This is a genomic window from Aquirufa echingensis, from assembly GCF_042714525.1.
Classification (GTDB): Bacteria; Bacteroidota; Bacteroidia; order Cytophagales; family Spirosomataceae; genus Aquirufa; species Aquirufa echingensis.
Map to the genome: position 1 here is coordinate 57,672 of NZ_JBBKYA010000005.1, position 57,671 is coordinate 115,342.

A 57,671-nucleotide genomic window follows, 5' to 3' on the forward strand; every position below is an offset into this window, starting at 1 on the left:
AATCTCTTTGGCTAATTCATTATCCGACAAAGAACCCAAATCATGAACCATCAATACTTTAGAAAATGTCCCAAACAAAGTCGCCAATAGAATAGGCAAGGGATTTTGTTTGGTATTATCGGCCAAATAAAACGCTATTTTCTGCGCTTTGGCCACATTTCGTTGCATCAAAGCCGCTTGATATTCAAAAACATTATACTCCCGACTAATCCCCACATATTTCTCAACCTCCTCAGGACCAATCTCAGCGCCCGCTGGGCAATTGACAATCAATTTATCCGCCTCATGCGCCATGCGCTGCAAATCGGTGCCCACATAGGAAACCATCAATTCCAAAGAAGCTGCTTGAATCCCAAGCTTGTGTTGGGCCAAATAATCCTTCAACCAAGAACCCACTTGGCCGTCCTTAACCTTTTTGGAACAAACGACGACACCATTTTTTTCGAGCAATGTCAGGATTTTGGCCTTTTCATTCACCAAACTCTTGATCGTAAAAACTAAGAGCGTAGATTCCGTAGGCCGTGCGCAATAATCCTCCCAGGCTTTCATGTCCTCATTACCTTTGGCTTCTTTTCCTTTGGCCAAAGCCTCTAAAAAACTGGCTTCTTTGACAATAATGACCTGTTTATCCGCCATCATCGGGTAACGCCGCGCATAGGAAATCACAGAACCCATGGTTTGATCCTTACCAAAAAGCACAAATTGATTGAAACTCTTCTCGGATTCCGTCAGTACCTGCTCCTCAAACGCATCAGCCATTTGGTCGATAAAAAACGACTCATCTCCATGTATTACATAGATAGGCGCGTATTTTCTTGCTTTGATGTCTTTAAGTACTTCTTGAATCGTTTTTTGCATGGCGGGCAGTTGTCAGTTATCTGTTGTCAGTGGTCAGAAGACTAGGAACTCGATTTTATATTATTTTCAAAGATAATTATTTTTCATCACTGACCACAAGCAACTGACCACTAGCAACTATAATCTCTTTTTGCTACCTTTACCCCTCAAATCAAAACACCCTTTCATGCAAATTGCACCTAATTCCGTTGTTTTCATCTCGTATGAATTAGCATTCCCAGATGAAAATGGCCAACCGGATGTCGTTGAAATCGTAGATGAAAACGAACCGATGGTATTTATCCATGGCTTAAGTGGCCTACCAGAAAGCTTCGAAGCGAATTTACTGGGCCTAAAAGCAGGGGATAGCTTTAATTTCAACATCGCAGCTGAAGATGCTTACGGGAACATTGATCCCAATGCCATCATATCTTTACCAAAGTCAATTTTTGAAGTGGATGGCCAAAAAGCCGACGATATCCTAAAAGTAGGTAATTACATCCCGATGACGGATGATCAAGGTAACCGCATGCAAGGTATGGTCGTTTCCATTGGCGATGAAAATGTTATGATGGACTTCAACCACCCTTTGGCAGAAAAAGAATTAATTTTTACTGGAAAAGTTATCAAAATCAGAGAAGCTACCGCCGACGAAATCGCGCACGGACACGTGCATGGTGAGGGGGGAGTACATCATTAAGAGTTAAGAACTAAGAGTTAAGAACTAAGAGTGAAGAGGTGAAATTGATAAAACATCTCTTCACTCTTAACTCTTCACTCTTACCTAAAAAAGATATGAAACCCTCCTTCGACTCCATCTACATGGATTTAGCACAAAGTTTAGCGCTTCGCTCGCATTGTACGCGGGCGCAGGTAGGAGCTGTGTTAACCAAAGATACCCGCATTATTTCCATCGGTTACAATGGACCCCCGCAAGGAACACATAATTGTGACGAGGATTTTCACGAGGAGGGGGGTTGCCCGAAAGACTCCAAAGGATCTTGTTCCTTAGCCCTTCATGCAGAACAAAATGCCATCTTATATGCATCCAAAAATGGAGCTTCTATTGAAGGATCAACCATTTATGTGACGCTTTCGCCATGTATTTCCTGCGCGCGTATCATCTATAGCATGAAAATCAAACGGGTAATCTATCTAAATAGCTACGCCGCATACAAAGGTTTAGCTTCCGATGAAGGCGTGGATTTCTTGCGCAAATTTGGGGTAGAGGTGCTTGCCTATAAAGATTTATAGTCGAGGCAAAGCCTCGAGATCCCCAGACTGAAGTCTGGGGTTAACAATCGCCATTTCTCCTACAACCCAAAATTGTTATCTGTGGGACAAATCAAATACATGTTATAACCCCAGACTTTAGTCTGGGGACAAAAAAAGACCTGGCATTACACGAAGTCTTTTTTTGTAGCGGGGAGCATAATCGAAAGCCGTCCATCGGCTGACGGATATGAATCCAACGTCAATAACTCCAGTCAAACGTCCAATGTCTAAAGTCCAATGTCTAAAGTCCAAAAAAAAGACCCTACAAATTGTAAGGTCATTTTTTGTAGCGGGGAGCAGAATCGAACTGCCGACCTTTGGGTTATGAATCCAACGCTCTAACCATCTGAGCTACCCCGCCGAAATATGGTGCAAAGGTAATCGAAAGGAGTAAGAGTCACAAATATTTTCTGAATACTTATTAAATTTGTGTGGGATTTGCGATTCATCTGAATTCGTTTACCTTTGTTTATAGGGACAATTTTTGACCCATTCATAAAAAACCCATTGCATTATGCCAGCTTCAAGCTACGAATTTGAATATGAGCTAAAAGCCTCGCCCAAAGTACTTTATCCGTATTTGAGCACTGCCTCTGGGCTTCAACAATGGTTCGCCGACAAAGTCACCGTTCAGAACAATCAAGGCTTTAATTTTTTCTGGGATAATGAAAATCATCCCGCAACAATTGTTCATAATAAATCGAACAAAAGCTTCAAATTAGACTTTACTAAGCCCGATCAAGCCACACACAGCGCTTGCATTGAATTCAAATTAGACGTTAGCGAACTCAGTAATACGACCTATTTGGTTATTACAGATACCGCATCGACGTTTAAGTCGGCCGACGACGCCCAAGAACTTTGGGATTATTTAACTGATAAACTCAAAGAGATCGTAGGGAGTTAGTATGCGTAAAATAGATAAATTAGTCCTAAATGCCTTCTGGGGACCCTTTGTCCTGACAACACTCATCGTAATTTTCATCTTTCTATTACGTTTGGTCTTGTTCTACTTTGCCGATCTTTTTGGCAAAGACCTTGGCGTAGGCGTCTATATCGAGCTTTTCTTCTACTTTTCACTCATCACATTACCACTAGCCTTACCGCTTTCTGTATTGCTTTCGTCTTTGATGACCTTTGGAAAATTGGGCGAAAACTTCGAACTAACCGCCCTCAAAAGTGCTGGAATTTCCATATTCCGCGTTTTTAGACCTATCATGATTGTCGCTGTTATCTTGTCGGGCTTCATGTTTTGGTTTAATAACGTAGCCATGCCTTGGGCCAACTTGAAAGGCTGGGGGCTCTTATATGATATAAAAACCACCAAAACGACCCTAAATATCAAAGAGGGAATCTTTTACTCCGACTTACCGGGTTATGCGATTAAGGTGGCAAAGAAGTACCCCGACAACAAAACCTTGAAGTCATTAATCATTTACGATCATACGCATAATGATGGAAACCGACATGTTACTTTGGCCGACTCCGGTTTGATGTACACGATGTATGGAAAAAAATACCTCGTTTTTGAATTGTTTAATGGCAAGGATTATGTGGAAGATGCAGATCGTGGGAGCAATTTGGACGCCTCAGATTTAGCCGTACACCATTTCAAAAAGAGTAAAATTGTGATGTCTTTAGATGCTTTTGATTTACATAAGACCGAGGAAAGTCAATTTTCCCATTATGAAATCATGCGCAATAATATCCAGTTGCAAGCCGATGAGGATTCACTTATTCATGTCATGCGAATCATGAAAAAAGGATTCATTGGCGCGGTTGGCCCTAATTTCCTGTATTTCCACAAGCCCATCAACCAATCCATCAAAGTAGTCAAAAACACCAAATGGGTAACCGAACGATTAAAGAAAGGTTTAGCCGAAAAACATTCACGCGAACCGATGGACATTGCGATCCAACAAGTGCAGAACATGCAGACTTTCGCACAAACCAACTTAACCTCGATCGAGACACGCCAAGACAAATTGAAAACCACGCGTTTGGAATGGCATAAAAAATTCACCACATCGCTAGCCATCTTAGTGATGTTCTTGATAGGCGCACCTTTAGGAGCTATTATAAAAAAAGGAGGATTTGGTGTACCGGTTGTTGTGGCCGTGTCATTCTTTATCTTAATGTACATATTAACCCAACAAGGTGATAAAATGGCCAAAGAAGGGAAGGTGCTCGTGGAAATCGGCGCTTGGATCTCAAATGGACTTTTGACGCTCATCGGCATGTACTTCTTGAAAATCGCTTTGAACGATTCGCGCTTGTTTGAATCCGACTTCTATCGGGTCCTTTGGGATCGTGTGAAAAGCTGGAAAATGCGTCGTCAGAAATATTCAAGCTAAGCATTTGCGCATTCCGACAATTCTATGTACTTTTGCGAATTAATTTTTCAAACTTTATAAACTGGTAAAAGATGTATTTGTCTCCTGAAGTAAAAGAATCGATTTTCGAATCAAAAGGGAAAGCAAAGTCAAAAATCGATACTGGTTCTGCTGAGTCGCAAATTGCGTTATTCACATTCAGAATCAATCATTTGACTGAGCACCTTAAGAAAAACAAGAAAGACCATAGCACACGCTTAGGACTTTTGAAATTAGTAGGTAAGCGTCGTCGTTTACTTGATTATTTAACTCGTACTGATATCTCACGTTACCGTGCGATCATTGCTGAATTAGGTATTCGTAAATAAATACAAGCAGGGTTCCTTTCATTTAGGAGCCCTGTTTTATTTCTTTTTACCCCGTTTGAAATCATCAAACAAACATTCTACTCACGCAAGGTTGCGTGAAAATTTATTCCGAAACGTATGTCATTTAACATCATTACAAAGCATATTTCAATGCCTGATGGCAAGGAAATCCAAATTGAAACTGGCAAGTTAGCCAAGCAAGCGGATGGATCTGTTGTTATCAAGTCTGGAAATATGATGCTGCTCGCTACCGTTGTAGCAAACAAAGAGGCCAAAGAAGGCGTTGATTTCCTTCCTTTATCAGTTGATTACCAAGAAAAATTTGCGTCCAATGGACGTATCCCAGGATCTTTCTTAAAAAGAGAGGCACGCCTTTCAGATTATGAAATCCTTATCTCTCGTTTAGTTGACCGCGCTTTGCGCCCAACTTTCCCAGATGATTACCATGCGGATGTACAAGTGTTGATCAATTTAATCTCAGCAGATACCGAGGTTTTACCAGATGCATTTGTAGGATTAGCTGCTGCTGCTGCTTTGGCAGTTTCAGATATCCCATTCAATGGTCCTATTTCAGAAGTTCGCGTTGCAAAGATCAACGGAGAATATAAAGTTAACCCAAGCGTAAGCGAATTAGCTGGAGCTTCCCTAGAATTAATCGTTGCGGCTAACGAAAACGATATTTTGATGGTGGAAGGCGAAGGCGATGAGGTTTCTGAAACAGAAATGTTAGAAGCTTTACGTATCGCGCATGATGCTATTAAGTTGCAATGCCAAGCATTGAACGAATTAACGGTTGCTTGTGGTAAGACAGAAAAACGTACGTACTCACACGAATCACACAACGAAGAGTTGCGTGCTGAATTGTGGAAAAACTACTACGAGAAATACTTAGCTGTAGCTAAACAAGCTAATCCGAAGAAAGACGAGCGTAAAGCTGCTTTCAAAGCGATTGTTGACGAGTACATCGCAACATTGCCAGAAGATCACTTAGTGAACCTTTCAATGGCAAAAACATATCTTCACGATATCGAAAAAGAAGCGGCTCGCCAATTGGTATTGCAAGAGCGTTACCGTTTAGACGGTCGTAAATTGAACGAAATCCGTCAAATCACTTGTGAAGTAGATTATTTACCTACGCCACACGGTTCATCTGTGTTTACACGTGGTGAAACGCAATCGTTGACAACTGTTACTTTGGGTACGAAGATGGATGAACAAATCATCGACCAACCGATGACACAAGGTTACAATAAATTCATGTTGCACTATAACTTCCCAGGTTTCTCAACAGGTGAAGTTAAGCCAAACCGTGGCGTAGGACGTCGTGAAGTAGGTCATGGTAACTTGGCTATGCGTGCAATTAAGAAAGTATTGCCTCCCATGGAGCAATTCCCTTATACATTACGTGTTGTTTCTGATATCTTAGAATCAAATGGTTCATCTTCGATGGCAACTGTTTGTGCGGGTACGTTAGCCTTAATGGATGCAGGTGTTCAAATCAAAGCGCCTGTTTCAGGTATCGCGATGGGATTGATCTCCGATTCAAAAACAGGTAAATATGCGGTATTGTCTGATATCTTAGGTGATGAAGATCACTTGGGCGATATGGACTTTAAAGTTACAGGTACTGAAAACGGTATCACAGCTTGCCAAATGGACATCAAAGTTCAAGGATTGTCATACGAAGTTTTGGCAGAAGCGTTAACACAAGCAAAAGAAGGTCGTTTACACATCTTGAACGAGATGAAAAAAGCGATGCCTGCTGTTCGTGCTGAATTTAAGCCTCAAACTCCACGAGCTACGGTAATCAAAATCATGAAAGACCAAATCGGTGCGGTAATCGGACCAGGTGGTAAAGTCGTTCAAGATATCCAAAAACAATCAGGTGCTACGGTAACGATTGAAGAAAAAGAAGACGGTGGATACGTAAGCATCTTCTCTTCTAACGGCGAAGCCATGGCTCACGCTGTTCGTATGGTGAAAAACATCGTAACCGTTCCGGAAGTAGGAGAGGTTTACGAAGGAAAAGTGAAGAATATCCAAGCTTTCGGTGCATTCGTTGAATTCCTTCCAGGAAAAGACGGTTTATTGCACATCTCTGAAATCTCATGGGATCGTATCGATACGATGGATGGCGTTTTCAAAGAAGGTGATAAAGTAAAAGTAAAATTAGTTGAGGTAGATAAGAAAACGGGCAAATTCCGTTTATCTGCTAAAGTTCTTTTACCAAAACCAGAAGCTCCCGCACAAGCGGAGTAATATTTTCAATTAATGGGCAAAAGCGAAACCTTTTGCCCATTCAATCTGTTGTAAGATCCTATGAGACAGCTAAAAATTAGCAAACAAATTACCAACAGGGAAAGTCAATCACTTGATAAATACCTGCAGGAAATCGGTAAAGTCGATTTATTAACTCCGGATGAAGAGGTAATCCTCGCGCAGAAAATCCGTGATGGGGATCAATTATCGTTGGAGCGTTTAACGAAGGCCAACTTACGTTTTGTGGTTTCGGTAGCGAAACAATACCAAAACCAAGGATTGAGCTTAGGCGATTTAATCAACGAAGGTAACTTAGGTTTGATTAAAGCAGCACAACGTTTCGATGAAACACGTGGATTTAAATTTATCTCGTATGCAGTATGGTGGATTCGTCAATCGATCCTTCAAGCATTAGCAGAACAATCCCGTATCGTTCGTTTACCCTTAAACCGTGTAGGCTCTTTGAACAAAATCTCAAAGACTTTCTCGGAATTAGAACAAAAATTTGAGCGTGAACCATCTCCTGAAGAATTAGCCGAAGTATTGGAAATTTCCACAGGTGAGGTTGTTGATACCTTGAAAATCTCAGGTCGCCACGTTTCCATGGATGCACCTTTCGTACAAGGAGAAGAAAATTCCTTGTTGGACGTCCTTGAAAATGACTCGGAAGACAAACCGGATTCAGGATTGATCAACGACTCATTGCGTAGAGAGGTTCAACGTGCGCTATCTACATTAACACAACGCGAAGCGGACGTAGTGACGCTTTACTTTGGATTAAATGGTGAGCATGCGATGACACTCGAGGAAATCGGGGAGAAATTTAATTTGACACGTGAACGTGTAAGACAAATCAAAGAGAAAGCGATTCGCAGACTCCGTCATACTTCACGTAGCAAAGCATTAAAAACATATCTTGGATAATTTTTAAAAGCCTCTTATGAGGCTTTTTTTTGCTATGGCCTACCCAGCAGGACTTGTGGATTTGATTGATGATTTATACCAACAAGGTGTAAATGAAGCAGTTATATGCCCTGGTTCCAGAAATGCGCCTATCATGTTGGCTCTTGTCCGCCACGGCGGATTTCGTTGTTATTCGATTGCCGACGAGCGTTCTGCGGGATTTTTTGGTTTAGGATTAGCATTAAAATCGAAGAAACCCGTCATCCTTTGTTGTACTTCGGGTTCAGCGGGATTGAATTTTGCACCGGCAGTGGTGGAAGCCTTTTTTCAAGAAGTCCCACTGATTGTGTTGACCGCCGACCGGCCCGCTGAGTGGATCGGACAATGGGATGGTCAAACTATTTACCAAAATCAGTTATACGGTAAACATGTTAAGCATTTTGAATCCTTTGAGGCATTTAAACCGCATCAATTGGTCCAACAAGCTATCCATTTTCCACAAGGCCCTGTTCACATGAACATCCCGATTGCCGAACCGTTTTATCCAGCAAAAGGAGAGGAGCTCCCTGTTCGAACAAGTCTAGTTGCTTCTCAACCTGTAGATCAAGTTTTTACTTGGGATAAAAGCCTGTTGAACGATATTAAAGATCAAAAAATCATGATTACCGTAGGCCAACGCCCTTACGATAAAGTGGAGAATGAACTTTTCGAACAATTAGCCTTGAAAGGCATACCGGTTATCGGCGATGCAACAGCAAATTTGCCTGCTGCCTGTGAACTTCACCATGACTTATTATTGGCTAATGAAGCTCTTTGGCCTAATTACCAGGCAGATTTTCACCTGCATTTCGGAAAATCATTTGTCAGCAAACGCATCAAGCAAATGATGCGAATGTTTAAACCTACGAAATCCTACCTCATTCACCCGAATCCCATCGAAAGACCGGATCCTTTTCAGTCCTTAACAGATGTCATTCAAACGGACACTGTGTCAGTGCTTAAGGAACTTGTAAGCAAAGATTTACAAGCTAATCCAAGCTTTAAAACTTGGAATCCTTCGATTCAACCAGCATTTTTCGAAAAGCAAGCCTGGAACGAATTACACATTTACAATGCCATCATCCAACAAATTTCGCAGCAGGAAGTGGATATTCATGTGGGCAATTCCTTAGCGATTCGTTACATCAATTGGACGGAAGCCAAATTACACGGCACCGAGGTATTCTCGAATCGGGGTACGAGTGGCATCGACGGAAGTTTGAGCACAGCGGTGGGGGCGAGTCAGTCGACCGACAAACTAACTGTCGCTCTATTAGGCGATGTATCTTTCCAATACGACCGCAATGCGCTTTGGAACTATTACTTAGGCTCAAATTTGCGCATTATCGTCATGAACAATGCTGGCGGGGCGATATTCCAGATTTTGGATGGAGCGAAAGACTTAGCAGAGCTGAGCGAATTCATGGTCACGAAGCAACATATTACCGCGGAAAATACGGCCAAAGACGCGGGACTAACTTACCTTAAAGCACAGAATTTCAACGAATTAAATTCGATATTACCTGATTTTTTTGCACCGGGTGCAATCGGAAAATTATTAGAAATTTTTACAGATTCCACTGAAAATACAGCGGCATTACAAGCCTACATGGCATTATTCAAGCATTGATTTTTGCTGAACACGTTCCCAATTCTTTACATACAGGGGATTTTTAGGATCGATCGCCAATGCCTGCTTAACATATTTACCTGCCAAATCCCAATGCATTCTACGAATCTCCAAATAGCCTAAATTGTTGTAAATCAAATCCTTAAACTTCCCCGAAGCCAAAGCCTTTTGAAACATCTTTTCCGCTAAATCCAATTGGTCTAATTCCTGATAAACAACTCCTTGATTGATCATCGTCTCCACCGAGTTCTTATCTAATGCCAAGGCACGATCGTAAGAAGCTAAGGACTCATTCCATAAGCTTTTCTGCATTTGAATATTTCCTTGCAATGACCAATTGGCCGATGAATCTGGAAAATTTTTAACCAAAACCTCCGCTGAAGCTAGAGCTTCATCAATCCGATTCATCGATTGCAAGATTTCCGTTTTCTTGAACAGGGCGGGAGCGAAGGAGGCATCTTGCTCGACAGCTTTGCTAAAATCAGCTAAGGCTTCCTCATTTTTTTCAAGTGATTGATAAACCAAACCCCGGTTATAATAAGCATCAGGGAATTGTGCTTGCTTTTGCACAGCTTCTGTGTACCACTTAATGCTTTCGTGGTATTCCTTCTCCTTGTATTTCGTATTGCCGCGCAGGAAAAAATTAGTTGCTTCTTGTCTATCGCTATCCGTTTGGCAGGCTGTAAAAAGAATCGACAATAGCAGGATGAAGTACCTCGTTTTCATTTTAATATTTATCTTTGTGGCTCAAATTTAATTAAAAAAAGATGGCATACGCAGAAATGTTGACCGACAAAGGGTTAATGAAAATCGAATTTTATACAGAAGATGCACCTATTCACGTGAAAAACTTCATTGATTTAGCTGAAAAAGGATTTTACGACGGACTTTCATTCCACCGTGTGATTGCTGATTTCGTGATTCAAGGAGGATGTCCGGATGGAACAGGAGCAGGTGGCCCAGGTTATTCAATCCCATGTGAATTAACTGGAAACAATCAGTTCCATGACCGTGGTGTTTTATCGATGGCACACCGTGGACCTAACACAGGAGGTTCTCAGTTCTTTATTTGCCACTCAAGAAATAATACAGCACACTTAGATCGCAAACATACGTGTTTCGGTAAAGTGGTAGAAGGCTTAGATGTAATTGATCAAGTACGCGAAGGAGATAAGATTCAAAGCGTAAAAATCATCCATGATTAATGCATTTCATTAAAGAAATCCCGCATCCCAATATGCGTATCTCGCTTTTTGAATGGAATTCAAAATACATTCTGAAATTTGAGACGCCCCAACTCGAGCAAAGTTATAAGTTCTCGGTTTTGGATGTAGGAGGCCAAAAAGAAATAGAGGAGCTGGCAACCAGCTCCTCTTTTCAAACATTTGTGATAACAACCTTTCAGCAAATGTATGCTGAGATGGGTAAGCAAATTAATTAAAGACTCAACCACTTTTTACGCAAAGCCAATTGGCTTGCCGCCGGATTTTCTACCGACTGAATGGTAAAAGCTTTTATAGGAGTCTGAACAAGTGTCAACTCAAAGTTGCGCTCCAAACCATCGCGTTTTACGCGAAAACTTAGGACATCACCCACTTTTTTGTCGGCCATTAATTTATCCAAACCGGCGAATTCTGCTTGGTTTACTTGGGAGATTTCATCCCCAACATTCAAGCCTGCCACAAAAGCGGGACTTCCCTTAAATATGGAAGTAATGCGACCAGCTGTTGCTGTAAATCCTACAAAAGGAACAGATTTGCCCACATTCGTATCCGACCACTTATAGCCAAATTGATTAAAAATAGCCGCGTAATCCGGTGTTTTAACACCATAAATGTAATCTTTGAAGAATCCAGCCGCTGAGGTTCCTGCCACTGTACTGAATGCATTTTCTAATTCTGCATCTGTAAAACCGCGGCCTTGTTTCAAAAAATAGTTTTTATAAAGTAATTGGAACACATCGTCTAAACATTTCGCACCATTCGTATTTTGAATGATCCACATGTTTAGGATGCCCCCTAACAATGCACCTTTGTCATAATAAGACACGGTTGAATTGCGCGAGTTTTCATTAGGTCGGTAATATTTAATCCAAGCATCCCAAGAAGCAGATGCCGCAGATTCGATTTGAGTACCCGGTGTATTTTCAACACCTGCGATATCTTTGGCCAAATCGCTTAAATAAGCATCCGGAGAGACCATCTTGGTACGTAAATTGATTACATCCGCATAATAACTCGTGATTCCCTCTGAAAACCACAGGTTATGTGTGTAATTTTCATTCTCATAATCGAAAGGCCCTAGAGCAATCGGACGGATACGTTTCACGTTCCAAAGGTGAAAGTATTCATGTGCCAATAAATTTAGAACGCCTTGGTATCCTGCTGGACTTTCATAAGCTGTACGAGAAACCGAACAGGTCGTAGAATATAAATGCTCTAATCCACCCGTTCCACGCTGAATATTGTGAATGATGAATACATAATGATCGCAAGGATGTTGACCTACAACGTTTTGAGCCGTCTCAGCCATCTTCGTCACATCGGCAATAAACTTCAACGAATCTACTTTGGCTTGACCAAAAAAGGCAATTTGGTGAGGGACATTATTCACCTTAAAATTCCAAACTTGTTGGTTCCCAATTTCAATCGGCGAATCGATCAACTCGTCTAAATCCTTGGCGATGTAGTTTAAACCACCTACATTTTTCAAGGCCGTAGATACTTTTTTGAAGTCTTTGTGGGGAACAATACTTAATTCCTGTGGCTGTTTAGCCCATTTGGCAACATATAAAAGCACGCTTGCCGGATTGATGTAACCATGCACATCATCAAGAAAAGAGGTACGAACCGATAATTCGTAGGCATAAACTTGATAATGCACCTGAACAGTTTTGATTCCAGGTTGTAAAGCGATGCGCCAGGTATTTTTTGAAATTTTTGAAATTGGCAATACGGCATTTCCACTTTGCGCGGAAACTTGCTCGACATTTTTGGCAAATTCACGGATCAAATAGGAGCCAGGTGTCCAAGCCGCCATCTTCAATTCAACGAAGCGACCGGATTCCTTGCTAACATCCAAAGTTGTGGTTACATCGAAATAATGTGATTGAGGATTCGGCATTTGGATAAGGTGTTTAATCGGCGAAGCGCTCAAATTAAATCCAAGGAATAAAAGGCCCAAGAGACCTAATTTCTTCATATACATAGGTTTAACGTTTATTAGATGAAATTGAAAATTTAAAATTAAAAAAATACCTCAAATCTTTTATCAATTGGGCATTTATTGCCTTAAAACCTTGAAAATATTTTCAGAAAGGCCAACAATATTTTGAAAGAAAAATCGTATTTTTGATTAATTGTGCATGCTGTAATCAAATGATAATGCTACTTAATAAAAAATCAACAAGCTGGATCTTAGTTCTATTCATTTCTGGCCTAAGCTATTGTGCTCAAGCACAACAAACCTTTATTTATAAAGACCAAACCTTACACTTCCGCCAAGCGAAAGAATATTTCGATGCAAAAAACTATGTTGCAGCGCGTGAGGAATTCAATGCTTATTTGGGGAGCATCGAACCGATGAGCAATGAGCAGTCGGGGCAAAAAGTCCTAGCAGAATATTACATGACCATGTGTTCTTTGTACATGAGCCAGCCGGAAGCCGAGATTCTTGCGGAACGTTTTGTGGCGAATAACCCAGAACATCCGCAGGCAGTCAAATTATTGCGTGGGATCGGTACATTCTTTTATGATAATGGGGATTATGCGAAAGCTATCAAATACTTATCTCGTTCGTCTGATACTAATTTAGAGGCAAAATACCGTTTGGGAGTAGCTTATTATGAATTGAAAAATTATGTAGATGCACTGAACGTTTTTAATGACATCAAAACAGAGCAGGATGAAGAATATGCATTTTCAGCTGCTTATTATGCGGCTGTTATTCAATTCAATGATAAGCGTTATGCAGATGCTGCGCCTGATTTCATCAAGGCTGAAGGAAGCAGCAAATATCGTCGTGAAATCGCTAATTGGGTTGCTTTATGTTATTTCAACCAATCAAAATTCGCGGATTTATTGAATTATGCGGAGCCAATTTTAGCGAAAAAGAACTCAGGATATCGTGTAGATGAATTATCTCAGTTAGTAGCCGATGTGCAATTCAAATTGGAAAAATTCGAAAAAGCAGCGAAAAGTTATGAAGTTTTAATTCGTGCGAGCAATGGTAAGATCAATCCATTGGCACAATATCGTTTGGGATACTCGCTTTATCGTACAAAGAAATTCAACGAGTCGGCGAATCAATTAAAAGGTTTATTAGCTGCCAAAGATAGTTTAAGTCAATATGCAGCGTTCACATTAGCTTTAGCGCAACTAAATGCAGGTAATTTAGCAGCCACATTAGATGCTTTTGAAGTTGCGAAGAAATTGCCATTTAATGCTGCGATCCAAGAAGAAGCGGCATTTAATCACGCCAAAGTGCAGTTGGACTTAGGACATGCATCCGAAACGATTCAAGAAATTCAAGCATTTAACACACAATATCCTAAAAGTAAATTTGCTGATGAAGCAACTGAATTAGTTGCAGACGCTTTTTTAAACTCAAACAACTTAGAGGTTGCCTTGACGTATTTGAAGGGTATCACCAATCGTTCAGCCCGTTTAAACGAAGCATATCAAACCTTAAGCTACAATCTAGGAGCAAGAGCCTATAATGATGAGCGTTTTGATACGGCCATTGATTTATTCAATAAGTCAATTGAAACAGCGCAATCACCCCGTTATACAGCATTGGCTACTTTGGGAAAAGCGGAAGCTTTAAGCCAGTTGAAGAAATTTGAAGATGCAATCGAATTGTACAATCCGCTTTTGAGTGGAAAGGGGCAAACGGAAGATTTCATCCAACAAGTTCGCATCGGTTTGGCATTTGCATATTTCAATACGAAGGAATTCAGTAAGGCCAACAATTTATTTAAAGCCTATGTAGACCGTTTAAAGGCTACGCCAAATGCGAAAAACAATCCGACAATCTTGATTCGTTTGGCAGATACCTATTTGATTTCACGTAAATACCAAGATGCATTGACTTATTACAGTCAAGCGGCGGAATTAGCGAAATCAGAGAAAGATTATGCTTTATACCAAAAAGGAATGACCTTGAGTTATTTGAATCGTGATGCAGAAGCACGTCAAGCATTCAAACAAGTTCGAAGCAACTTCCCAGAGTCTAAATATGCAGAAGATGCCTTGTATCAAGAGAACTTAATCTTATTTAATGGGCATAATTACAAAGAGGCGATTGCTGGATTTACAGATATCATTGAGGCCAAAACCAAGAGTGAGTTTTTAGCATCAGCCATCTTAAAACGTGCACAAGCATATACAAATACAGAACAATACGAACTTTCATTAGCAGATTACAAGCGTATCATTAATGAATTCTCAGGCGATAAGATTGCCAAAGATGCCTTGATTGGATTACAAGAAAACTTGATTAAAGTAGGCCGACCAGAGGAATTTGGTCAAGTTCTAGAAAACTACCAAAGCGCGACAAATGCTGTTGAGGATGCAGAATCGATGGACTTGAAATACAGTGCTGCAAAAGGTATTTATGATGGAAAGAAATTTGACAAAGCGATTCCTGCTTTGAAAGAGTTCGTTGCTAAATACCCAACGGATGAAAATGTAGTAGAAGCCTATTTCTTAATTGCTGATGCGGCCGATCAGATCAAAGATTCGACTGAAGCTTTGCAAGCTTACAAAAAGGTGATTGAGCAAAATGCTCATCCATTGGTTAGTAAAGCGATCCTTCGTGCTGCTGAGTTAGAAAACAATGCAGGAAATGCGAATGAGGCAGTTTCGCTATATCGTTTGCATGCGAGTAAGAATCCAGAAGTTGAGAACCAATTGAATGCATACAATAACATTTTCAAAGCATTTTATGCAGCCAAACAATTGGATTCTGTCGCTAAAGTATTTACAGAAGTAGAACCTTTGAATCTATATAGCACGGAAGAAAAAGCTAAAATGAGTCGGGGATTAGCGGAAGCCTATTCAGATAGTGCATCTGTTTCCTTACGCACAGAATGGTTAAACAAAACGATTGCTTTAGATCCGAAAGGAGACATCGGTGCCGAAGCACAATACCAGTTGGCACAGCAATTAACCCAAGAGGGTAAGTTCAAGGAATCAAATGACATGATTAGCAATAAGTTTAAAAACGAGTTTGCTGAAGCATCTGATGCGGTGATGGGAAGAGCGTATATTTTATTAGCGACCAACTTCGTATCCATGAAGAATCTTCCTCAGGCGAAAGCCATCTTAAAATCAGTCATCGATAATTCAACCGACAATGAAGTCATTGAATTAGCCAAAACAACATTAAAAAGCTTACCCCTTAAATAATTGAATATGAAATTTCAAATGAAAACGAATCCATTGATCATTTGTAGTGTGCTCATGCTGGGGGTATCCACTGGTTTATTTGCTCAAGACAAGAAAGAAGGTAATATTCAAAATGATGACATCATTTTGGAAAAAGAACGTAAAATCGTTCTTCAGCCGCAGATTTCGCGCAATTTCGAACCCTTAAATGAGATTGAAAACACGCAGAAAGGTCGGAAAATGAAGTACGAGTTTTTTGACCGGAAATGGGATGCGACAAGCAATACCCTGTTGACAACGACTGTTATTGGTCCACGTGAAGGAGATGAATTAGTATCCTCTTTTGGTCCTAAGTTTAAAAATTTGGTGAAAATTGGTGCAGGTAATTATGGCCATACCTTATTGAATGGTCACTTCGGATTCACTCCAAAAGAAAACCAGTTTCAAGGTGTTTACATCAATCATGATGCAAACCGTCGGGGCCCTGTGAGCATGGGCAATTCAAGCCGCAATGAGAATGAGGCTAAGGTGTATAGCAAAACCTTTACTGGAAATTATTTCCTAGATGGACAAATTAGCTTTAAACGCACGGAAAACAATTACTACGGCCGACCAGAAGAAGTATTCGCTTCTGTTCCCTTCATTAAGGATTTAGATATTGCCTACAATAAGTTCAATTACTCAGGTAGTATTTCCAATTCGAAAAAGGATGTAAAATGGGATTACATTGCAACCTCTGGCTTAACTTATTTGACGAATAGCTATACAAGCAAAGAGTGGATTTGGGATAGTAAATTGCAAGGAATCTTACGCGTGACAGATAATTTCTCGGCTTATTTGACAGGTGAGATGAACATGTCGGAAAATACCTTTGCGTTTGTGAATAACCGTAGAGAATTATACCGCGTAAAACCAACTTTCTTATACAAGAATAATCGTTTAGCTGTAACAGGAGGATTGAACATTGTCAATGAGAAAGACGCCAATATTTCATTGAATAAAACGCGTTTATTTCCGTTGTTGAAGGTTGATTTCAAACCAACCGACTTTTTACATGTCTTTGTGGGTTTAGGCGGAGAAACCTATTTCAATAGCTACAACCAATTTACGAGTGAGAATAATTGGTTAGCACCACGATTAGCTCCAAACTTGCAGAACACAACACAAAGTTCTAACATCTATGGTGGAATCAAGGGTTCCAATGAACGTAACTTGGATTTTGAATTGAAATTTGGCTATTCAGAATACAATAATTTAGCGATGTTCTTGAATTCAACAGCTGACCCATCGCATTTTGAATTAATCTATGCTAATACCAAAGTAGAAAAATCTGCTAAGGTGTTCAATATGTCAGGACAGGTAAATTACCAGACATTTGATAAAGTTTTGTCGATCTTAAAGTATGATTTTAATACATACCAAGATTTAGTTTATGATGCTGCCGATTTATCAACAATCGACAAACCGATTCATCGACCGATGATGAATTTATCGTTTACGAACTCGATAACCTTCAAAGATAAAATCATTGTTTCGCCTGACCTTTTCTACATTTCTGGCTTATATAGCTTTGAAAAGTCATTAACTCCCATGGCAGAACAAATGGATGACATTATCGATTTAAACTTGAAAGTGAATTACTTGATTACGAAGAAATTCAATATTTCCGTGAGCGCAAATAACTTAATGGGTAAAAATTACCAACGTTATTTGAACTATAAGAGTCAAGGACTTAATTATACGGTAGGCGTAGCCTATTCGTTTTAATCATGACAACAATGAATCCGATGATCGCATTTATTGAACATTTACTGTACACACATGATTGTGTCATTATTCCTCATTTTGGAGGTTTTGTGTTGAATTCACAAGATTTCAAATTGGATGATGAGCAAGTGATACATCCCAAATCGAAATGGGTTGCTTTTAACGAGCGCCTACAGTCGGATGATGGATTATTAGCTACCCTGTGGGCTAAGGAAAAGAACATCAGTCAAAAACAAGCTTTTGCAACTGTACATCAGTTTGGCCAAACATTAGCTGAACAGATCAAGGCTGATAAACAATTTCAATTTGGAAATATTGGTGTGTTTCAAATAAGTAAATCTGGTCGATTGCAATTTGAGCCGAATAAAGCGATCAATTTTGATTTAAATCAATATGGATTAACGCCAGTGAGTTTAGGCACCTTGAAAAAGAAACCCGTCTTGCAGGAAAGCCCAGTTGAGAAGTCGGCAGTCGATTTGCCAACCTTCCAACCTGAGCCTAAACGAACTCGTCAACATCAATTTTACACGTATGTGTTGTTGGCCTTTTTCTTCGGAGGAATTGCTGCCTATTATTTGACCGAGCCAAACTCACGCTACGTGAATAGTTCGTTCAGCCCTTTAACGATTCGGATTAAGAAAACAAAGCCAGCAGCTCCAGCTAAATTAGCCGTGGTAGAAACGCTTAAAAAAGAACCGGTTGCGGCAGTACAGGAAGAAATAGAACAACCAGAAACTGGGGGTGGGATTTTTTTAGTAGCCGGAAGTTTTAAAACGGAATCAAAAGCAGCGACTTGCCAGGCGGAACTTGTGGCCAAAGGATTTGAAAATGTGCAAATTATTGAGAAGAAAGCAGGCGAGGGGCATTACCGGGTAAGTGTGGGAGAAGTAGCGGATTTTGATGCAGGTTATGCGGCAGCCGCGCGCCTGAAGGCAGAAAAGAAATTAGATATTTGGGTTTACAAAAGATAAGATATGAGCATCAGCTATTCACAAAAAGACTTTGAGAAAAAGAATCAACGTAAAGCATTCGTTATCACTTTGCTGATTAATGCTGTGTTGTTTCTATTGATTTGGCAGGTTCAAATTTGGAATGAATCACCTACACCTAAAATTCCGACGATGGAAGATGGTTCAGCAGGTGAAATTTCGTTTGAACAAGAACCTCCTGCACCTGAACCTCAATCGCAAAAAGAAATTACGCAAACGACAGAAGCAGAACAAGCGAATACAGTTCCGCCTTTAACGAGTACCGTAGAAAGCCCCGTGATGGTGAAACAAAGTCCACCCGTGGTAGCCAAGGAAGAAAAGGAAGCTGAACCAGTCGTAGATTTAAACTTAACGATGGGTAAGCGTTCACCACGCGCAACGTCAGGAGGAAGTGGTACCGGAACAGGTTCGGGTACAGGAACTGGTAAGGGTACCGGCACAGGAATCGGTGGAGGAGGAAATGGGAGTGGATCTGGTTCAGGAAATGGAGAAGGTAAAATTGCTCAAGATTGGACATTTGATACCAAATCATTAAATGGAATTGATAATGGTTCTGAAACGGGCGAAATCACCTTTTTTATTCGTATCAACGAAAAAGGTAATGTAACAGAAATCCGTATTGATCGTACAAACGTTAAATTATCGTTAGCTGAGCGCTATAAAAAATTGATTAAGAATGCACGTTTTTATCCAAAGAGTGACGGAATTAGTCGGGGAGCTAGTGGATTCAAAACGATTAAAATTGTGCCTACCAACTAATTATGACGCGTTTTGAAGAAGTCATCAACTTCTTGTATGCCCAATTACCTGTTTTTCATCGGGAAGGGAAAAAGGCTTATAAACCAGGTTTAGGCAATATAGAGAGCCTTTCGGCCCAATTAGGGAATCCGCACGAGGCATTTAAATCCTTGCATATTGCAGGTACAAATGGCAAGGGGAGCAGTTCGCATTTTATGGCCTCCATCTTACAAGAACATGGCTATAAAGTAGGACTTTACACATCTCCTCACCTTAAATCCTTTACTGAACGAATCAAAATCAATGGGCAAGAGATTGATAAACAATGGATTATCGATTTCTTTGATCAATACCAGCCTTTGTTAGCATCCATCCGTCCTAGTTTTTTTGAATGGACGGTTATCATGGCCTTCCAATATTTCAAGGAGCAACAAGTTGATTTTGCCATCATTGAAACGGGTTTAGGCGGTCGATTGGATTCCACCAACATCATCAATCCGCTTGGATGTTTAATAACCAATATCGGCTATGATCATCAGGATATTTTGGGAGATAGTCTCGAATTAATTGCAGGCGAAAAAGCGGGTATTATCAAAGCCAATACGCCGGTTTGCATCAGTGAAAAGCAGATAGAAACTACCACAATTTTTCAAGCGAAAGCTAATTCCGAACATGCTAACCTTCGATTTGCCAGTGAAAAGGTACATGTAGGTGATCCTGAGTTTAAGAAAGCAGGCATGCAATTGGAAGTAGGAACAACTACCTGGGGAAAATTCATTTTGGAAAGTCCCTATGCAGGAATTTACCAAGTCAATAACTTGCGAGGCGTGATTGCTTGGTGTGAGCAATTAAATGAATTAGGAATCATTCCATTTGAAATACAAAAAATTCAATCAGGAATTGCTGCATGTCGGAAAAATACCATGTTACGAGGTCGCTGGGAGGTTTATCAGGAAAACCCATGGATTGTAGCTGATACGGGACATAATGAATCTGGGATTACGCAGATTTTGGAACAAGTGAAGCAGTTTCATCCGAGTCATTTGACAATTATATTAGGCATGGTCGCCGACAAAGACATTGATCGGGTTTTGAAACTATTCCCCAAAGAAGCAGCTTATCTATTCACTGAAGCGCATAATCCGCGGGCATTGAAGGCAGATAAATTGCAGGAAATGGCTAGTCGGCATGGCTTAACAGGGCAATTAGCGGAAAATGTGAATCAGGCCATTAAGCTTGCGTGCAAAAGTGAATCCGATTTTATTTTAATTACAGGCAGCACATATTTAGTAGCTGAAATAGAAGAAACGTTTTGAGTAGACAGAAAACATATAAATACGAATGGGCGGAGCGATTAGATAGTGTTATTCAATCCCCGAAACCATTCTTTTCCGCTTGCCAAGGAAATTGGAATCAGACATACTTTAAGAATTCCCATAAGCTCGTGGTCGAATTAGGCTGCGGTCGGGGAGAATACACGAATGGTTTGGGCAAATTGTTTCCCAACATGAATTTCATTGGTGTCGATATCAAAGGTGATCGATTAGCAGCCGGAGGTAGAGAAGCAGATGCATTAGGATTAACCAATGTAGGATTTTTACGCATTCAGATTCAATTCATTGAAGATTTTTTTCTGCCAAATGAAATCGATGAAATCTGGATTACCTTTCCAGATCCTCGAATGAAAGATCGAGATGAGAAGAAGCGTCTAACATTCCCATTTTTCTTGGAAAAATATTTACGACTTTTAAAACCGGATGGAATCATCCATTTGAAAACGGATTCAGAACCCTTTTTCGATTATTCGATGGAGCAGTTCCGTGCTTATGGTTTACCGGTTTTGGCCGAGACCAAAAAACTCTATGAGTCAGAATGGTATGATGATCACTTCGGTATCAAGACCCGCTTTGAAAAAATTTGGTATGATAAAGGCTATTCGATTAACTATGCACGCATACAAAACAAAAAAGAGGCCTAGGCCTCTTTTTTGTTACATGAATTTGAATGGAAATTATCCAACACGTGCGATCAAATCAGCAGCACGAGAAGAATAACCGAATTCGTTGTCATACCAACCAACAACTTTCACTAGGTTACCCATAGCAGTTGTCAATTTTGAATCTAAGATACAAGAGTGTTGGTTTCCGATGATATCGATAGAAACGATTTCGTCAGTTGTGAATTCCAAGATACCTTTCATTGGGCCATCAGCAGCAGCTTTCAAAGCAGCGTTGATTTCAGCAACTGTAGCATCTTTCTTCAAAACAGCTGTAAAGTCAGTGACAGATCCGTCTGGAGTAGGAACACGCATAGCGTTACCATCTAATTTACCTTTCAAGTGTGGCAATACTAAACCAACCGCTTTAGCAGCTCCTGTAGATGTAGGAATGATTGAGTATGCAGCAGCACGAGAACGACGTAAGTCGGAGTGAGGAGCATCTTGTAAGTTCTGATCAGCTGTGTAAGCGTGAACAGTTGTCATAAATCCTTTTTCGATTCCGAAAGCATCATCTAAAACTTTAGCCATTGGAGCTAAACAGTTTGTTGTACATGAAGCGTTTGAAATGATTGTCATATCATCAGTTAATGTATCATCATTAACACCTAATACAACTGTAGGAATATCACCTTTCGCAGGAGCAGAGATAATTACTTTACGTGCACCAGCAGTTAAGTGTTGGCCAGCACCATCTTGATCGATGAAACGACCTGTTGATTCTAACACAACATCAATTCCTAAAGCACCCCAAGGCAATTGCTTAGGATCACGCTCAGCGAAAGCTTTAATTACGTGACCATTTACAGTAATGCTATCAGCATCAGAAGTAACAGTTCCGTTAAAACGTCCATGAACTGAATCGTACTTTAATAAATGTACTAAAGTAGCGTTGTCAGTTAAATCGTTAATAGCTACGATTTCTACATTTTCTTTTTCCAATAAACGACGGAAAGTAAGTCGACCGATGCGACCAAAACCATTAATGGCAACTTTAATTTTTTTCATTGAATGAATTAATTTGATTTCCTTATTAAAAATCAAAAATAGCTTTTTCATTGAACAATTCCAAGAATATCGTAATAAAACCGCTATTTAATCGTTTTAAATACACAATTCAACAATTGTAAACGCAATAATTTTACTTAGCCAAAAAGCTAATTGTAACATTTTTCAGCAAAATTATCTCGGATACGTTTTTTATTCAAGATAATTTTGCATATTTGTATAAGCGAATGCCGCGCGGATCGAGTGGGGCAGGGGAGTGACAGAATGTCATTTGTCTATTTTGCTAATTTCAAGCACATATTTCCACGATATATTATTCTGCCACAATTATCAACTAACTGATAATCAGTAATTTAACTAATTAAAGTTTAAGTTAAATTTACATGGCCATTTTGCACTTAAAAGGGCTTCAAACTGAGAAATCCTATTTTAAATTTCCCAATCCACTTCGATAAAATCCTATTTATTGGTAATTTGCATCTTCAAATTTTGGATACTTAACATATGAATTCAGTAGAACAGATCATTTTATCGGCGTGGGACGCTCCAGAAACAAGAAATACGCCTGCAGTCGTTGCTGCGATTGAAGAAGTTGTAGCAAAAGTGGATGCGGGAGAATTAAGAACTGCGGAGCCATTAGCTGATGGAAGCTGGCAGGTTAACGAATGGGTAAAGAAAGCAATCGTGATGTATTTCCCGATTCGTCAAATGGAAGTAAGTGAAGTTGGCATTTTCGAATACCACGATAAAATGCGGTTAAAGACTAACTATAAGGAATTGGGCGTACGTGTTGTACCACCAGCTGTAGCACGATATGGCGCTTTTTTGGCGAAAGGAACGATCCTAATGCCATCTTACGTGAATATCGGTGCTTATGTAGATGAAGGAACGATGGTAGATACTTGGGCAACGGTAGGAAGCTGTGCGCAAATCGGGAAGCATGTACACCTAAGCGGTGGCGTGGGAATCGGTGGTGTATTAGAACCGCCTCAAGCAGCTCCTGTGATTATTGAAGACGGAGCCTTTATTGGTTCACGTTGTATTGTCGTAGAAGGTGCTCATATTGGCAAGAAAGCCGTTTTAGGTGCTGGTGTGACGATTACAGGTTCATCTAAGATTATTGATGTTTCAGGTCCAGAACCTGTTGAATACATTGGTTATGTTCCTGAAAACTCGGTTGTTATTCCAGGTTCGATTCAAAAGAACTTCCCTGCAGGTACGTATGGTGTTCCATGTGCCTTGATTATTGGAAAACGCAAAGAGAGTACAGATTTGAAAACTTCATTGAATCAAGCCTTGCGCGAAAACAATGTGGTAGTCTAAACCAAAATCTCCTTACCTTTATAACCCGGTTCAAACAACCGGGTTTTTTTTATGGAAAATGAATTAAAAATTGGTGAATACAATCACCTACGCATTATCAAGGAAGTACCATTCGGATTATATTTGGATGGTTATGAGGATGAAATCCTACTTCCACTACAATATGTCCCAGAAACCTATGAAATAGATCAATTCATTGATGTCTTCATTTATCGGGACTCGGAAGACCGTATTATCGCTACAACACTCAAACCGAAGGCAACAATTAATCAGTTTGCTTACCTAGAAGTGAAAGCGGTTACGCCATTGGGTGTATTCATGGAATGGGGTTTAGCAAAGGATTTATTCGTTCCTTTCAGCCAACAGTTCCAAAAGATGTCGGTGGGACGCTCTTATTTAGTCTATGTTTATTTAGATGGCCAAACCGATCGGATTGTCGCATCTGCCCGAGTAGAGAAATTTCTACCATTAACAGATGGTTCAGAGTTCACAATTGGAGACAAAGTTGACGCAATTCCATTTGAACACACAGATCTAGGAATCAAATGCCTAGTAAACAATTGTAAAATCGGAATGTTGTTCAAAAACCAAGTGTTTACAAATCTAACTTTCGGTGAATCTACTCCCATTTACATTGCTAACATTCGTCCAGATGGTAAATTAGATCTACGCCTTGAACCTGTAGGTATGGTACGTATTGATAGCCAGGCTGAGCGTATTTTAAATGCGATTAAGGATAACAATGGTGTATTGAAATTACATGACAAGAGCCCAGCAGAAGAGATTTACCAAGCATTAGGAATGTCTAAAAAGGACTTCAAAAAGGGAGTTGGTGCTTTATACAAAAGTAAACTGATTGCTTTGCGTAGCGATTGTATTTCACTTTTGTAAATCACAATTGTCTTCTCGCTTGAATTTGTTTTTGTTAATTTTTGATTTACTTTTGTAATATCATTCGTTTACAAAATACAATTATGAATTTAAGTGAGAAGATAGAATTGTTAATTAAGCGCAAGCAATTAAGCGCTTCACAATTTGCTGATAAATTAGGGATTCCCCGTAGCAGCATTTCTCATATTCTTTCTGGGCGTAATAAGCCAAGCTTAGACGTAGTTCAAAAGATTCTTCGTGTATTTCCTGAGATTAGTGCAGAAGACTTATTATTTGAAGATCGTAGCCTAGGAGCCTCGCTTGTTTCGAATGTTGCGAAAGAGCCCATTCCCGTTGCTTCTACTTCTCCTTCTCTTTTTGATGCCGTTTCACCAACGCCCTCAGAATCGCCTAAAAATAATTCTCCTGAACAAACGATCGTACAATCAAATCTCAGACGACCTAAGGAAACAGCCGTTCCGACTCCTCAAGAAGTGCCGGCTGCACCAAGCGTTCCACCGCGTTTAGAAAAAACGATCGAGCGGGTATTAATTTTTTATACCGACGGTACTTTTTCGGAGAGTAGACCGATGTAATTATTCTGTTTCCCGACTTATCCACTTTTCCACGACTTATCCACAGTTGTGAACATTCTGTTACAATCGAAATATACTTATCCACATTTTTGTGTGGATAACTGTGGATAATGTGTACAAATGGCAAAATTGTTTACAAATTGATGTGAATTTTCATTAGTCAATAAGCCATTTGCCTAATAGAAATGCCTAATTAAATGCTTAATTTTAAACATAATACCCGTTTTTATGCAAAAATTAGACTCATTAAATCAAGTTGCCGAGTTCCATACAACCTTTGGTGCACCCATTTTAGCTAATCCGACTATCCCGAGTGCAGAGCGCTGCGCATTGCGTGTGAGCTTATTACAGGAGGAATTAGATGAATTAAAAGAAGCGATTGCAGCAAACGATTTGGTTGAAATCGCGGATGCTTTATGCGACTTACAATATGTATTATCGGGCGCTGTATTGGAATTTGGTTTGGGTGAACGCTTTGTAGATTTATTCAATGAGGTGCAACGCTCCAACATGTCCAAAGCTTGTCAGAGCCTCGAAGAAGCCGAATATACGGTTAAATTCTACCAAGATAAAGATGGTACGGAAGCCGAAATTAAAGAAGAAAATGGCCTTTGGAAGGTATATCGCAAGTCGGACAATAAAGTATTAAAATCCATCAATTATTCGCCTGCAGACCTAGTTAGCCTCTTGAAATAAATGATCAAAATCCTGCTAATCGAAGATGAACCCAAAACGGTCCAATCCTTAAAACAAGGCTTGGAAGAGAATCATTATACCGTAGATGTCGCCTATGATGGCTTGATGGGGAAACAATTAGCCACGCGAACTGCCTATCAATTGATTATTTCTGACATCATTATTCCTGGAATGAATGGCCTTGAATTGTGTAAATCTTTGCGTGCCGAAGGGATACAAACGCCTATTTTGATGTTGACGGCGCTGAGTACGACCGACGATAAATTAGTGGGATTTGAGGCAGGTGCAGATGATTATTTGGCGAAACCCTTTGATTTCAAGGAGTTTTTGGCGCGTGTCAAAGCCCTAATCAAACGTTCTATTCAGACGTTAATTGAGGCCCAGGTGCTGAAATTTGCCGATTTAGAGTTGGATCTAACGAGTAAAATCGTAACCCGTTCAGGTCAAAAAATCAATTTAACAGCCAAAGAATTCCAATTAATGGAATACTTTCTCCGCAACCAAGAAAAGGTCATTTCGAAAGCAGAAATAGCAGAAAATATCTGGGAAGTAGAAGACGAGGGAAGTTCGAATTTGATCGAAGTATATGTGAATTACTTGCGTAAAAAGGTCGATAAAGGCTTTCCAAGCAAGCTAATCCACACGCAATTTGGGATGGGTTATATATTAAGACAAGAGTAAGATGCAGATCCGTTCTCGCTTGACATATCAATTTACTTACCTGGTTTCTGCGATTCTATTCGTTTCGTACTTGATTATCTATTTGTTTACCCAAGAGAACTACAAGGATAAATTTTATAGTCGGCTTCGCCAAAAAGCCAATACCGCTGCAGAATTGCTCGTAAACGTCAAACAAGTAGATTCCAAATTATTACGCATCATTGATCGGGCCAACCGTGACATTCTTTACCGAGAGAATATCATGGCTTATGACACCTGTTATGAGCGTATTTATCGTTCGAATGATAGTATCAACTTCCATGTGGATGTAAATCGCGTGAAAGAAGTCTTAAAACGCAAGGAAGTACGTTTTGGCGTGGAAGATCTTGAGGTTTTAGGGACGGTTTTTGTCACTCCAGAAGGCCGAATCGTCGTTTTTGCAGGTGCTGTGGATCAATATTCTGCGGAGAATGCCAAAGACTTGAAAAATATCCTAATTGCCTTATTTCTATTATTTGTGTTCATCGTAGTGATATCGGGCTGGTTTTTCGCGGGTAGGGCAGTAAATCCCATTTCTGAGGTCATTAAACAAGTGGATTTACTTTCTCCCAAACGGCTTGAACAACGCCTAGAATCTGCGGATTCAGAGGATGAGATAGGGAAGATGGTGGCGACGATCAACCGATTATTGGAGCGTATCGAGAGTGCTTTTCGCTTTCAAAAGACCTTTATTGCCAATGTTTCGCATGAATTGAAGAATCCATTGACGAAGATTTCCTCGCAATTGGAAGTAAGTTTATTAAATGAACGTAACACGGCGGATTATAAGCAAACCATTGCATCTGTATTAGAAGATACACAGGATTTAGCCGCCATTACGGAATCCTTGTTGGAACTCAATAAAATCAGCGTCACCGATTACCAAGCAGGCTTCCAAATCATCCGAATCGATGAGGTAATTTGGGAGGCTCGTAGCTTGGCCCAAAAGCTAAATTCAACCTATAAAGTGCTTTTTGATACGCAATTCATGCCGGACGATGAGGAGCTATTGATGTTAAAGGGCGATGAGAAATTGATGTTGACGGCCATCAAAAACCTGATCGAAAATGCCTGCAAATTCAGCCCGAATAAGCAAGCACAGGTAAGTCTTGCCATACATGCAAATCAGATTGAGATTGAGGTAAAAAACAAAGGAAAAGGAATCCCAGAGGCCGATTTACCATTTATATTCCAACCATTTTTCCGTGGAGAAAATACAGCAAATTCCAAAGGTTATGGCATCGGCTTGTCATTAGTCGAACGAATTATTCATTTACACAACGGACAAATTTCTGTGAGTTCAGCCTTAAATTCTTGGACGACGTTTAAGGTTAATTTGCCAATAAACAATTAGAAGTTAGACTTTGGACGGTGGACGTTGGACGTTAGACATTGGACGGTGGAATCAATATTGCAGTGACTTGATATCTCACGTTATACTAAATTACATATTTGTTGTATAATTTATATTATGTTAAATAGAATGTAAAACAAGTCCGATAGCAGCTAATTGAATCCTTCTTAACTCTTAGTTCTCAACTCGTCAAACAAAAAAGCCCCAGGAAATATCCCTGAGGCTCTTAACAACCGACTAAGGTCTAAAGTCTATTAATCCACTTGCTTATCGATCTTCAAATCACGATAAATTTGCTTCAAAATTTCTTTCAAATCTTCATCTTTCTTCACTTTCAACGCACGCTCAAAGTATGGAATCGCTTGTTGGTACTTCGCTGCTAATTTCTCCTCAACAGCTTTTCCTTCCTTCTTGTAAGTATCCATATCCATCGCGTTTACAACACGTTTGATCTCAGCACCTTCATTGAAATAAAATGCACCCATTTGATACAATGCATCATAATAAGCTGGATCAACAGCTAATGCACGCTCGTAGAAAGTTGGCGTTTCTTGCTTCAACGCATCGATTTTACCTGTTAATTCAGCAATCTTAGCTTTGTTTGCCGCTTCATCCCCTACAGCCTTTTCTGCTTCTGCCTTCTCCCCTTCTAGCGCCTTCAATTCCTCATTATCTTTTGCAATCGAAGCTTCTAATTTGTTGATTTGCGACTGAATAACCGGCTTTTGGTTTGGCTTAACTGTCTTTAATTTAGCTTTCGTACGCTTCAACTCATCGATATAAACCTCAGCCTTATCTTTGTGCGAAGCAATTTTACGACGTGCATCAGCCACTTTATTCGAAGCATCCGCAATTTTGTTAACCTCTTCTTTCAAGGTATTTATCTTATTTTCGTACAATAAACCCAAATTGAACAAGTTCATCACGTCTTTAGGATCCTTGGCAATCGTTTCTTTCAATTGGCCAATCGCCTGATCAATACGATTGAAAGCGATCAACATATTGAATTTCTCATTACGCAAGTCTTTGCTTGTCGGATAAATTTCAATTCCTTTATCAATTAAAGCAATAGCTTTATCTTCCTCTTTAGCAGCTTTATAAATCTGTGCCAAACCATAAATGATTGCCACATCTTTACCTCCAATATTCATGTATTTCTCATACGCAGAACGTGCTTCAGCATCTTTTTGACATAATTGAGCCACAACACCTGTATACATCGCAGAGATTGTATCTTTAGCAGCTAATTCTGACGCTTTAGACATGTAACGGAATGAAGATGTATAATCTTTTCCTTGGTATTTAATAACCCCCATGTTCATCAAAGCGCCATAAGCTTTCTCGCGTCCGTCCAACAATTTCTCTGCATCTTTTGCAATAGATCCTTTTTTACCTTCTTTGGTATCCAATTTTACCGCCTCAGCAATGTAATCCAATGCCTTAAACGATGCATCTAAATCTGTATTCGCTAATGTTGAATCTGGAAATGATGCCAAATCAAAATAAGCTACCGCACGCTCTAACCATAAACGTGGCTTCGTAGGCGCTTTCTTTACGGCTTCATCTGTCTTTTTAACAGCTTCTACAATACTCTTCTTTTGTGCTTCGACCAAAGCCTTGTCCGCCTGCGCGAACGTTGAGCCTGCAGCCATTGCCACAGTAATCAGGGTTAAAACTACTTTTTTCATAAGTTTAGTTAAATTAAAAAAAAGCCCGTACTCGCATACGGGCCTGTAAAATTATTCTTCAATGACTTCCTCCGCTCCTGCTTCTGCTGAACTCTCCTCCCCTGTTTCTGGCGCTGCTGTATCTTGAACAGCTCCTTCAACGATTTCTACACCCTCCACTAATTCAACTTCTTCCGGCTCCGGCTCTTTCTCAATTTTGGTTACTGATGAAATTTCATCCGACTCATTTTTCAAACGAATCAATTTCACCCCTTGCGTATTACGGCCCATAACACGTAACTCTGCCACACTCGTACGGATCAAAATACCCGCCTTCGTAATGATCATCAAGTCATTGTTGTCATTTACCTCCTTAATCGCAACCAAATTACCCGTCTTCTCCGTGATATTCAAGGCTTTAACTCCTTTTCCTCCCCGGTTTGTCAAACGATAATCTTCTACTTCTGAACGCTTACCAAAGCCTTTCTCCGAAACAACCAATAATTGTTGAACTTCAGGATCCGACACACAAACCATACCGATCACACGCTCATCCGCTACACTTTCGTCAATCCAAATACCTTTTACCCCCGCAGCGGTACGGCCCATTGGACGAACACGTGTCTCTTCAAAACGTACCGAACGACCGGTATTTGTCGCAATAACAATCTGATTATTTCCATTTGTTAATGCGACATCCAATAAACGGTCTCCTTCGCGAATCGTAATCGCATTGATACCGTTTTGCCGTGGACGAGAATACGCTTCTAACGACGTTTTCTTAATCGTACCATCTTCTGTACACATCACAATGAAGTTATTATCAATGTAATCTGGATCTGTAATCGACTTCACATTAATCACGGCGCGAATCGTGTCACCGTTTTCAATGTTCATCATGTTTTGAATTGGTCGGCCTTTCGAGTTTTTCGACCCCTCTGGCACCGCATATACACGTAACCAGAAACACTTACCGCGCTCCGTAAAGAACAACAACCAGTTGTGCATCGTTGCTGAGAACAAATGCTCGGTATAATCATCATCTTTCGTAGCCACCGCACGTGAACCTACTCCACCTCTACTCTGCGCACGATATTCCGTAATTGGTGTACGCTTAATGTATCCTTGTGCAGAAACCGTGATCAACATCTCATCATCCGCGATCATGTCCTCAACAGAGAATTCTTCGTCTGTCATGTTGATTTGCGTACGACGCTCATCTCCATAACGTTGTTTCATTTCTGCTAATTCATCCTTGATAATCTGTAATTGACGTTCTGGTTTTGCCAAAATATCTTCTAAATCATCAATCAATTTCATGATTTCAGCAAATTCATTCATGATCTTCTCACGCTCCATGCCAGTAAGACGCTGTAAACGCATCTCCAAAATAGCCTTCGCCTGAATCTCAGATAAATTAAACTTGCTCATCAATCCCTCCTGCGCCGCATTCGGGTCTTTCGATTCACGGATCAACTTAATTACCGCATCTAAATTATCCAATGCAATAATAAAGCCTTCCAAAATGTGCGCACGCTTACGCGCTTCACGTAAATCATATTTCGTCCGACGAACAATTACCTCATTACGGTGCTCCACAAAGTGATGAATCAAATCTTTCAGATTTAACATCATCGGGCGACCTTTTACCAAAGCCACGTTGTTCACACTAAACGAAGATTGTAATGCCGAATGCTTGTACAAGTTATTCAAGACTACATTCGCAACTGCATCACGCTTCAAATCAAACACGATACGCATTCCTTGACGATCCGACTCATCACGAATCTCAGAAATACCTTCGATACGCTTATCGTTCACCAAGTCAGCACATTGCTTAATCAATGATGCTTTATTCACCATATACGGAATCTCCGATACAATGATTTGTTCTTTTCCCGTTTTGGTCGTATCAAATGTCGCATTTCCTCGCACAACAATACGTCCTCTACCCGTCTCAAATGCATTTTTAATACCCTGAACACCATAAATGGTTCCTCCCGTAGGGAAATCCGGTGCCTTAATGTATTGCATCAACTCAGGAATCGTAATGTCACGGTTATCAATGTAAGCCGTAATTCCATCAACGACCTCTGTCAAGTTGTGTGGCGCCATATTCGTCGCCATACCTACCGCAATACCCGAAGTACCATTCAATAATAGATTGGGAATCTTCGCTGGTAAAACTGTCGGCTCATCTAAGGAATCATCAAAGTTGGGCTGAAAATCAACCGTCTCCTTGTTCAAATCCGAAAGCATCTCATCCGCAATACGCTTCAAACGTGCCTCCGTATAACGCATGGCTGCAGGCGAATCTCCATCGACCGAGCCAAAGTTACCTTGACCATCAACTAATGGATAACGCAATGACCAATCTTGGGCCATACGCACCATCGTGTCATAAACAGATGAATCTCCATGTGGGTGATACTTACCGAGTACCTCCCCGACGATACGTGCCGATTTTTTGTACGATTTGTTGTAACTAACTCCTAACTCCTCCATCCCGTAAAGTACCCTACGATGCACCGGCTTTAAACCGTCACGCACATCTGGCAAGGCACGAGATACAATGACCGACATTGAATAATCAATGTACGCCCCTCTCATTTCATCTTCGATGTTGATTGGGATAATATTCGTGTGTAATGACATAAATAATGATTTGATTCGTTGAACAAACCGCCCGCTAAAATTTCTCTTTTCGAAAAAACAAAGCGGTTTTTCAATAGTTACAAATATCCTTAATTCCGCCTATTTTTCCAAGAAAAAATTCAGTAAATCTGGAGAAAATAAATCATTTGTCGCTACCTATATTTACCTTTGAAAAACAATCAAATTCATCGACTTTGAAAAATACATTTCCCAACCTATTTCTTTGCATTTTCGTTGGCATTTTGAGCCTACTTTTTCAAGAAGTACAAGCGCAAAACATTACCCGGGGACCCTATTTACAAATGGTTTCCTCAAATTCCACCCGCATTCGATTTCGAACGGATGCAGAAACAAAGCCCAGCATTTTGGTAGGCAAATCCCCTACCGCACTTACGCGCACAATTAAACAATCCACCCAAACCAAAGAACACGAACTCATAATCGATTCGCTTACTAGCAATACCCGCTATTATTATAAGATTGTTACTGCTACCAAAAGTGTTGGCGATTCAACCTATTTCTTTCAAACAGCTCCGAACAAAGGCTCTAAAAACAAAATAAGTTTTTGGAGTACGGGGGATATGTATCCAGGCCAACAACAATTAGACGTTTATGAAGGATTTAAAAAGTTTATTGGGAATAAATACACAAACCTTTATATCACGGTAGGTGACAATGTTTACGCAGGCGCCTCTGACACTGATTTTCAGAACAATTTCTTCCAAGTATATCAAAATGGCCCTATTTTAAAACAAAGCGGCTTGTTCCCATCGACCGGAAATCATGATTACGACTTCACTTCTGTCAATCAAGATGACCCTTCCATTGCCTATTTTCAAAACTTTACACTTCCCAAAAATGGGGAATTAAATGGCGTAGCATCCAATCATGAAGCCTATTATTCATTTGACTACGGTAACGTGCATTTTATTTGCCTGGATACCCATGCCTGGGGCGAGGATAAACTAAGACTTTGGGATGGTCCATCTGCCCAGATGACTTGGTTAAAAAAGGATTTGGCAGCTAACCAACAAGATTGGACCGTTGTGTATTTTCACTACCCACCCTACACAAAAGGATCCTATGATTCAGATTCTAACACAGGCTTCAATCTTCCTTTATATAATCTGAGAAATCTTTTAGTACCCATTTTCGACGAATACCACGTTGACCTTGTCTTATCCGGCCATAGCCATATCTTCGAACGAAGTAAGCCCATGAAAGGCCATACAGGAACTTCTGATACATTCGACCCTTTAATTCATACCCCACAAACAAGCTCAGGAAAATACGATGGCAGCGAAAATTCCTGCCCATATTTATTCGATACTAATAAAGCCAGCCAGAACGGAACTTTATATGTGGTGAACGGTGTAGGCGGAGGAACCAAAGCTCCTCAACCCAGCGGCCCGCACAAAGCCATGTATTATTCAAATGCCTCAACGAATGGATCATTCTACGTAGAAATTGAAAATAATCGATTTGATGCCAAATTTTTAGATACGAATGGAGATGTGCTTGATAAATTCACCATTTTCAAAAACCTGAATCTAAAACCCAACACGAATTTAACCTTGGATTACGGAAAATCGGCTGACCTAGTCGCTTCCTGGATTGGGCAATACAATTGGTCAACAAATCAAACAAGTGCAGGAATTACAGTTAATCCCTTAATTAGTAGCGCATTCCAGGTAAGTGACCCACAAAAATGTTTTACCGAAAAATTCAATGTAACCGTAAATGCCCCATTAAGCATGCTTGAATCGCGCGAAATACCTTTTGACCAGCTCTCCATATACAACCTACGAGGGCAGCTAGTGAATGAAATAAATCGCGCAGGGATCGTCAATGCAGAACTAATGGACACCTTACCCAAAGGCGGATACATCCTTCGCTTGGTGTACAAGCAACAAGAAAAAGTGTTGAAAATCCTAAATTAAGATCTAACGGAAGATTCTCGAACCATCAATTGGGTCTTTAGTACTTCAATACGTGGCTCTTCGCCTTCCGTACGCCCTTCAATTTGATCGAGGAGTAATTTCATAGCCAACTTACCTATCTCCTCCAATGGCTGCGCTACGGAAGAAATCGTAGGCGATACGACCGAACAAATGGGTTCATTATTGAAACTCACAATTTTAACCTGTTCAGGCACAGCGATTTTCAATTCTCGCAATCCCACTAAAACCCCTAATGCCAAACGGTCTGATACCACCAAAATACCATCCGGTGGATTCGTGCTCTTCATCAATTGATGCGTCTGCGAAGTCGCGGTATCTTGAAAATAATCCGAATGTATAATCAAGGAATCATCTTCCTGAATTCCTGCTTCTGCTAATGCACGCAAATAACCGAGACGACGTTGATTGCTTACAGAGACGTTTTTAGGACCTGCCAAAAATGCAATACGCTTACATCCATTATCTAAAAGATGCTTAACGGCTTCGTAGGCCGACTGCTCATTATCCACCATCACTTTGGAAGCATGGATTTCATCGCTATCGCGATCGAAGAAAACCAAAGGAATTCCCCGACGTTGCAAACGCGTAATATGGTCTAAATTGACGGTTTCACGTGATAAGGAAATGATAATTCCCTCCACTTGACTTCGAGATAAGTTCTGAATATTGATTAATTCACGCTCAAACGATTCTTGCGTTTGGGTAATCAAAATACTATAACCGGCTTTAATCGCCTCTAATTCAATTGCTTTTACAACGGTAGAGAAAAAATAATAGCCTAAATCAGGCACAATTAATCCAATCGTTTTTGTCTTACTCTTAACTAAACTTGCTGCCAAAACATTGGGCTGATAATCCAATTCTGCCGCCAAATCCAACACCGCCTTTTTTGTATCCGGATGAATATCAGGCAAATCACGTAAGGCACGTGAAACAGTTGCAACCGATACATTCAACTGCTTGGCAATGTCTTTGATCGTAACCTGATGACGCATAGTTTATTAATTTACTCCGAATTTACACGCTTTTTTTGAGATTCTAATTTCCCATGGATTCTATTAACGAAACACTTGACTTTCCACCTAACATCCCCAACGGCGGTTGCTCCTTCCAAATTTGGATCTCATAGTGTGACATGCCGTTAAATGTCTTTTTAATTCGATCAGCAATGCGTTGCGCGACCGTTTCCAACAAATCTACCGGGTCTGCCATCACTTCCTGACAAATCGTATAGATTTGACCGTAATCAAAGGTTTGATCAAGCTTGTCAAACGTCAGGGATTTGGCCTCTTTAGAAACACTAACCGATAACACAAACCAATTCCCCAAGATTCGCTCCTCTGGAAATAAGCCATGGTATGCAAAAAAACGCACATCCTCCAATGCTACCCGATATTCTTGCATAGTCTAATTGATTTCTCCTACCTTACCTCGTGGACCACTTGTCTTCGCATAGGCTTCCAAAACCTTATTCAAAGTTGGCAAACCATCATCCTCTATCGTTGACGCATCCAAATGCTTCCCTTTCTTTACCGCCGGTTTCTTAACTGGCTTTGCTGGTGTAGTCGCAGGCTTTGCCTTTGAAACGCTTTTTTTCACAGGGCTAGCTTTTTTAACTACTAGCTTACTAGGCTCGGGTTTCACCTCCTCAGGCTTCGACCAGGCCTCTACACTCGACAAGGTTTGTCGGGCAAAATTCGCTAATTGTCCCGCAATTTCCGACTGTATACTTTCCAAACGCTTTAACTCCCGCGTTTGCACTTTTACTTCTTGTTCAACTTGACCGATTAATTGTTTACGCTCATTTTCAACTAATAATTTAGCCTTTTGCGCATCTTTTTCCGCTGAGGCCAATAAAGCGTCGGCTTGTTTTTTTGCACCTTCCAATACTTTCGAAGCTTCTTTTTCAACTTTTTCTTGCCAATTTTGTTGGGCTTCTTCTGCCAATTTCATCGCACGAAATAAGGAACTCTCCACTTCACGTAAGCGATTAACCTCTTGTTCTAAAGCTTGCACCTTTTCAGTCAAAATCGCTTGTTGGCGATTCATCTCCTCCTCAAAAAGCGCGACCGATTGTACATAATCGCTCACTTCTTGCACATCATAACCTCTAAAACTTTTCGAAAAAGAAACTTCTGGAATTCGCATATTAAAAAGCATTTAGGCTAAAATTATAAAAAATTGTTAATCGATTTTCCAAACCGAAATATTTTTATCGTCCGACCCGGAAACCAATAAGTCATTAAAACTCATCCATAGCAAGCGATTAATTGAGTTCTTGTGCCCACCATAGCGCGCAAAATCCAATACCTTCAATAACTTCAAACTTCCAGCCTCCCATATTTTAATGGTCTTATCCATACTTCCTGTCGCCAAATATTGCCCACTAGGACTTAAGACAACCGAATTGATGGAATAAATGTGCGCAGGAACTCCTTCTCCAATAACCTCCCCTTTCATGTCCCATTTTCGAATATGCGCATCACGCCCAACGCTGATTAAACTATCCTCATGTTGTATGATGGAAAATACACTGTTTGAATGCGCCAACCACGCATTTTCGAGCGAAAAATCCGGTTTAAAAACCCGTATATATCCATCACTCGACCCGATTGCCATGTTCCCTCCTGGGATTTTGCAAAAACAACGCACATTATCCTCACCGGATTTAATACGTTTTTTTACGGCTTGAGCCGCTTGATCAATCACCGTAATGAGACCATCTTGATGGCCGACCCAAACATTTCCATCCATTATTTCAATCGAATAAATCGCTAATTGCGGCAATTGAATCGAAAAAACACGTGTTTGATCGGAAACCAAGATTCCATGCACGCCTTCGAAATTTTGGCCAACCCACAAGATTCCGGAGTTTTCATCATAAGCCATCGCATAAATAGAACCACTGATTTGCGCGACAACTTTTCCTAGATCAGGCTTTTGTAAATTCCATTGAACCACCCAACCATCCGAACCTGCTGAGAAAAACAAATGCGATTCAGGGCCTTTTGAGAGCGCATAAACGGCACCACGATGCCCAGCAAATGTATCAATCCGGTCTATTTTCAATGTTGACATAAATTATAATTACAAAATTGGTAATTTTACCAGCAATTCAACCCTTATGCCCGAAATTTCATCACAGCTTTCGAACCCTAGCCATGACACCTATGTCAAACTTTGGAAAATTGAAGAAGCTGCCGATTTCTTTCAAAAATTCCCTGCATCTTGGGCAATGCCCTCAATTAACGTAGCACAGAAAAGCCTCGAATCGCTCGCTGCGCGTTATTGCCTGTGGGAATTAATGAAATCGTTGGATTTAGCAACCTTAGTATTAAATCAGGATTACAGACAACGACCATTTTTAAACCATCCCATTTGGCATATTTCGATCAGTCACTCCTACCCTTACGCTGCAGCATGTATCAGTAAAAAGCCGTTTACAGGTATTGATCTCGAAAAAAATGATCGGAATGTGCAAAAAATAGCCCCTCGCTTTCTGAATCCTACGGAATTGGAGCTGTTAAAAGAAGATGCGCTGAAGCTTACATTGGCGTGGTCGGCAAAAGAATCCATTTATAAAGCTTGGAAACAGCCAGGCTTATCCTTCCAAAAAGCCATCGGATTACAATTTAACAGCGATCTATTGAGCGCGCAGGTAAACCAAGAAGATTCGTTTAAGGTCGCTTATGAACTCTTTGATGATTTCGTAATCACCTTGGTCAATCACTAATCCAAGGAATCAATCATATCCGTCAGCTCATCTTTATGCGAATCATCTCCCGCTTTTTCATAAGCCATGATGAGGTTTCGCAGGACCCGACGAATAATTTCCAAATTTGTGCAAGGTTGAAAATACACATCGTTTGGCGTTAAATTTAATTGAGCCAAATAATTATCGATATCAACCTTATTAAAAATCAAACCCTTGTTGAAGACATTGATGTAACATTGCACTTCATCCTTCTTATAGGTCAAAACAAATAAATTAGGCAAATTAACTCCATATACAGGAAGTCCTAATTTTTGAGCAATCCACATGTAAATTACACAAAGACTGATCGGATTACCCTTTTTCGTTTCCAAAACGACATTTAAAAAGGAATTATTGGCAGCATGAAAATTCTTCGTATTTGCCCCAAATTTCAATTGGTCAAACAACACGCCATTAATCACCTTCAATTGATCCATCGGATGCAAATTCTCGCGAATCTGAGGCCAAACCTCGAAATACAATTGATCCATATCCGCTTTCAATTGCGCAAATGAATATTCCGGAAAACGGTAGGTAGCGACAATCCACATGCCTTCCAATAAATCCATACCCCCACTCTCCTTCCACTGCAACAATCGCTGTTTCGTGGAATCGAGTTGGAAATCATGAATCATATTCTCCAACTTACTCTGAACCAAAGGATTAAGACTCAAATTCTCCCATTCATTTTCTAAAATCGGAATGATTTGAGGGCCCAAAGAACGCATTTTGGCTTCAACCATATCAACGACCTCCTGATCGGAATCGTCTAGTAATTGAATCATAGCTTTGATTGCGGGTTCTTCCATGGATACATTTTGATGCACAAAAATAGCTAATTTATTGCGTGTGTCAAATGCTCTAAACATTATTCCCATATTCCCTTTTTTAAGCTGAAAAATGGGACTAAATTTGTGGTTGCATCAATGCGAAAAGGCTTATCATGAATATTTTAATAACGGGAGGAGCAGGTTTTATTGGGTCACATACCTATGTTGCCCTCAAAGAACATGGCTTTAGACCGATTATTGTCGATAATTTTTCGAATTCATCTGATTCAGTCATTCGCCAACTGGCCGAAATATGCCAAGAACCGGTAGAATTTGTTCAAGGGGATATCAACCTTCATGCGACCTTAGACACGGTTTTCACTCATTATAACATTGAGGGAGTCATTCATTTCGCTGCAGCGAAGGCAGTAGGAGAATCTGTTGAAAATCCCTTGAAATACTACCGCAATAATGTTGGGGCTACTATCTTGTTATTAGAAAAGATGCAGGAATATGGTGTCAAAAACTTAGTTTTCTCTTCTTCTTGCACGGTTTACGGCCAACCTGAAACACTACCGGTGACAGAAAACTCGCCGGTTATGAAGGCTTTATCGCCCTATGGAAATACCAAACAAATTTGCGAGGAAATCATTGAAGAAAGCACGCGAGCAAGCCAGCAATTGAAGTCGATCTCTTTACGCTATTTCAACCCCATTGGGGCACATAAAAGCGCTAAAATCGGAGAATTACCGCTAGGACCACCCGCAAATTTAATCCCATATTTAACCCAATCGGTCGCAGGATTACGCGGACCCTTGCAAATTTGGGGAACAGATTATCCTACACCTGATGGAACTGCCATTCGCGATTATATTCATGTATGCGATTTGGCAGATGCTCATGTCAAAGCTTTGGCATACTTAATCAAGCAAAATCAAACACCATTCTACGACTACTTCAACATCGGTTCCGGAGAAGGCAGTTCTGTTTTGCAAGTCATTCAAGCCTTTGAAAAGGCCACAGGTAAAAAAGTCAATTATGAAATCTGCGAAAGACGAGCTGGCGACATAACGTCCGTTTATGCTTCCACGGATAAATCAAATAAAATATTAGATTGGAAAGCCAAAAGAAGCCTAGAAGAGTCATTAAAAGACGCTTGGGCATGGCAAGAAGCAATTTTATAAGTATATGAAAAAACTCGTTATTACCGGCGGTGCTGGATTTATTGGTTCACATGTTGTTCGATTATTCGTCAACAAATACCCTGAATACCAAATTTACAACTTAGATGCATTGACCTATGCGGGTAATTTGGCCAACAATGAAGATGTTGCGGATAAGCCCAATTATCATTTCATCAAAGCCGATATCACCGATGCGGAACATATAGATGCATTATTTGCAGAACATCAATTCGATGGCGTTTTGCATTTAGCTGCCGAATCACACGTAGATCGCTCGATTTCAGATCCTTTGGCATTTGTAAAAACGAATGTTATCGGAACGGTCAACTTATTACAAGCTGCCAAAAAGCATTGGGCTGGGAAATTTGAAGGTAAAAAATTCTACCACATCTCTACAGATGAGGTATATGGAGAATTGCACAATCCGGAAGAGTTCTTCTTAGAAACGACTCCTTATGATCCAAGATCACCTTATTCAGCTTCTAAAGCTTCTTCAGATCACTTTGTACGTGCTTTTCATGAGACATATGGTTTGCCTACGGTGATCACAAATTGCTCAAACAATTACGGGCCAAATCACTTTCCTGAAAAATTAATTCCCTTGATGATTCACAACATCATCAACAATAAACCACTTCCGGTCTACGGAAAAGGCGAAAATGTGCGGGATTGGTTATACGTCATCGACCATGCTCGTGCGATTGATACCGTTTTCCACGATGGGAAAATCGGCGAGACCTACAACATCGGTGGTTTCAACGAATGGAAAAACATCGACTTGGTACACTTATTGTGCAAGATTATGGATGAAAAATTAGGCCGCGCAGCTGGTACATCCGTTCAATTAATTACTTATGTAACGGATCGTGCAGGACACGATTTGCGCTATGCAATCGATGCCAATAAAATCATGAAAGAATTGGGCTGGAAACCAAGCCTTCAATTTGCCGAGGGACTAGAGAAGACAGTCGACTGGTATTTATCAAATGAAAAGTGGCTAAATGATGTCACATCAGGCGATTACCAGAAATATTATACAAACATGTATCAAGGAAGATAAGATGAAAGGAATCATTTTAGCCGGAGGATCTGGCACCCGTTTACACCCATTAACACTCGCTGTAAGCAAGCAATTAATGCCTGTTTATGACAAACCGATGATCTATTATCCCCTATCCATCTTGATGCTATCTGGGATACGTGAGATCTTGATTATCTCAACCCCACATGACCTCCCCCATTTCGAGAAATTGTTAGGCGATGGTTCAAGCATTGGATGTAAATTCGAATATGCCGTTCAACCGGAACCGAATGGTTTGGCACAAGCATTTGTCATTGGAGAAAAGTTCATTGGAAAAGAAAAAGTGGCTTTGGTCTTAGGAGATAACATCTTCTATGGTTCTGGACTGAGTAAATTGTTGCAGGCCAACAATGATCCTGACGGTGGTGTGGTTTATGCCTATTCGGTTAATGACCCTGAACGCTATGGTGTTGTGGAATTTGATGACAACAATAAAGTGATTTCGATCGAAGAGAAACCTGAAAATCCGAAATCCAATTATGCGGTTCCAGGACTTTATTTCTACGACAATGATGTAGTTGAAATTGCCAAAAATATCGCTCCTTCTCCTCGTGGTGAATACGAAATCACGGATGTCAACAAAGAATATTTGAAACGCGGAAAATTATCTGTAGGTATCCTAAACCGTGGAACAGCTTGGCTGGATACGGGCACATTTGCCTCTTTGATGCAAGCGGGCCAATTCGTTCAGGTAATCGAGGAGCGTCAAGGTATGAAAATTGGCTGTATAGAGGAAGTTGCCTATCGCATGGGCTATATCAATGCTGAACAATTAGAAACTATCGCGAAGCCTTTGGTTAAAAGCGGATACGGACAATACTTATTAAATCTTTTACGCTAAGAGGTAGCCGGCCAATAATGCGGCTGAAAACAAGGCAATAGCTGGGAATTTCCCCGATTGCGCTAATAGAAAAGAACCCAATACAACGGCGATGGCAACCCCATCGCCGTTGACGATTAAAGGCGACATAAAGGTATAAACAGCAACGATCGTCAACCCAACCGACGAGGCCTGAATACCCGCCAAAGAAGCCCGAATAAAGCGATACTGCTTCAGTTGGCCCCAAATCCGATACACAAAAAAGATCAAGAACGTTCCGGGTAAAAACACACCCAGTGCACCAATCGCACTACCCGTCAACTCGCCTAAAAATCCATAATCACGCATCAACAATACGCCTAAATAAGAGGTCAAGGCGAATACTGGTCCTGGAAGGGATTGTGAAAGTGCCATCCCAGTCAAAAAATCATCCGAGCGAATCAAGCCTTTAAATTCAACAAACTCGGTATAGAGCACTGGAGCCAAAACTTGTCCTCCCCCAAAAACGATACTTCCATTCCGGTAGAAATTTTCGAACATGCGAATTGGATAATAATCCGTCACATGCCCCAAAATGGCTAATCCAAATAAGAATCCCCAATACAAATTGAAATTAGCCCAGGGAATAATCATCTTGTGTTTATTCTGTCGGGGAAATTCCTTAAAATTCAGCGAAGAGATTCCTCCGCCCAAGACTAGAACAAGCGGAAAGATATAAGGACTTTGAAATGCAATCCCCAGAGCTAAGGTTAATAAGAATATAAAGACGTACATCGGGCTTCGAATCACCTTCTGAGCCATCATCCAGCCCGCTTGCAAGATCAGACCAATTCCAACAGGCAAAACAAATTGGAGCACTGCTCGATTAGTCAAATAGGTCATCCCGTATGCCGCTGCCGTCATAATGAAAACGGCAGGCGTAATCCACACAATGAGGGTTAAATAAGCTAAACTTGCCCCACCCCGCTTTAATCCGATGGCCGTAATCATTTGCGTGGATGTGGGTCCGGGTAATACGGAACAGAGTGCCTGAATTTCAAACAATTCTTCTTCCGACAAATAAGCTTTTTGATGAACTAAACGTTTCAAAAAAAGGGCCCAGTGTACCTGTGGCCCTCCAAATGATGTTGCAGCCAAGATCAATACATCCCATAAAAAATTCAGATGCTTTGGCTGTTTCAATTTATTTTTTCTTTAATCCTAATTCGATTAATCGCTCATTCAAAAACTCGCCTGCCGACATATCCGTATATAATTTCGGATATTCTGTCGAAACACAAGAAGGCAAACAACTCAAATCCATTTCAGAGCGTGGATGCATGAAAAAGGGAATGGAATAACGCGATGTTCCCATTTTTTCACGTGGTGGATTGACCACGCGGTGAATCGTTGATTTTAGTTTGTGGTTGGTCAAGCGATCCAACATATCACCCACATTCACCACAACCTGATCTGGCAAGGCAGTAATCGGAATCCATTTTCCGTCCATACGCAAAACTTCCAATCCCTCAGCTGAGGCACCCATCAACAAGGTAATCAAGTTGATATCCCCATGCGCTGCCGCACGAACAGCACCTTCCGGCAAACTATCTGGATCCGCAATTGGGAAATAATGAATGGCACGTAAAATAGAGTTTCCATTTTTCACGCGGGACTCAAAATAATCCTCAGGTAATTCTAAATAAAGAGCAATTGCGGCTAATAAAGCCTTTCCTGCCGCTTCTAAGGTTTGAAATGCTTTAACTGTATTCATCCCAAATTCCGGATATTCGGCAGGAAACACATTCGCGGGATATTCATCCCAAACGGAATCTCCATCCGCTTTATGCGGTTGGCCCACATGGTAAAATTCCTTCAAATCAGGCACTTTGAAGCCTTTGGCAGTCTCTTTTCCTTTACCTACATAACCTCTTTGACCCGCAATACCTGGAATCTCATAGGCTTGTTTTAAAGCGTCTGGAGACTGAAAAAAGGTTTCAACTCCTTGGTATAAAGCTTTTGTAAAGTCATCAGATAAACCATGGCCTTTGATGGCAACAAAGCCAATCGTATTAAATGCAGCACCTAAATCTTGAACAAATTTTTGCTTGCGCACAGGGTCTCCCGACTGAAAATCAGCCAAATCCAAGGAAGGGATTTCGTCTAGTAACATATAATTATTTAATAAATTGTTGGGACACAAAATCCCAGTTAACAACATTCCAAAACGCATTGATGTAATCAGCACGTTTATTTTGATACTTTAAATAGTAAGCATGTTCCCAAACATCCAAAGCCAAAATAGGCTTCCCTTTCACCTCTGCGACATCCATTAACGGATTATCTTGGTTGGGAGTAGATGAAATAACCAATTTACCATCCTTCACGAGTAACCAAGCCCAACCCGAACCAAAACGCGACGTTGCCGCCTTGCCAAATTCTGCTTTTAAATTTTCTAATGAACCAAAGTCCTTTTGAATTTGGGCCAATAATTCTGCACTTGGTTGTTTTCCTGTTGCAGGAGCTAATAATTGCCAGAAAAAACTATGGTTCCAATGTCCACCCCCATTGTTGCGAACAGCTACAGGCTGTGTAGAAACGGTAGCTAAAAGCTCTTCCAATGATTTCGTAGAAGCACCTACAGCCTTGTTTAAATTATCCACATAAGCTTTATGATGGCGATCGTGGTGAATTTCCATCGTCAACTTATCAATATGCGGCTCCAAGGCATCAAAAGCATAAGGCAATGCTGGCAAGGTAAATGGAGCATTTTCCATTACCTGGCGAGAACGAAAACTTGATAAAAGCGCTCCGGCTCCCATCAATTGTAAAAATGTATTGCGTTTCATTTTGAATATTTTGGTTATTCGTAAATCACCCGACCTACGATACTCCTACCTAAAGTAATCTCATCTGTGTACTCTAAATCCCCTCCAATCGGGATACCGCGTGCAATGGTGGATATTTTAATCGAATATTCCGCCAATTTCTTCGTTAAATAAAAAGCTGTCGTATCCCCTTCCATCGTAGGACTCAAACCTAAAATCACTTCATCAAACTCGCCTGAAGCAATCCGTTGGATCAAGGAATCAATGTGTAGGTCACTTGGCGAAACACCTGCCAAAGGCGAAATAATGCCTCCCAGCACATGGTATAAGCCTGTGTATTGTCCCGTATTTTCAATGGCCATCACATCACGCAAATCCTCCACCACACATAAAATCTTCTCATCTCGCTTTGTACTGGCACAAATCCCACATAAATCCCCATCGGAAATCATGTGACATTTAGGACAAAACTTCGTTTCCGTACGCAACTGAACCAAGGCATGTGCTAATTGCAAGGATTGCGATTCTGGGCGTTTTAATAAATGTAAAGCTAAACGCAAAGCAGATTTCTTCCCGATACCCGGCAATTTGGAAATCTCTTCCACCGCCTGTTCTATAATCCGAGAAGGGTACGTATGCATCATAGGTTAAATATCAACAGATTCAATTTCAGCCGAAATACCTCTTCGGCATATTTCATTGCGCATGCTTAGCAAATCCTCATAAAGTCCCGACTTCACGCCACATTTACCCCGAAAATGGATCATTAAGGTACATTGCTCGGCTTGTTCGGCGGTATGTTCACACACCTCGATCAAGGTAATAATCACATATTCAAAGGAATTAACATCATCATTGTAGACCACTAATTGATGACCGAATGAGGTAGCCTCTTCCAATAAGACCTCAACATCCGTTTGTTCTTGCGCTTGTTCTGCAAAAGAAAAACCGTTCATCAAATCAATATCTTGGGAGAAATCCATATTTTTGAAAGAATTAATTCACCTCATACAAATCTACTAAAAATCCGTTAAACCTCTATGTCTGTACAATTAGCCGGTGGAATTCTAGCCATCTATTTTGGACTTCTACTCGTCATCTCATACATCACGTCGCGTGGAGCGGATACCAACGACTTTTTCACGGCAAATCGGCAATCTCCTTGGTGGCTCGTAGCCTTCGGGATGATTGGAACTTCTATTTCAGGTCTTACCTTTATTTCGGTGCCTGGCGCGGTGGGAAAAACATATTTCACCTATTACCAAGTCATATTAGGCCATTCCTTGGGCTATTTAACCATTGCATTGGTATTGATGCCGCTGTATTACCGGCTCAACCTCATTTCCATTTATGGTTATTTGGAGAAACGCTTTGGATTTTGGGCCTATAAAACCGGCTCTGCATTTTTCTTATTATCTCGCACCATTGGCTCGGCTGCGCGCTTGTATTTAGCGGTAAATGTACTTCAAATCGCCATTTTCGAGCCGATTGGCGTTCCATTTGTCTTAACTGTTTTTATATCCATTGCGCTTATTTGGTTGTATACACATCGCGGAGGCGTAAAAACGATTATTTGGACGGACACTTTGCAGACTTTGTTTTTGTTGGTGGCGCTATTCATTACGATTGTATTGGTAGGCCAACAAATGCACATGGGCATTGGAGAGATGATTCAAACCATCCAAAAAAGCCCTTATTCACACATGTTTGAATGGGATTGGAAGAACCCACATTTCTTTGGAAAAGACTTCTTGGCTGGAGTATTTATCGCTATTGTGATGACAGGCTTGGATCAGGATTTAATGCAAAAGAATTTAACCTGTAAATCCATTGGTGAGGCGCAGAAAAACATGTTCTGGTTCTACTGGGTACTCTTGTTTATCAATCTCCTATTCTTGGCTTTAGGTGCTTTATTGTACATCTATGCACAAGCAAATCAGATTGCGATTCCTACTAAAACTGACGAATTATATCCATTACTGGCCTTAGGAGGCAACTTTGGTACCTTAGCGGCCGTGACCTTTTTATTGGGCATCATTGCGGCATCCTATGCGAGTTCGGATTCAGCGTTAACGGCACTAACAACGTCATTTTGCATCGATTTCTTACGGATTGAGAAATTTCAAGAGGCCAAACGCGAAAAGATTAAACACCGCGTTCACATTGGATTTTCAATCTTATTTTTCATCGTGATTGGGCTATTCCATGTGTTTAATAATCAGGAATTGATCGGGGCAGTATTCAATTTGGCGGGCTATACCTATGGACCTTTGTTGGGCCTCTTTGCCTTTGGATTATTCACCAAAACAGCCATTAAAGATCGCTATGTTCCTTTTGTCTGTGTAGCATCCCCCATCATCACATTTGTACTGGAAACACAATCGCAGGCGTTGTTTGGCGGATTTGGCTTTGCCAAACTGATACTCAATGGAGCGATTTGCTATTTATTATTGTGGAGTATTCGCGAGAAGGCTAAAATTTAATCGCATTCCGAATTGCGAAATAAACGACATTCTTGCCGGGACCTGAATCTTTCAAATAGGTTCCGGCTTGACAAAATCCCAATTCAGCCTGAAAGAAATAATGTTTCGTAGGAACATAATTAACTTCCAGCGCATAGATGTCGCAAATACCTAATTTAGACGAAACTGCTTGAGCTTCCAAAGGCCGCAAAGGCGACATATTCGGGGTGAAAATTCCATCCGCTGTACTCGCACGCGTTACCAAAGATGCTCTTGCTGTGGCCAACCATTTTGTACCCGCTTGATAACGAAGATAGGGGCTTAAGTTCAAGGTATTCGTGATATTCAAAGCAACCGTTTGACCGAAGGGTGGTCGGGCGAATAAGGTATTAAATGTATTTAACTGTCCGTCCGTCGCCGACTCATCTCCGGGAACATAATTACCGCTAAAACCAATGAAGCTGTGTTTCAAAGCTTCTACATTAAAATCCCATACAAACATCCATGCGGAAATTTCGAGTGCATTAAACTGCCCCCATTGGTGAGCAATTTCCACGTCATAGTTCAACGAACGAAGTGGGGAATAAAACCGAATTCCGGCCGTATGACGCTGCTCTAATCCCTTTTTGAATACATATTCCCGCTGGGTACTTTCCAAAAAGAAATAATAGGCATCCATATTTAATTTCCGCTTTTTATCCGTTTTTACCGCATATATCCCGCCAAAATCTTCAGACATGAGCCCATCGTCAAATACACCAGGGTTCATTTTGACCGGTTTTACATAAAAAGCATATAATCGATAACCGGGATATTTCCCTTCCGCCGTTACACCTAAAAAACTTTGACGGGTATTAGGCCCCTCCTTCGTCGCCACAAAGCGCTCTTGGCCGAACATCATTTCTTGTCGGCCAGCCCGCAACAACCAATGCTTATTTACATTTGCCTCCAAAAACCATTGATGTACGGCCAATTGGTTTTCGTCCAATTGCGAAGTGATCGGATTGGGATTCAGCGATCTTGTTGTGTTATTCAATTGAACAAAAAGACGCAAGGCATTTCGATAATGTAAATCGCCATGCAGCATCATGCGGTGCATCCATTGATGCGGGCTGGCTTCTGTAAAGGAAGCGGGGAATTGCCCAAAATTGGCATTCGTATAATTCTGGTATTGTTCTCGCCACTCGCCGCCTACACTGAGATTTAGGTCTTTTGCCATAGGCATAAACTTCAATCGTTCGTCCCAAGACTTGGCGGAGCTATCTGTTTTTAAATAGGAGAAATCATCTTCAAAGCGAAGTCGGGCAATGTGCTGGGCATCAGCACAAAAAAATGTTAAAATAAAAAAGCTAAATAAAAGAATCCGACCGTACAAAATTCAAGAATTGAATGAATCACTAAAGGTACCGACAAAAGCCCTAAAATAAAAAAGAGCTTAAGTGGCTCTATCCTGCTTAATGAATATAAGTAACTGATAATCAGAATTATCATATAATATTCACCTAGAATAATCAGATATATTTGATAAATGCCGAATCATTAAGCTCATGACCTATTTTGGTCCAAATTTCCAAAATGGTACAAGAGCCACACTTATCAGGATAGAAATTCAACATTATTAATCTAAATTGATGAAAACTCTGTGTTCTACTTGAAAAGATTATTATTACTCCTAATTTGGATACTATTTGTATCGAATTTCCTATTTGCGTGGGCAGTCTGGCATATTATGGCCGGTGGCCAACGAATCGAAAAAAGCACGGCTGATATAATCATTAAAATAGCCAAAGTTCCGAGCGTTTTTTTCCACGAATTAATTGTGTATACCGGCTTGGGGCCTTCACAATTGGCAATCCCCAATCAAATAGATCAATATCGGACCAAAAATATGTCTGGATATTTACTTATTTCAACGCTAAGCTCAGAAAACCAGTTGGCAGAGATTCAACTTTTGGATCTAGAAAAAAAGAAGGTTGTACAACGCTGGCAACCCAATTTTGATGACCTTGAGTTAAAAAATATCTCCAAGTTCAACCTTCGTATGACTCACCCACTTTTATTAAAAAAGGATTTGATCACCATTGCGGATGGAATTTTATATCGATTCGACAAAAACTCAATGGTAAAATGGAAAAATGATGGAAATTTTCATCACTCCATTGAATTAGATGCGGAGAATTCCATTTGGGTTTGCGGTACTATTAATCGAGCCGTGAATGGACATTCTATTCATTCAACTATTTGGGATGATGGAATTTTCAAACTAAATCCTGATAATGGCAAAACCATTTTCAAAAAGTCCATTTACGATATACTTATCGAAAACAATTACCAATACATCCTATTCAACACAGGCCCAAATACGCAGGACCTTATTCATGTCAATGATATTCAACCCGCTTTCAAAACGACTAAATATTGGCAAAAAGGCGATTTGTTGATTAGTATGCGAAACCGTAGTTCCGTGTTTTTATATCGGCCATCTACCAACAAAATTATTTGGTTCAAAACGGGTCCTTGGAATTTCCAACATGATTGTGATTTCTTGAATGATACGGAAATCGGCGTTTTTGGTAATGATGTGACAGATTTTAATGGCAAATCCTATTTAATACATGGGCACAACAATCAATATGTTTACAATTTCAAGTCGGGCAAGGTAAGCACACCTTATACCCAAATGTTTAAGTACGGAAAGATCAAAACATTGACAGAAGGCCGCTCTCGCATTTTACCTGATGGGCAGCTATTTGTCGAGGAAACCAATTTTGGTCGCATCCTCTTTGGAGATTCCAAGGGGGTCAAAGGAACTTATGTAAATCGTATAAATGATGATTACATAGGGATGTTAGGCTGGAGCCGTTATTACACAAAGGAAGAATATAAACTCTCAACTCAATAATAATGTCAATTTACTTGTATATAGGTCCGGGAATGGGCGGAGGGCTTTTTGCTGCCGTATTGGGAATTATTATTTCGCTGATCATGTCCTTGTTTGCTATCCTTTGGTATCCCTTTAAGAAGCTTTATCGAAAATTCAGAAAAAAAGAAGAGGAGGTATAACACATGATTTATTGTATCGCTGGCTTGATTGGATTTGTGTCGAGCATAATCTTCTTGCGGCTAGATTTTATGCCCAAATTGAAAACTATTTTGCATTTGAATCATGCTATGCTCACCTTAATTCAATCGGACAGTTCAGATGATATCAAACAGCAAGGGATACTCATGCATTCTCGGAATCTCTTCAAGACTTCCATTATCCTATTTATTATCACCTTCGTGACTTTGGTGCCATTCGGGTTCTTTGGTTGGATCTTTTGGAATGAAATTCAATTGATGAATATTATGCTGCTTTCGAGCGTTATTAATCTTATTGGATTTCTCGTTGGGCTACTCCTTTTTCATCACAAATATGAAAAATAATTACTCGCTTTTTGAGCAGTACTTGCACCGGCTCAGCGTGGGAAATCCCATGTTTAACGAGATAAGCTTTGACTTAGAAAAAAGCCTATTTCTAGCCAAATCTTCTTCCATTAACCCTCGGACCATTTTCATATCGGGATTAGCTCGTTCAGGCACAACTGCTTTACTCAATCATTTAGTCAATTTGAGAATAGGACATTCCCTGTCCTATCAATATCTCCCCTTTCTTTTTATGCCCAATGTAGCAACGAATATGCGAGGAAATAAAAAGGTATCAGAACCCCAAGAGCGCGCCCACGGAGATAATATTTTAATCAATGAAGAAAGCCCGGAGGCGATTGATGAAATTTTCTGGAAAAATCAAATAGGTGAAAAATACATACTTGATAAGCAAATGGCCCTACATGAGCCAAGCAAATCCGACCTGAGGGAATACAAAAACTTCATTCAACTGCATTTATTTAAGGCGAAGCAAAGCACCTATTTGACCAAGAACAACAATACAATTCTGCGCCTGCATGGGTTCATGAACCAAACTATCTTGGATACGCATTTTCTATTTGCCATCCGTGAGCCTTTTGCGCATGCCTCTTCCTTATTGAAACAACATGTCCGATTTCTAGACATGCATCAAAAAGATGCATTTAGTCGGACCTATTTTGACAGCTTAGGACATCATGAATTTGGTATGCATCTCAAATCATTCGATTTAAAAGATGAGGCCTTAAATACCGAATTAAACTGCCTAAACCCATTGCACTTGGAGTATTGGTTGGTCACATGGCTGAACTACTACCAATATTTAATGGCCCACTTCTCCCCCGATTGGATTTTGGTCGATTTCAACGATCTCTGTGGGCGACCCAATGAAGTCATGACACAAATAGCCAAAATGTGGGACTTTGAAGTCCAACCAGTGAATATATCGGCCTATCAAGCCCCGATTTATCAGAGCAACGAAGAAGTTTTTTCTGAGAGTTTATTGATCAGATGCCAACAACTTTATCAAAAACTAAAATCCTTATGTTTAGCAATCCCTTCGAAAGAATAAAGAATAAGGTCAACTACGCGGTATTTAAGACGATTAGCTATCGGGTCATCTCGTCTACATTGACATTTATTTTCGTCTATATAAACACAGGGCAAATGGCTATGGGCTTTACCTTGAGCCTTTTTGAATTCTTCTTTAAACCATTTTTGTATTTCTTTCATGAAATTATCTGGATCAATGTGGAAGCAGGTATCCGACGAAAAACGAAGAGCCAGGTAATTCATCACCTGAATGAGGAAATGATGCCAATTAGCAAGGAAGAAAAAGAGCGAGCATTTAATCAGAAAGGCATCAATATTTGGTTTAGTGGGCTTTCGGGATCGGGAAAGTCGACACTTTCTAAAATGTTAGAGAAACATCTATTCGACATGGGATACAAAACTGTGCTCTTGGATGGAGATAATACTCGAATGCATTTAAACCGTGATTTAGGATTTTCACTCGAAGACCGCATGGAGAATATTCGTCGGATTGCTGAGCTAAGTAAATTACTCAATGACGCAGGATTAATTACCTTAACTTGTTTCATTTCGCCTACTGAGGAAATCCGTGATTTGGCAGAGTCAATCATTGGTCCATCAAACTTTTATTTAGTTTACACAAATAGCAGCGTGGAAACATGTATTCAACGAGATCCCAAAGGATTATACAAGAAAGCCATTGAAAATAAAATCCCTGATTTCACGGGAATAAGCAGTCCCTTTGAAGTACCAAAGAATTATTTCATTGAAATTTCAACGGAATTATTCGTAGAAGAATCTTTTGAGCGGCTGTTGGAGGCCATATTACCTGAAATTAAACCTGAAAAAAAATTTATTTCATAATCGGAATTACAGGCCAACTTTTGTCCCCAAAAAGTAAATTTCATGAAAATTAGGAATACATACAGTTTTAAGCCTAGAAAAATAAAGAAGGTTCCATTTTGCTTATAGTAAAAATAGATTCAATTAATACTTCACTCTTCCCTCACTAATTAATTCTGGCAGGTGATCCATATCATGCAAAATTGTCATATCTGAAAACTGAGGCAAAAACTTTAGTAAACTTAAGTAGATCTGATGTTGCTTAAATTTAGCTTGAAATTCAGATTTCAACTTTTCTTCATCTTGACATTTATAAAAATCCCAATTTGTACCATCGGAAAAAAAAGGTAACACAAACCAATGAAATATATTTTTTGAATTGGGCGAAGGCAACTTATACAAACCTTGCGTTAGGGCAATATTGTGTTTTATCTTATGAACAATCAATGTATCTAAATCACCAGAATACTCGATATGGTCAATTATTCCTTTTGAATTAACACGATAAGCAAATAACCCAAAATTGCTTTTACAACAAACACCTTCTGGTATTGGAACATTTTTGACTAAGTCGTTTTCTAGTAAAACGTAACAATGTACTTTATTTTCAGGGTCTTGCTTTCCTTTATAATAGAAAGGATCTGTTATGTTTTTCGACTTGAAAGCAGACAAAACTTCTTTATTAAAGGCATTAGTATTTTGACCAATCGAATCATAATTCGACAATAGATAATAAACTACTATTAGCAGTATTTTAATTACAGTACGTTCCATTTTTTCGATTTTTATAATTTTGTTCTATTTCATTCATTTTATTTCTAACATCTTGATTCATTTCAGCACTATCATTCTTATATAGATTAGTCTTTTTTAAACCTGCAAAGACCAAAGATTTTGCTGAAAAATCATTTAAATCAGTGAATTGACGCCTTAATGAATTCATGGTAATTTGTAAATATTGGCCCGCCATTTTTTCATGATCCAAACTTCCTTTTTCATTAAACAAATAAGTAAGCTGAGCATGAAGTAATTCATGATAAATTACAGAAACAATTACCTCTTTAGAATAATTAGGCAAGAAATTTGTATTTAGAGTAATAAAATATGTATCATTTTTAATGCGTGAAAATTGGCCTAAATCACGTGTTTCGTCATTATTTTCAGGCAAATTAGCTTCATTAAAAACAATCTTAATATTCGTTTTCTCACCAAAATTCTGTAACAACTGCGACATCTGATTCAAAATATCTGTATTGTGCAATACCATATCTAAGGTAGCTTTTAAACAAGGATTTTTAACGCCTTGAGTCGATACCATGGGAACAGGTCCCGATAATTGTGCCATCATCAAGTCGGCAGAAGTACCACCGCCACCCCCACTCACTACATCGGAAGGTTGAAGATCCACATAGCCAAAGTTCTGCATGCGTGCTGTGGGAATGAGAAAATAGGCTCCACCACCCAGCCTTGGCGAATAGCAGAAAACTTCTTCTAACATTTCAGCTTCCAGATTTTTCAAATGATTAGTATTTAACTGCCCAAAACCTTTCTTGTATTGAGTTGTATTGGAGAGCGATAAATCTTGATACATGTTTTCAATGTCTTTCGTTTGTACTGATTGATAACAAGCAGCTAATATCAAGCCGCACAAGACAAAGCAGGCAAATTTGCTTATCCACTTCATAATTCATTAGGGTTAGGTTATTCGAAATCAGACATTTACATCTAATTCGATGGCCTAAACCTAAAGACAAAAAATAACTTGAGCTATTCCAAAATCGAATATCAGAACGAGGTTTCACGAAAACACCTCAGAAGCGAAGAAAAGGCAGAAAAGAAAGAATTAATGCAATAAAATTATCAGTTTACTGATAAAATGGAATGGCTTGAAAACAAAAAAACCACTCGCCTGAGTGGTTTTTTGCCTACCGAAGTAGTCCGTACGGGAATCGAACCCGTGTTTCATCCGTGAAAGGGACGTGTCCTAACCCCTAGACGAACGGACCATTATTTATTTTGGTGGCACAAAGGTAGGCTTTTCCCTTTTAAATCCAAACTCCTGATTCAAAAAAAGCTTATTTTTTTCTAATTTATTTTCGCTATTTTAGCCTTATCATTGAAACTGAACCCCTTATGGCAAATGTAAAACCTTATTCCCGGCTGTCTGATTTTGACGTGGCGCTTTTCCTAAATGGCAAACATACACGCCTTTACGAAAAATTAGGTGCATTCGAAATTGAACACGAAGGAGAAATCGGAACTTTTTTTGCCGTTTGGGCACCTAATGCAGAAGCGGTTCATGTGATTGGTAATTTTAATTTTTGGGATAAATTTTCGCATCCCTTGATGAAACGCTGGGATGCATCCGGAATTTGGGAAGGATTTATTCCCGGAATCCGTAATGGCGAAACCTATAAATACGGCATCCAAGCCAAATCCGGCGAATATTTAGAAAAACTTGACCCTATGGGTCTCTTTTGCGAAACTCCTCCCAAAACCGCTAGCATCGTTTGGTCTACCTACAAAGAATGGAACGACGCGCCTTGGATGGAAAACCGCAAAGCCAAAAATGCCTTGGACGCTCCCATGTCCGTTTATGAGGTCCATTTAGGCTCTTGGCAAAAAACACTCGATGATCAATACCTGACCTACGACGATTTCGCCGATAAACTCGTATCCTATGTCAAAGAAATGAATTTCACCCACGTGGAATTCATGCCCGTCATGGAACATCCCTACGCACCGTCATGGGGGTATCAAATTACTGGATACTTTGCGCCATCATCGCGTTTTGGCGACCCACAAGGGTTCATGCGCCTCGTAGAACGCTTTCACCAAGAAGGCATTGGCGTTATCCTAGACTGGGTTCCCTCCCACTTTCCAGGTGATGCGCATGGCTTGAAAGATTTTGACGGTACGGCAATTTATGAGCATCCGGATCCGCGGAAGGGTTATCACCCCGACTGGAAATCCTATATTTTCGATTACGGCCGCACCGAAGTACGCAGCTTTTTACTTTCCAACGCCGCATTTTGGTTGGAGCGCTATCATGTCGACGGATTACGCGTAGATGCCGTGGCATCCATGCTTTACTTAGATTATTCGCGTAACGACGGCGAATGGATTCCAAATGAATTCGGCGGAAACCATAACTTGGATACGATATCTTTCTTACAGGATCTCAACGTACACATGTATGGCGAATTCCCTGATATTCAAATCATTGCAGAAGAATCCACATCCTTTAATGGGGTCACCAAACCGGTCTTCATGGGCGGTTTAGGCTTTGGCCAAAAATGGATGATGGGCTGGATGAACGATACGCTTCGTTTCTTCCAAAAAGATCCGATTTACCGCCAACATCACCTTAATGAGTTGACCTTCTCCCTGATTTATGCTTTTACGGAGAATTTCTGCTTGCCGCTTTCACATGACGAAGTGGTGTATGGTAAAAATTCCTTGCTTAATAAAATGCCAGGGGATGATTGGCAGCAATTTGCGAATCTCCGACTACTATTTGCAGAGCAATTCACACATCCAGGAACGAAATTAATCTTCCAAGGAGGTGAATTTGGCCAAAGAGAAGAATGGAACCACAGTGTGAGCTTAGATTGGCATTTGACCGAATATGCGCCACACAAAGGGATTCAGGCGACCATGAAGGCGCTTAATAAACTATATCGCGAAGAACCTGCCTTATACAAAAAGCAGTTTTCACACGAAACCTTTGAATGGCTAGAATCCAATGACCAAGGAAATTCCGTGGTTAGTTTCTTGCGTAAGGGCGAAACGAACAAAGAAACCTTGATCGTTATCTTGAATTTAACACCAGCACCACGCGAAGATTACCGCATTGGGGTTCCTTTACCAGGGGTTTGGAAGGTATTGTTTAATTCCGATAAAGGTGAATTTGGAGGCTCCGACTACCCTACCAAAGGCGCAGTTATGACGGAAGAGTATGGCTGGCATGGCAAGGCATTCTCGATTTCGATCAGCCTCCCTCCTCTTTCTTGTTTGATCTTAAAGGCTTAATACAAAAGGGCGGAAACAATAAAGACTCAGAAAAATTCCGAGCCTTTATTCAATCCGCCTAAGTAGTATTTTTATAAATAAGCCCGTTCAGAGGCTATTTAAATCAAAATTGTACACAAAAATACTACTATATTTCAATTATTGAAATTTGTCGGCTGAAAATTTATACTATTCAAATAATTAATGTTTTTTCGCCAAGATATCTTCCATATCGGAGAGTTCTACTTCCAAAGCTTTGGTCGAAATCGTAATTTCCCAAGCGCTCAACATTAATGCAACGCTCATACCTAGCAAAGCAATTCCGAAAAACCAGCGCGCAACCAATTGCATCTCAAAGAAGATGAAAAACATACATATAACACTCAGAATCAAGCTGACGATCGCGATGATCTGCATGTTTTGAATCAACTTCATGCGTAAACGCAAGTTTTCGATTTGTTTCAAAATCGAATCGTCGGGGTTTTGTTGGAACTTCTCATGCAGCCCACGAATCAGTGAAGCCATGGACATGAAACGATTTGTGAAAGCAATCATCAACAAAGAAACCGTTGAGAATAATAATGCGGGAGTACCTATGCCTAATTCCATCTTATTTGATATAATATTCGTCTAAATACATCGACATTTCTTCTTGAATCTTCTTCGCCTCGCGTTTCGCATCAATCGCTGGATTGTCCCCTGCATAGATGATTCCACGGGATGAATTCACCAAAAGACCCACGCGGGAATTCATGGCGTATTTAGCTACATCTTCTAAACTACCTCCTTGCGCGCCTACACCAGGAACCAAGAAGAAATTATCAGGAGCAATTTCACGCACCTTTTGCAAGAAATCAGAGCGCGTAGCGCCGATTACGAACATCATTTCCTCCGGAGAACCCCAACTCTGCGCTAAGCGCATCACGCGCTCATACAAAGGAATGTAATCTTCCGACTTCGTCATTTGGAAATCATGACCACCTGGATTTGAAGTTAAGGCTAATAGAATGACCCATTTATCTTCAAAACGCAGAAAAGGTTCTACGGAATCATGTCCCATATATGGCGCAACTGTCACTGAATCAAAATTAAATCCAGCACAATTAGGGTCAAAAAAGGTTTGTGCATATTTATAAGCCGTATTCCCAATGTC

General features: G+C 40.2%; 54 protein-coding genes and 2 tRNA genes (2 of these 56 cut by a window edge). 33 read left to right on the top strand and 23 right to left on the bottom strand.

Annotated elements, in window-relative coordinates:
• On the bottom strand, positions 1 to 858 hold the 5' portion of the coding sequence (gene holA, locus SKC38_RS10370; RefSeq protein ID WP_377977075.1) for a DNA polymerase III subunit delta. Its footprint begins 183 nt before the window's first position; 858 of the gene's 1,041 nt are visible here — the first part of the coding sequence; it begins with the start codon at positions 856 to 858; its stop codon lies off the left edge, out of view.
• 166 nt (positions 859 to 1,024) lie between these two features.
• On the opposite strand from holA, the gene SKC38_RS10375 reads away from it, so the two are divergent.
• A complete protein-coding gene (locus SKC38_RS10375) occupies positions 1,025 to 1,537 on the top strand; it encodes an FKBP-type peptidyl-prolyl cis-trans isomerase (RefSeq protein ID WP_377977076.1) in 513 nt (170 codons plus the stop codon).
• A gap of 95 nt (positions 1,538 to 1,632) precedes the next feature.
• Positions 1,633 to 2,091 (top strand): deoxycytidylate deaminase, encoded by a 459-nt coding sequence (locus tag SKC38_RS10380; RefSeq protein ID WP_377977077.1) that lies wholly within the window; start codon positions 1,633 to 1,635, stop codon positions 2,089 to 2,091.
• 308 nt (positions 2,092 to 2,399) lie between these two features.
• Here the strand turns inward: SKC38_RS10380 and SKC38_RS10385 are convergent.
• Positions 2,400 to 2,473: transfer RNA gene (locus SKC38_RS10385), tRNA-Met, on the bottom strand.
• A gap of 153 nt (positions 2,474 to 2,626) precedes the next feature.
• On the opposite strand from SKC38_RS10385, the gene SKC38_RS10390 reads away from it, so the two are divergent.
• From SKC38_RS10390 to menD, 6 genes are all read left to right on the top strand, one after another.
• Complete coding sequence (locus SKC38_RS10390) at positions 2,627 to 3,019, top strand: START-like domain-containing protein (RefSeq protein ID WP_377977078.1); 393 nt, start codon at positions 2,627 to 2,629, stop codon at positions 3,017 to 3,019.
• Between the two features lies 1 nt (position 3,020).
• Positions 3,021 to 4,466, top strand: coding sequence for an LptF/LptG family permease (locus SKC38_RS10395; RefSeq protein ID WP_377977079.1), 1,446 nt, complete (start codon positions 3,021 to 3,023; stop codon positions 4,464 to 4,466).
• A gap of 71 nt (positions 4,467 to 4,537) precedes the next feature.
• On the top strand, positions 4,538 to 4,813 hold the full coding sequence (rpsO, locus tag SKC38_RS10400) for a 30S ribosomal protein S15 (protein WP_377977080.1): 276 nt from the start codon (positions 4,538 to 4,540) through the stop codon (positions 4,811 to 4,813).
• Positions 4,814 to 4,930: 117 nt separating this feature from the next.
• On the top strand, positions 4,931 to 7,072 hold the full coding sequence (gene pnp, locus SKC38_RS10405; protein ID WP_377977081.1) for a polyribonucleotide nucleotidyltransferase: 2,142 nt from the start codon (positions 4,931 to 4,933) through the stop codon (positions 7,070 to 7,072).
• Between the two features lie 60 nt (positions 7,073 to 7,132).
• The gene (locus SKC38_RS10410; RefSeq protein WP_109323139.1) at positions 7,133 to 7,996 is read left to right on the top strand and encodes a sigma-70 family RNA polymerase sigma factor; all 864 of its coding nucleotides are present in this window, start codon (positions 7,133 to 7,135) and stop codon (positions 7,994 to 7,996) included.
• Positions 7,997 to 8,030: 34 nt separating this feature from the next.
• A complete protein-coding gene (menD, locus tag SKC38_RS10415) occupies positions 8,031 to 9,644 on the top strand; it encodes a 2-succinyl-5-enolpyruvyl-6-hydroxy-3-cyclohexene-1-carboxylic-acid synthase (protein ID WP_377977082.1) in 1,614 nt (537 codons plus the stop codon).
• On the opposite strand, the gene SKC38_RS10420 is transcribed toward menD, so the two are convergent.
• Complete coding sequence (locus SKC38_RS10420; protein ID WP_377977083.1) at positions 9,630 to 10,370, bottom strand: tetratricopeptide repeat protein; 741 nt, start codon at positions 10,368 to 10,370, stop codon at positions 9,630 to 9,632. The two genes, menD and SKC38_RS10420, sit on opposite strands and share 15 nt — an antisense overlap.
• Positions 10,371 to 10,411: 41 nt before the next feature.
• On the opposite strand from SKC38_RS10420, the gene SKC38_RS10425 reads away from it, so the two are divergent.
• Complete coding sequence (locus SKC38_RS10425; RefSeq protein ID WP_377977084.1) at positions 10,412 to 10,849, top strand: peptidylprolyl isomerase; 438 nt, start codon at positions 10,412 to 10,414, stop codon at positions 10,847 to 10,849.
• Positions 10,849 to 11,085, top strand: a complete 237-nt coding sequence (locus SKC38_RS10430; protein ID WP_315576426.1) for a hypothetical protein — start codon at positions 10,849 to 10,851, stop codon at positions 11,083 to 11,085. The genes SKC38_RS10425 and SKC38_RS10430 overlap by 1 nt, the downstream gene beginning before the upstream one ends.
• Here SKC38_RS10430 and SKC38_RS10435 read toward each other — a convergent pair.
• Positions 11,082 to 12,845, bottom strand: a complete 1,764-nt coding sequence (locus SKC38_RS10435) for a M61 family metallopeptidase (protein ID WP_377977085.1) — start codon at positions 12,843 to 12,845, stop codon at positions 11,082 to 11,084. The genes SKC38_RS10430 and SKC38_RS10435 overlap by 4 nt on opposite strands.
• 182 nt (positions 12,846 to 13,027) lie before the next feature.
• On the opposite strand from SKC38_RS10435, the gene SKC38_RS10440 reads away from it, so the two are divergent.
• Genes SKC38_RS10440 through trmB form a run of 6 tightly spaced genes read left to right on the top strand, consistent with a single transcriptional unit; the run spans position 13,028 to position 21,502 of the window.
• Positions 13,028 to 16,051: a tetratricopeptide repeat protein gene (locus tag SKC38_RS10440; RefSeq protein ID WP_377977086.1), complete on the top strand. Its 3,024-nt coding sequence runs from the start codon at positions 13,028 to 13,030 to the stop codon at positions 16,049 to 16,051.
• Between the two features lie 6 nt (positions 16,052 to 16,057).
• Entirely contained in the window at positions 16,058 to 17,797 is a 1,740-nt protein-coding gene (locus SKC38_RS10445) for a TonB-dependent receptor (RefSeq protein WP_377977087.1), read from the top strand.
• A 2-nt stretch (positions 17,798 to 17,799) separates the two neighbouring features.
• A complete protein-coding gene (locus SKC38_RS10450) occupies positions 17,800 to 18,768 on the top strand; it encodes an HU domain-containing protein (protein ID WP_377977088.1) in 969 nt (322 codons plus the stop codon).
• A gap of 3 nt (positions 18,769 to 18,771) precedes the next feature.
• Entirely contained in the window at positions 18,772 to 19,545 is a 774-nt protein-coding gene (locus SKC38_RS10455; protein ID WP_377977089.1) for a hypothetical protein, read from the top strand.
• Between the two features lie 2 nt (positions 19,546 to 19,547).
• The gene (locus SKC38_RS10460; protein WP_377977090.1) at positions 19,548 to 20,840 is read left to right on the top strand and encodes a bifunctional folylpolyglutamate synthase/dihydrofolate synthase; all 1,293 of its coding nucleotides are present in this window, start codon (positions 19,548 to 19,550) and stop codon (positions 20,838 to 20,840) included.
• Positions 20,837 to 21,502, top strand: coding sequence for a tRNA (guanosine(46)-N7)-methyltransferase TrmB (gene trmB / locus SKC38_RS10465; protein WP_377977091.1), 666 nt, complete (start codon positions 20,837 to 20,839; stop codon positions 21,500 to 21,502). The genes SKC38_RS10460 and trmB overlap by 4 nt, the downstream gene beginning before the upstream one ends.
• A gap of 33 nt (positions 21,503 to 21,535) precedes the next feature.
• On the opposite strand, the gene gap is transcribed toward trmB, so the two are convergent.
• Positions 21,536 to 22,528 carry a type I glyceraldehyde-3-phosphate dehydrogenase gene (gap, locus tag SKC38_RS10470; protein WP_377977092.1) on the bottom strand — a complete coding sequence of 331 codons (993 nt, stop codon included), beginning with the start codon at positions 22,526 to 22,528 and terminating at the stop codon, positions 21,536 to 21,538.
• Between the two features lie 504 nt (positions 22,529 to 23,032).
• Between gap and SKC38_RS10475 the strand changes: the two genes are divergently transcribed.
• From SKC38_RS10475 to SKC38_RS10500, 6 genes are all read left to right on the top strand, one after another.
• On the top strand, positions 23,033 to 23,851 hold the full coding sequence (locus tag SKC38_RS10475; RefSeq protein ID WP_377977093.1) for a 2,3,4,5-tetrahydropyridine-2,6-dicarboxylate N-succinyltransferase: 819 nt from the start codon (positions 23,033 to 23,035) through the stop codon (positions 23,849 to 23,851).
• 51 nt (positions 23,852 to 23,902) lie between these two features.
• Positions 23,903 to 24,742 carry a CvfB family protein gene (locus SKC38_RS10480; protein WP_377977094.1) on the top strand — a complete coding sequence of 280 codons (840 nt, stop codon included), beginning with the start codon at positions 23,903 to 23,905 and terminating at the stop codon, positions 24,740 to 24,742.
• Positions 24,743 to 24,825: 83 nt separating this feature from the next.
• Positions 24,826 to 25,317 (top strand): helix-turn-helix transcriptional regulator, encoded by a 492-nt coding sequence (locus SKC38_RS10485; RefSeq protein ID WP_377977095.1) that lies wholly within the window; start codon positions 24,826 to 24,828, stop codon positions 25,315 to 25,317.
• Between the two features lie 228 nt (positions 25,318 to 25,545).
• On the top strand, positions 25,546 to 26,013 hold the full coding sequence (locus tag SKC38_RS10490) for a pyrophosphohydrolase domain-containing protein (protein ID WP_377977096.1): 468 nt from the start codon (positions 25,546 to 25,548) through the stop codon (positions 26,011 to 26,013).
• A gap of 3 nt (positions 26,014 to 26,016) precedes the next feature.
• A complete protein-coding gene (locus SKC38_RS10495; RefSeq protein ID WP_377977258.1) occupies positions 26,017 to 26,694 on the top strand; it encodes a response regulator transcription factor in 678 nt (225 codons plus the stop codon).
• A gap of 1 nt (position 26,695) precedes the next feature.
• Entirely contained in the window at positions 26,696 to 28,066 is a 1,371-nt protein-coding gene (locus SKC38_RS10500) for a sensor histidine kinase (protein ID WP_377977097.1), read from the top strand.
• A gap of 254 nt (positions 28,067 to 28,320) precedes the next feature.
• Here the strand turns inward: SKC38_RS10500 and SKC38_RS10505 are convergent, their stop codons facing one another.
• Both SKC38_RS10505 and gyrA read right to left on the bottom strand, forming a co-directional pair.
• A complete protein-coding gene (locus SKC38_RS10505; protein ID WP_377977098.1) occupies positions 28,321 to 29,754 on the bottom strand; it encodes a tetratricopeptide repeat protein in 1,434 nt (477 codons plus the stop codon).
• Positions 29,755 to 29,805: 51 nt separating this feature from the next.
• Positions 29,806 to 32,388, bottom strand: coding sequence for a DNA gyrase subunit A (gene gyrA / locus SKC38_RS10510; RefSeq protein ID WP_377977099.1), 2,583 nt, complete (start codon positions 32,386 to 32,388; stop codon positions 29,806 to 29,808).
• A 194-nt stretch (positions 32,389 to 32,582) separates the two neighbouring features.
• Between gyrA and SKC38_RS10515 the strand changes: the two genes are divergently transcribed.
• Positions 32,583 to 34,328 carry a purple acid phosphatase family protein gene (locus tag SKC38_RS10515; protein WP_377977100.1) on the top strand — a complete coding sequence of 582 codons (1,746 nt, stop codon included), beginning with the start codon at positions 32,583 to 32,585 and terminating at the stop codon, positions 34,326 to 34,328.
• On the opposite strand, the gene SKC38_RS10520 is transcribed toward SKC38_RS10515, so the two are convergent.
• The 4 genes from SKC38_RS10520 to SKC38_RS10535 are packed head-to-tail and all read right to left on the bottom strand — an operon-like array spanning position 34,325 to position 37,427.
• On the bottom strand, positions 34,325 to 35,344 hold the full coding sequence (locus tag SKC38_RS10520; RefSeq protein ID WP_377977101.1) for a LacI family DNA-binding transcriptional regulator: 1,020 nt from the start codon (positions 35,342 to 35,344) through the stop codon (positions 34,325 to 34,327). The two genes, SKC38_RS10515 and SKC38_RS10520, sit on opposite strands and share 4 nt — an antisense overlap.
• A 43-nt stretch (positions 35,345 to 35,387) precedes the next feature.
• On the bottom strand, positions 35,388 to 35,753 hold the full coding sequence (folB, locus tag SKC38_RS10525; protein WP_377977102.1) for a dihydroneopterin aldolase: 366 nt from the start codon (positions 35,751 to 35,753) through the stop codon (positions 35,388 to 35,390).
• 3 nt (positions 35,754 to 35,756) lie between these two features.
• Complete coding sequence (locus tag SKC38_RS10530) at positions 35,757 to 36,509, bottom strand: DivIVA domain-containing protein (RefSeq protein WP_377977103.1); 753 nt, start codon at positions 36,507 to 36,509, stop codon at positions 35,757 to 35,759.
• Between the two features lie 24 nt (positions 36,510 to 36,533).
• Positions 36,534 to 37,427 carry a WD40 repeat domain-containing protein gene (locus tag SKC38_RS10535; RefSeq protein WP_377977104.1) on the bottom strand — a complete coding sequence of 298 codons (894 nt, stop codon included), beginning with the start codon at positions 37,425 to 37,427 and terminating at the stop codon, positions 36,534 to 36,536.
• Positions 37,428 to 37,473: 46 nt separating this feature from the next.
• Here SKC38_RS10535 and SKC38_RS10540 point away from each other — a divergent pair, with 46 nt between their 5' ends.
• Positions 37,474 to 38,082, top strand: coding sequence for a 4'-phosphopantetheinyl transferase family protein (locus tag SKC38_RS10540; protein WP_377977105.1), 609 nt, complete (start codon positions 37,474 to 37,476; stop codon positions 38,080 to 38,082).
• On the opposite strand, the gene SKC38_RS10545 is transcribed toward SKC38_RS10540, so the two are convergent.
• Positions 38,079 to 38,972, bottom strand: coding sequence for a transglutaminase-like domain-containing protein (locus SKC38_RS10545; RefSeq protein ID WP_377977106.1), 894 nt, complete (start codon positions 38,970 to 38,972; stop codon positions 38,079 to 38,081). The genes SKC38_RS10540 and SKC38_RS10545 overlap by 4 nt on opposite strands.
• A 74-nt stretch (positions 38,973 to 39,046) precedes the next feature.
• Between SKC38_RS10545 and galE the strand changes: the two genes are divergently transcribed.
• Genes galE through rfbA form a run of 3 tightly spaced genes read left to right on the top strand, consistent with a single transcriptional unit; the run spans position 39,047 to position 41,979 of the window.
• Entirely contained in the window at positions 39,047 to 40,057 is a 1,011-nt protein-coding gene (gene galE, locus SKC38_RS10550) for a UDP-glucose 4-epimerase GalE (protein ID WP_377977107.1), read from the top strand.
• A 4-nt stretch (positions 40,058 to 40,061) separates the two neighbouring features.
• A complete protein-coding gene (gene rfbB, locus SKC38_RS10555) occupies positions 40,062 to 41,117 on the top strand; it encodes a dTDP-glucose 4,6-dehydratase (RefSeq protein ID WP_377977108.1) in 1,056 nt (351 codons plus the stop codon).
• Between the two features lies 1 nt (position 41,118).
• Positions 41,119 to 41,979: a glucose-1-phosphate thymidylyltransferase RfbA gene (gene rfbA, locus SKC38_RS10560; protein ID WP_377977109.1), complete on the top strand. Its 861-nt coding sequence runs from the start codon at positions 41,119 to 41,121 to the stop codon at positions 41,977 to 41,979.
• On the opposite strand, the gene SKC38_RS10565 is transcribed toward rfbA, so the two are convergent.
• Genes SKC38_RS10565 through SKC38_RS10585 form a run of 5 tightly spaced genes read right to left on the bottom strand, consistent with a single transcriptional unit; the run spans position 41,971 to position 45,748 of the window.
• Positions 41,971 to 43,140, bottom strand: a complete 1,170-nt coding sequence (locus SKC38_RS10565) for a chromate transporter (RefSeq protein ID WP_377977110.1) — start codon at positions 43,138 to 43,140, stop codon at positions 41,971 to 41,973. The two genes, rfbA and SKC38_RS10565, sit on opposite strands and share 9 nt — an antisense overlap.
• A gap of 1 nt (position 43,141) precedes the next feature.
• Positions 43,142 to 44,110 (bottom strand): isopenicillin N synthase family dioxygenase, encoded by a 969-nt coding sequence (locus SKC38_RS10570; RefSeq protein ID WP_377977111.1) that lies wholly within the window; start codon positions 44,108 to 44,110, stop codon positions 43,142 to 43,144.
• A gap of 4 nt (positions 44,111 to 44,114) precedes the next feature.
• Positions 44,115 to 44,786, bottom strand: a complete 672-nt coding sequence (locus SKC38_RS10575) for a superoxide dismutase (protein WP_377977112.1) — start codon at positions 44,784 to 44,786, stop codon at positions 44,115 to 44,117.
• A gap of 14 nt (positions 44,787 to 44,800) precedes the next feature.
• Positions 44,801 to 45,409 (bottom strand): recombination mediator RecR, encoded by a 609-nt coding sequence (gene recR, locus SKC38_RS10580; protein WP_377977113.1) that lies wholly within the window; start codon positions 45,407 to 45,409, stop codon positions 44,801 to 44,803.
• Between the two features lie 3 nt (positions 45,410 to 45,412).
• Positions 45,413 to 45,748 (bottom strand): ATP-dependent Clp protease adaptor ClpS, encoded by a 336-nt coding sequence (locus tag SKC38_RS10585; RefSeq protein WP_377977114.1) that lies wholly within the window; start codon positions 45,746 to 45,748, stop codon positions 45,413 to 45,415.
• Between the two features lie 57 nt (positions 45,749 to 45,805).
• On the opposite strand from SKC38_RS10585, the gene SKC38_RS10590 reads away from it, so the two are divergent.
• On the top strand, positions 45,806 to 47,248 hold the full coding sequence (locus SKC38_RS10590) for a sodium:solute symporter (protein ID WP_377977115.1): 1,443 nt from the start codon (positions 45,806 to 45,808) through the stop codon (positions 47,246 to 47,248).
• On the opposite strand, the gene SKC38_RS10595 is transcribed toward SKC38_RS10590, so the two are convergent.
• On the bottom strand, positions 47,238 to 48,446 hold the full coding sequence (locus SKC38_RS10595) for an alginate export family protein (protein ID WP_377977116.1): 1,209 nt from the start codon (positions 48,444 to 48,446) through the stop codon (positions 47,238 to 47,240). The genes SKC38_RS10590 and SKC38_RS10595 overlap by 11 nt on opposite strands.
• Positions 48,447 to 48,878: 432 nt before the next feature.
• Here SKC38_RS10595 and SKC38_RS10600 point away from each other — a divergent pair, with 432 nt between their 5' ends.
• From SKC38_RS10600 to cysC, 4 genes are all read left to right on the top strand, one after another.
• Positions 48,879 to 50,129, top strand: coding sequence for an arylsulfotransferase family protein (locus tag SKC38_RS10600; protein WP_377977117.1), 1,251 nt, complete (start codon positions 48,879 to 48,881; stop codon positions 50,127 to 50,129).
• A 164-nt stretch (positions 50,130 to 50,293) separates the two neighbouring features.
• Entirely contained in the window at positions 50,294 to 50,653 is a 360-nt protein-coding gene (locus SKC38_RS10605) for a hypothetical protein (RefSeq protein ID WP_377977118.1), read from the top strand.
• Positions 50,643 to 51,704: a hypothetical protein gene (locus SKC38_RS10610; RefSeq protein ID WP_377977119.1), complete on the top strand. Its 1,062-nt coding sequence runs from the start codon at positions 50,643 to 50,645 to the stop codon at positions 51,702 to 51,704. The genes SKC38_RS10605 and SKC38_RS10610 overlap by 11 nt, the downstream gene beginning before the upstream one ends.
• A complete protein-coding gene (gene cysC, locus SKC38_RS10615) occupies positions 51,677 to 52,528 on the top strand; it encodes an adenylyl-sulfate kinase (protein ID WP_377977120.1) in 852 nt (283 codons plus the stop codon). Before SKC38_RS10610 ends, cysC begins: the two co-directional genes overlap by 28 nt.
• Before the next feature lie 123 nt (positions 52,529 to 52,651).
• Here the strand turns inward: cysC and SKC38_RS10620 are convergent, their stop codons facing one another.
• The 3 genes from SKC38_RS10620 to SKC38_RS10630 all read right to left on the bottom strand — a co-directional run bounded on the left by SKC38_RS10620 (position 52,652) and on the right by SKC38_RS10630 (position 54,513).
• The gene (locus SKC38_RS10620; protein WP_377977121.1) at positions 52,652 to 53,281 is read right to left on the bottom strand and encodes a hypothetical protein; all 630 of its coding nucleotides are present in this window, start codon (positions 53,279 to 53,281) and stop codon (positions 52,652 to 52,654) included.
• On the bottom strand, positions 53,262 to 54,191 hold the full coding sequence (locus tag SKC38_RS10625; protein WP_377977122.1) for a hypothetical protein: 930 nt from the start codon (positions 54,189 to 54,191) through the stop codon (positions 53,262 to 53,264). The genes SKC38_RS10620 and SKC38_RS10625 overlap by 20 nt, the downstream gene beginning before the upstream one ends.
• A gap of 250 nt (positions 54,192 to 54,441) precedes the next feature.
• A tRNA-Glu gene (locus tag SKC38_RS10630) sits at positions 54,442 to 54,513 on the bottom strand.
• 127 nt (positions 54,514 to 54,640) lie between these two features.
• Here SKC38_RS10630 and glgB point away from each other — a divergent pair.
• Positions 54,641 to 56,539 carry a 1,4-alpha-glucan branching protein GlgB gene (glgB, locus tag SKC38_RS10635; protein ID WP_377977123.1) on the top strand — a complete coding sequence of 633 codons (1,899 nt, stop codon included), beginning with the start codon at positions 54,641 to 54,643 and terminating at the stop codon, positions 56,537 to 56,539.
• 180 nt (positions 56,540 to 56,719) lie between these two features.
• Here the strand turns inward: glgB and SKC38_RS10640 are convergent, their stop codons facing one another.
• Together SKC38_RS10640 and pyrF are read right to left on the bottom strand one after the other, a co-directional pair.
• Positions 56,720 to 57,127, bottom strand: a complete 408-nt coding sequence (locus tag SKC38_RS10640) for a DUF2721 domain-containing protein (protein WP_377977124.1) — start codon at positions 57,125 to 57,127, stop codon at positions 56,720 to 56,722.
• Position 57,128: 1 nt separating this feature from the next.
• On the bottom strand, positions 57,129 to 57,671 hold the 3' portion of the coding sequence (gene pyrF / locus SKC38_RS10645) for an orotidine-5'-phosphate decarboxylase (protein ID WP_377977125.1). 285 nt of this gene lie beyond the right edge of the window; the window shows 543 of its 828 coding nt (coding positions 286-828); its start codon lies beyond the right edge, outside the window; the stop codon is at positions 57,129 to 57,131.

Excerpts from the sequence above, each read along its gene's own strand:
- SKC38_RS10380 (WP_377977077.1), top strand. The coding sequence starts at position 1,633 with ATGAAACCCTCCTTCGACTCCATCTACATGGATTTAGCACAAAGTTTA.
- SKC38_RS10410 (WP_109323139.1), top strand. The coding sequence starts at position 7,133 with ATGAGACAGCTAAAAATTAGCAAACAAATTACCAACAGGGAAAGTCAA.
- SKC38_RS10570 (WP_377977111.1), bottom strand. The coding sequence starts at position 44,110 with ATGTTACTAGACGAAATCCCTTCCTTGGATTTGGCTGATTTTCAGTCG.
- SKC38_RS10375 (WP_377977076.1), top strand. The coding sequence starts at position 1,025 with ATGCAAATTGCACCTAATTCCGTTGTTTTCATCTCGTATGAATTAGCA.
- rfbA (WP_377977109.1), top strand. The coding sequence starts at position 41,119 with ATGAAAGGAATCATTTTAGCCGGAGGATCTGGCACCCGTTTACACCCA.
- SKC38_RS10485 (WP_377977095.1), top strand. The coding sequence starts at position 24,826 with ATGAATTTAAGTGAGAAGATAGAATTGTTAATTAAGCGCAAGCAATTA.
- recR (WP_377977113.1), bottom strand. The coding sequence starts at position 45,409 with ATGATGCATACGTACCCTTCTCGGATTATAGAACAGGCGGTGGAAGAG.
- rpsO (WP_377977080.1), top strand. The coding sequence starts at position 4,538 with ATGTATTTGTCTCCTGAAGTAAAAGAATCGATTTTCGAATCAAAAGGG.
- SKC38_RS10395 (WP_377977079.1), top strand. The coding sequence starts at position 3,021 with ATGCGTAAAATAGATAAATTAGTCCTAAATGCCTTCTGGGGACCCTTT.
- SKC38_RS10430 (WP_315576426.1), top strand. The coding sequence starts at position 10,849 with ATGCATTTCATTAAAGAAATCCCGCATCCCAATATGCGTATCTCGCTT.
- SKC38_RS10480 (WP_377977094.1), top strand. The coding sequence starts at position 23,903 with ATGGAAAATGAATTAAAAATTGGTGAATACAATCACCTACGCATTATC.
- SKC38_RS10520 (WP_377977101.1), bottom strand. The coding sequence starts at position 35,344 with ATGCGTCATCAGGTTACGATCAAAGACATTGCCAAGCAGTTGAATGTA.
- cysC (WP_377977120.1), top strand. The coding sequence starts at position 51,677 with ATGTTTAGCAATCCCTTCGAAAGAATAAAGAATAAGGTCAACTACGCG.
- SKC38_RS10540 (WP_377977105.1), top strand. The coding sequence starts at position 37,474 with ATGCCCGAAATTTCATCACAGCTTTCGAACCCTAGCCATGACACCTAT.
- SKC38_RS10605 (WP_377977118.1), top strand. The coding sequence starts at position 50,294 with ATGATTTATTGTATCGCTGGCTTGATTGGATTTGTGTCGAGCATAATC.
- SKC38_RS10435 (WP_377977085.1), bottom strand. The coding sequence starts at position 12,845 with ATGAAGAAATTAGGTCTCTTGGGCCTTTTATTCCTTGGATTTAATTTG.
- glgB (WP_377977123.1), top strand. The coding sequence starts at position 54,641 with ATGGCAAATGTAAAACCTTATTCCCGGCTGTCTGATTTTGACGTGGCG.
- SKC38_RS10455 (WP_377977089.1), top strand. The coding sequence starts at position 18,772 with ATGAGCATCAGCTATTCACAAAAAGACTTTGAGAAAAAGAATCAACGT.
- galE (WP_377977107.1), top strand. The coding sequence starts at position 39,047 with ATGAATATTTTAATAACGGGAGGAGCAGGTTTTATTGGGTCACATACC.
- SKC38_RS10610 (WP_377977119.1), top strand. The coding sequence starts at position 50,643 with ATGAAAAATAATTACTCGCTTTTTGAGCAGTACTTGCACCGGCTCAGC.
- SKC38_RS10420 (WP_377977083.1), bottom strand. The coding sequence starts at position 10,370 with ATGAAAACGAGGTACTTCATCCTGCTATTGTCGATTCTTTTTACAGCC.
- pnp (WP_377977081.1), top strand. The coding sequence starts at position 4,931 with ATGTCATTTAACATCATTACAAAGCATATTTCAATGCCTGATGGCAAG.
- SKC38_RS10625 (WP_377977122.1), bottom strand. The coding sequence starts at position 54,191 with ATGAAGTGGATAAGCAAATTTGCCTGCTTTGTCTTGTGCGGCTTGATA.
- gyrA (WP_377977099.1), bottom strand. The coding sequence starts at position 32,388 with ATGTCATTACACACGAATATTATCCCAATCAACATCGAAGATGAAATG.
- SKC38_RS10620 (WP_377977121.1), bottom strand. The coding sequence starts at position 53,281 with ATGGAACGTACTGTAATTAAAATACTGCTAATAGTAGTTTATTATCTA.
- SKC38_RS10595 (WP_377977116.1), bottom strand. The coding sequence starts at position 48,446 with ATGGCAAAAGACCTAAATCTCAGTGTAGGCGGCGAGTGGCGAGAACAA.
- SKC38_RS10505 (WP_377977098.1), bottom strand. The coding sequence starts at position 29,754 with ATGAAAAAAGTAGTTTTAACCCTGATTACTGTGGCAATGGCTGCAGGC.
- SKC38_RS10390 (WP_377977078.1), top strand. The coding sequence starts at position 2,627 with ATGCCAGCTTCAAGCTACGAATTTGAATATGAGCTAAAAGCCTCGCCC.
- SKC38_RS10585 (WP_377977114.1), bottom strand. The coding sequence starts at position 45,748 with ATGGATTTCTCCCAAGATATTGATTTGATGAACGGTTTTTCTTTTGCA.
- SKC38_RS10590 (WP_377977115.1), top strand. The coding sequence starts at position 45,806 with ATGTCTGTACAATTAGCCGGTGGAATTCTAGCCATCTATTTTGGACTT.
- gap (WP_377977092.1), bottom strand. The coding sequence starts at position 22,528 with ATGAAAAAAATTAAAGTTGCCATTAATGGTTTTGGTCGCATCGGTCGA.
- menD (WP_377977082.1), top strand. The coding sequence starts at position 8,031 with ATGGCCTACCCAGCAGGACTTGTGGATTTGATTGATGATTTATACCAA.
- SKC38_RS10575 (WP_377977112.1), bottom strand. The coding sequence starts at position 44,786 with ATGAAACGCAATACATTTTTACAATTGATGGGAGCCGGAGCGCTTTTA.
- SKC38_RS10445 (WP_377977087.1), top strand. The coding sequence starts at position 16,058 with ATGAAATTTCAAATGAAAACGAATCCATTGATCATTTGTAGTGTGCTC.
- folB (WP_377977102.1), bottom strand. The coding sequence starts at position 35,753 with ATGCAAGAATATCGGGTAGCATTGGAGGATGTGCGTTTTTTTGCATAC.
- SKC38_RS10640 (WP_377977124.1), bottom strand. The coding sequence starts at position 57,127 with ATGGAATTAGGCATAGGTACTCCCGCATTATTATTCTCAACGGTTTCT.
- SKC38_RS10475 (WP_377977093.1), top strand. The coding sequence starts at position 23,033 with ATGAATTCAGTAGAACAGATCATTTTATCGGCGTGGGACGCTCCAGAA.
- SKC38_RS10460 (WP_377977090.1), top strand. The coding sequence starts at position 19,548 with ATGACGCGTTTTGAAGAAGTCATCAACTTCTTGTATGCCCAATTACCT.
- SKC38_RS10530 (WP_377977103.1), bottom strand. The coding sequence starts at position 36,509 with ATGCTTTTTAATATGCGAATTCCAGAAGTTTCTTTTTCGAAAAGTTTT.
- SKC38_RS10440 (WP_377977086.1), top strand. The coding sequence starts at position 13,028 with ATGCTACTTAATAAAAAATCAACAAGCTGGATCTTAGTTCTATTCATT.
- SKC38_RS10535 (WP_377977104.1), bottom strand. The coding sequence starts at position 37,427 with ATGTCAACATTGAAAATAGACCGGATTGATACATTTGCTGGGCATCGT.
- SKC38_RS10545 (WP_377977106.1), bottom strand. The coding sequence starts at position 38,972 with ATGTTTAGAGCATTTGACACACGCAATAAATTAGCTATTTTTGTGCAT.
- rfbB (WP_377977108.1), top strand. The coding sequence starts at position 40,062 with ATGAAAAAACTCGTTATTACCGGCGGTGCTGGATTTATTGGTTCACAT.
- SKC38_RS10425 (WP_377977084.1), top strand. The coding sequence starts at position 10,412 with ATGGCATACGCAGAAATGTTGACCGACAAAGGGTTAATGAAAATCGAA.
- SKC38_RS10500 (WP_377977097.1), top strand. The coding sequence starts at position 26,696 with ATGCAGATCCGTTCTCGCTTGACATATCAATTTACTTACCTGGTTTCT.
- SKC38_RS10490 (WP_377977096.1), top strand. The coding sequence starts at position 25,546 with ATGCAAAAATTAGACTCATTAAATCAAGTTGCCGAGTTCCATACAACC.
- SKC38_RS10450 (WP_377977088.1), top strand. The coding sequence starts at position 17,800 with ATGACAACAATGAATCCGATGATCGCATTTATTGAACATTTACTGTAC.